52 protein-coding genes and 1 riboswitch (1 of these 53 only partly in view) are annotated in these 56,925 nt (G+C 71.9%); of the genes, 38 read left to right on the forward strand and 14 right to left on the reverse strand.

Annotated features, from left to right (window positions below):
* Positions 1-227: 227 nt before the first annotated feature.
* The 5 genes from MHO01S_RS12580 to MHO01S_RS12600 all read left to right on the forward strand — a co-directional run bounded on the left by MHO01S_RS12580 (position 228) and on the right by MHO01S_RS12600 (position 3,884).
* Positions 228-1,679: a protoporphyrinogen/coproporphyrinogen oxidase gene (locus MHO01S_RS12580; RefSeq protein ID WP_061782389.1), complete on the forward strand. Its 1,452-nt coding sequence runs from the start codon at positions 228-230 to the stop codon at positions 1,677-1,679.
* Positions 1,680-1,787: 108 nt separating this feature from the next.
* Complete coding sequence (locus MHO01S_RS12585) at positions 1,788-2,183, forward strand: hypothetical protein (protein ID WP_060959272.1); 396 nt, start codon at positions 1,788-1,790, stop codon at positions 2,181-2,183.
* Between the two features lies 1 nt (position 2,184).
* A complete protein-coding gene (locus tag MHO01S_RS12590; RefSeq protein ID WP_060959273.1) occupies positions 2,185-2,595 on the forward strand; it encodes a phage holin family protein in 411 nt (136 codons plus the stop codon).
* Entirely contained in the window at positions 2,585-2,857 is a 273-nt protein-coding gene (locus MHO01S_RS12595) for a hypothetical protein (protein ID WP_060959274.1), read from the forward strand. The genes MHO01S_RS12590 and MHO01S_RS12595 overlap by 11 nt, the downstream gene beginning before the upstream one ends.
* Before the next feature lie 232 nt (positions 2,858-3,089).
* Complete coding sequence (locus MHO01S_RS12600; protein ID WP_060959275.1) at positions 3,090-3,884, forward strand: uroporphyrinogen-III synthase; 795 nt, start codon at positions 3,090-3,092, stop codon at positions 3,882-3,884.
* Positions 3,885-3,917: 33 nt separating this feature from the next.
* Here the strand turns inward: MHO01S_RS12600 and MHO01S_RS12605 are convergent, their stop codons facing one another.
* Positions 3,918-4,889: an acetylxylan esterase gene (locus MHO01S_RS12605; RefSeq protein ID WP_060959276.1), complete on the reverse strand. Its 972-nt coding sequence runs from the start codon at positions 4,887-4,889 to the stop codon at positions 3,918-3,920.
* 127 nt (positions 4,890-5,016) lie between these two features.
* Between MHO01S_RS12605 and MHO01S_RS12610 the strand changes: the two genes are divergently transcribed.
* Positions 5,017-5,412: a hypothetical protein gene (locus tag MHO01S_RS12610; protein WP_082808084.1), complete on the forward strand. Its 396-nt coding sequence runs from the start codon at positions 5,017-5,019 to the stop codon at positions 5,410-5,412.
* Between the two features lie 6 nt (positions 5,413-5,418).
* Here the strand turns inward: MHO01S_RS12610 and MHO01S_RS12615 are convergent, their stop codons facing one another.
* Positions 5,419-6,243, reverse strand: a complete 825-nt coding sequence (locus MHO01S_RS12615) for an ABC transporter permease (protein WP_060959277.1) — start codon at positions 6,241-6,243, stop codon at positions 5,419-5,421.
* Positions 6,240-7,316 carry an ATP-binding cassette domain-containing protein gene (locus MHO01S_RS12620; protein ID WP_255266094.1) on the reverse strand — a complete coding sequence of 359 codons (1,077 nt, stop codon included), beginning with the start codon at positions 7,314-7,316 and terminating at the stop codon, positions 6,240-6,242. Before MHO01S_RS12620 ends, MHO01S_RS12615 begins: the two co-directional genes overlap by 4 nt.
* A 144-nt stretch (positions 7,317-7,460) precedes the next feature.
* Here MHO01S_RS12620 and MHO01S_RS12625 point away from each other — a divergent pair, with 144 nt between their 5' ends.
* From MHO01S_RS12625 to MHO01S_RS12645, 5 genes are read left to right on the forward strand one after another with little or no spacing between them, the layout of a single operon-like run.
* A complete protein-coding gene (locus MHO01S_RS12625; RefSeq protein WP_061782391.1) occupies positions 7,461-8,528 on the forward strand; it encodes an enoyl-CoA hydratase/isomerase family protein in 1,068 nt (355 codons plus the stop codon).
* On the forward strand, positions 8,525-9,343 hold the full coding sequence (locus MHO01S_RS12630) for an LssY C-terminal domain-containing protein (protein ID WP_060959309.1): 819 nt from the start codon (positions 8,525-8,527) through the stop codon (positions 9,341-9,343). Before MHO01S_RS12625 ends, MHO01S_RS12630 begins: the two co-directional genes overlap by 4 nt.
* Positions 9,340-9,876 (forward strand): hypothetical protein, encoded by a 537-nt coding sequence (locus MHO01S_RS12635; protein ID WP_060959280.1) that lies wholly within the window; start codon positions 9,340-9,342, stop codon positions 9,874-9,876. Before MHO01S_RS12630 ends, MHO01S_RS12635 begins: the two co-directional genes overlap by 4 nt.
* Positions 9,877-9,884: 8 nt before the next feature.
* Complete coding sequence (locus MHO01S_RS12640; protein WP_061782392.1) at positions 9,885-10,823, forward strand: nuclease-related domain-containing protein; 939 nt, start codon at positions 9,885-9,887, stop codon at positions 10,821-10,823.
* Between the two features lie 29 nt (positions 10,824-10,852).
* The gene (locus MHO01S_RS12645) at positions 10,853-12,448 is read left to right on the forward strand and encodes an SLC13 family permease (protein WP_061782393.1); all 1,596 of its coding nucleotides are present in this window, start codon (positions 10,853-10,855) and stop codon (positions 12,446-12,448) included.
* A 24-nt stretch (positions 12,449-12,472) separates the two neighbouring features.
* Here the strand turns inward: MHO01S_RS12645 and MHO01S_RS12650 are convergent, their stop codons facing one another.
* Entirely contained in the window at positions 12,473-13,879 is a 1,407-nt protein-coding gene (locus MHO01S_RS12650; RefSeq protein ID WP_255266095.1) for a D-alanyl-D-alanine carboxypeptidase, read from the reverse strand.
* A 33-nt stretch (positions 13,880-13,912) separates the two neighbouring features.
* Positions 13,913-14,022, forward strand: a riboswitch (TPP riboswitch).
* Between MHO01S_RS12650 and MHO01S_RS16795 the strand changes: the two genes are divergently transcribed.
* The 3 genes from MHO01S_RS16795 (at position 14,016) to MHO01S_RS12665 (ending at position 16,953) form a co-directional block, all read left to right on the forward strand.
* Entirely contained in the window at positions 14,016-14,681 is a 666-nt protein-coding gene (locus MHO01S_RS16795; RefSeq protein ID WP_060959282.1) for an ECF transporter S component, read from the forward strand. Its footprint overlaps the riboswitch before it by 7 nt.
* Positions 14,682-14,761: 80 nt before the next feature.
* The gene (locus tag MHO01S_RS16800; protein WP_061782408.1) at positions 14,762-16,171 is read left to right on the forward strand and encodes an ABC transporter ATP-binding protein; all 1,410 of its coding nucleotides are present in this window, start codon (positions 14,762-14,764) and stop codon (positions 16,169-16,171) included.
* On the forward strand, positions 16,168-16,953 hold the full coding sequence (locus MHO01S_RS12665) for an energy-coupling factor transporter transmembrane component T family protein (RefSeq protein WP_061782394.1): 786 nt from the start codon (positions 16,168-16,170) through the stop codon (positions 16,951-16,953). The genes MHO01S_RS16800 and MHO01S_RS12665 overlap by 4 nt, the downstream gene beginning before the upstream one ends.
* A gap of 15 nt (positions 16,954-16,968) precedes the next feature.
* Here the strand turns inward: MHO01S_RS12665 and MHO01S_RS12670 are convergent, their stop codons facing one another.
* Positions 16,969-17,955 (reverse strand): sugar-binding transcriptional regulator, encoded by a 987-nt coding sequence (locus MHO01S_RS12670; protein WP_060959284.1) that lies wholly within the window; start codon positions 17,953-17,955, stop codon positions 16,969-16,971.
* 155 nt (positions 17,956-18,110) lie between these two features.
* Here MHO01S_RS12670 and MHO01S_RS12675 point away from each other — a divergent pair, with 155 nt between their 5' ends.
* From MHO01S_RS12675 to MHO01S_RS12705, 7 genes are all read left to right on the forward strand, one after another.
* Entirely contained in the window at positions 18,111-19,829 is a 1,719-nt protein-coding gene (locus MHO01S_RS12675; RefSeq protein WP_060959285.1) for a glycerol-3-phosphate dehydrogenase/oxidase, read from the forward strand.
* 107 nt (positions 19,830-19,936) lie between these two features.
* Complete coding sequence (locus tag MHO01S_RS12680) at positions 19,937-20,695, forward strand: MIP/aquaporin family protein (protein WP_060959286.1); 759 nt, start codon at positions 19,937-19,939, stop codon at positions 20,693-20,695.
* 33 nt (positions 20,696-20,728) lie between these two features.
* The gene (gene glpK / locus MHO01S_RS12685) at positions 20,729-22,243 is read left to right on the forward strand and encodes a glycerol kinase GlpK (protein ID WP_060959287.1); all 1,515 of its coding nucleotides are present in this window, start codon (positions 20,729-20,731) and stop codon (positions 22,241-22,243) included.
* Positions 22,244-22,447: 204 nt separating this feature from the next.
* Entirely contained in the window at positions 22,448-22,945 is a 498-nt protein-coding gene (locus MHO01S_RS12690; RefSeq protein ID WP_060959288.1) for a hypothetical protein, read from the forward strand.
* Positions 22,946-23,041: 96 nt separating this feature from the next.
* Positions 23,042-23,803 carry an SDR family NAD(P)-dependent oxidoreductase gene (locus MHO01S_RS12695; protein WP_060959289.1) on the forward strand — a complete coding sequence of 254 codons (762 nt, stop codon included), beginning with the start codon at positions 23,042-23,044 and terminating at the stop codon, positions 23,801-23,803.
* Entirely contained in the window at positions 23,800-24,585 is a 786-nt protein-coding gene (locus MHO01S_RS12700) for an enoyl-CoA hydratase/isomerase family protein (protein WP_060959290.1), read from the forward strand. The genes MHO01S_RS12695 and MHO01S_RS12700 overlap by 4 nt, the downstream gene beginning before the upstream one ends.
* On the forward strand, positions 24,582-25,409 hold the full coding sequence (locus MHO01S_RS12705; protein ID WP_060959291.1) for an SDR family oxidoreductase: 828 nt from the start codon (positions 24,582-24,584) through the stop codon (positions 25,407-25,409). The genes MHO01S_RS12700 and MHO01S_RS12705 overlap by 4 nt, the downstream gene beginning before the upstream one ends.
* A 61-nt stretch (positions 25,410-25,470) precedes the next feature.
* Here MHO01S_RS12705 and MHO01S_RS12710 read toward each other — a convergent pair whose 3' ends face one another.
* From MHO01S_RS12710 to MHO01S_RS12735, 6 genes are all read right to left on the reverse strand, one after another.
* Entirely contained in the window at positions 25,471-26,328 is an 858-nt protein-coding gene (locus MHO01S_RS12710) for a Cof-type HAD-IIB family hydrolase (RefSeq protein ID WP_060959292.1), read from the reverse strand.
* Between the two features lie 22 nt (positions 26,329-26,350).
* Complete coding sequence (locus MHO01S_RS12715) at positions 26,351-26,989, reverse strand: LysE family translocator (protein WP_060959293.1); 639 nt, start codon at positions 26,987-26,989, stop codon at positions 26,351-26,353.
* A gap of 20 nt (positions 26,990-27,009) precedes the next feature.
* Positions 27,010-27,804, reverse strand: coding sequence for a Cof-type HAD-IIB family hydrolase (locus MHO01S_RS12720; RefSeq protein WP_060959294.1), 795 nt, complete (start codon positions 27,802-27,804; stop codon positions 27,010-27,012).
* Positions 27,801-29,222 (reverse strand): glycoside hydrolase family 1 protein, encoded by a 1,422-nt coding sequence (locus tag MHO01S_RS12725; RefSeq protein ID WP_060959295.1) that lies wholly within the window; start codon positions 29,220-29,222, stop codon positions 27,801-27,803. The genes MHO01S_RS12720 and MHO01S_RS12725 overlap by 4 nt, the downstream gene beginning before the upstream one ends.
* 26 nt (positions 29,223-29,248) lie before the next feature.
* Entirely contained in the window at positions 29,249-31,117 is a 1,869-nt protein-coding gene (locus MHO01S_RS12730; protein ID WP_060959296.1) for a beta-glucoside-specific PTS transporter subunit IIABC, read from the reverse strand.
* 139 nt (positions 31,118-31,256) lie between these two features.
* A complete protein-coding gene (locus tag MHO01S_RS12735) occupies positions 31,257-32,177 on the reverse strand; it encodes a PRD domain-containing protein (RefSeq protein WP_082734122.1) in 921 nt (306 codons plus the stop codon).
* Between the two features lie 179 nt (positions 32,178-32,356).
* Between MHO01S_RS12735 and MHO01S_RS12740 the strand changes: the two genes are divergently transcribed.
* From MHO01S_RS12740 to MHO01S_RS12805, 14 genes are all read left to right on the forward strand, one after another.
* On the forward strand, positions 32,357-33,943 hold the full coding sequence (locus MHO01S_RS12740) for a peptide ABC transporter substrate-binding protein (protein WP_060959297.1): 1,587 nt from the start codon (positions 32,357-32,359) through the stop codon (positions 33,941-33,943).
* A gap of 103 nt (positions 33,944-34,046) precedes the next feature.
* Complete coding sequence (locus tag MHO01S_RS12745; RefSeq protein WP_061782395.1) at positions 34,047-35,390, forward strand: M14 family zinc carboxypeptidase; 1,344 nt, start codon at positions 34,047-34,049, stop codon at positions 35,388-35,390.
* Complete coding sequence (locus tag MHO01S_RS12750) at positions 35,387-36,319, forward strand: ABC transporter permease (RefSeq protein WP_060959299.1); 933 nt, start codon at positions 35,387-35,389, stop codon at positions 36,317-36,319. Before MHO01S_RS12745 ends, MHO01S_RS12750 begins: the two co-directional genes overlap by 4 nt.
* A complete protein-coding gene (locus MHO01S_RS12755; protein WP_060959300.1) occupies positions 36,312-37,202 on the forward strand; it encodes an ABC transporter permease in 891 nt (296 codons plus the stop codon). Before MHO01S_RS12750 ends, MHO01S_RS12755 begins: the two co-directional genes overlap by 8 nt.
* Positions 37,199-38,635 (forward strand): serine hydrolase domain-containing protein, encoded by a 1,437-nt coding sequence (locus MHO01S_RS12760; RefSeq protein WP_060959301.1) that lies wholly within the window; start codon positions 37,199-37,201, stop codon positions 38,633-38,635. The genes MHO01S_RS12755 and MHO01S_RS12760 overlap by 4 nt, the downstream gene beginning before the upstream one ends.
* Entirely contained in the window at positions 38,632-39,147 is a 516-nt protein-coding gene (locus MHO01S_RS12765; protein WP_060959302.1) for a GbsR/MarR family transcriptional regulator, read from the forward strand. Before MHO01S_RS12760 ends, MHO01S_RS12765 begins: the two co-directional genes overlap by 4 nt.
* Positions 39,144-40,754: a dipeptide ABC transporter ATP-binding protein gene (locus MHO01S_RS12770; protein ID WP_060959303.1), complete on the forward strand. Its 1,611-nt coding sequence runs from the start codon at positions 39,144-39,146 to the stop codon at positions 40,752-40,754. Before MHO01S_RS12765 ends, MHO01S_RS12770 begins: the two co-directional genes overlap by 4 nt.
* Positions 40,755-40,858: 104 nt before the next feature.
* Positions 40,859-41,959: a LacI family DNA-binding transcriptional regulator gene (locus MHO01S_RS12775; RefSeq protein ID WP_060959304.1), complete on the forward strand. Its 1,101-nt coding sequence runs from the start codon at positions 40,859-40,861 to the stop codon at positions 41,957-41,959.
* A gap of 37 nt (positions 41,960-41,996) precedes the next feature.
* Positions 41,997-43,292, forward strand: a complete 1,296-nt coding sequence (locus MHO01S_RS12780) for a sugar ABC transporter substrate-binding protein (protein ID WP_060959305.1) — start codon at positions 41,997-41,999, stop codon at positions 43,290-43,292.
* 61 nt (positions 43,293-43,353) lie between these two features.
* Entirely contained in the window at positions 43,354-44,295 is a 942-nt protein-coding gene (locus MHO01S_RS12785) for a carbohydrate ABC transporter permease (RefSeq protein WP_082734123.1), read from the forward strand.
* Positions 44,296-44,298: 3 nt separating this feature from the next.
* Complete coding sequence (locus tag MHO01S_RS12790) at positions 44,299-45,228, forward strand: carbohydrate ABC transporter permease (protein WP_060959306.1); 930 nt, start codon at positions 44,299-44,301, stop codon at positions 45,226-45,228.
* Positions 45,229-45,234: 6 nt separating this feature from the next.
* Positions 45,235-46,197 carry a glycoside hydrolase family protein gene (locus MHO01S_RS12795; protein ID WP_060959307.1) on the forward strand — a complete coding sequence of 321 codons (963 nt, stop codon included), beginning with the start codon at positions 45,235-45,237 and terminating at the stop codon, positions 46,195-46,197.
* A 25-nt stretch (positions 46,198-46,222) separates the two neighbouring features.
* Positions 46,223-48,271: a glycoside hydrolase family 32 protein gene (locus tag MHO01S_RS12800; RefSeq protein WP_082734124.1), complete on the forward strand. Its 2,049-nt coding sequence runs from the start codon at positions 46,223-46,225 to the stop codon at positions 48,269-48,271.
* Positions 48,272-48,360: 89 nt separating this feature from the next.
* Positions 48,361-49,335, forward strand: coding sequence for a LacI family DNA-binding transcriptional regulator (locus MHO01S_RS12805; RefSeq protein ID WP_061782396.1), 975 nt, complete (start codon positions 48,361-48,363; stop codon positions 49,333-49,335).
* A gap of 6 nt (positions 49,336-49,341) precedes the next feature.
* Here the strand turns inward: MHO01S_RS12805 and MHO01S_RS12810 are convergent, their stop codons facing one another.
* From MHO01S_RS12810 to MHO01S_RS12820, 3 genes are read right to left on the reverse strand one after another with little or no spacing between them, the layout of a single operon-like run.
* Positions 49,342-50,967, reverse strand: coding sequence for a glycoside hydrolase family 32 protein (locus tag MHO01S_RS12810; protein ID WP_061782397.1), 1,626 nt, complete (start codon positions 50,965-50,967; stop codon positions 49,342-49,344).
* On the reverse strand, positions 50,964-52,046 hold the full coding sequence (locus MHO01S_RS12815; RefSeq protein ID WP_061782398.1) for a hypothetical protein: 1,083 nt from the start codon (positions 52,044-52,046) through the stop codon (positions 50,964-50,966). The genes MHO01S_RS12810 and MHO01S_RS12815 overlap by 4 nt, the downstream gene beginning before the upstream one ends.
* On the reverse strand, positions 52,043-53,113 hold the full coding sequence (locus MHO01S_RS12820) for a choice-of-anchor L domain-containing protein (RefSeq protein WP_061782399.1): 1,071 nt from the start codon (positions 53,111-53,113) through the stop codon (positions 52,043-52,045). Before MHO01S_RS12820 ends, MHO01S_RS12815 begins: the two co-directional genes overlap by 4 nt.
* 253 nt (positions 53,114-53,366) lie before the next feature.
* On the opposite strand from MHO01S_RS12820, the gene MHO01S_RS12825 reads away from it, so the two are divergent.
* From MHO01S_RS12825 to rlmN, 3 genes are all read left to right on the forward strand, one after another.
* Complete coding sequence (locus MHO01S_RS12825; RefSeq protein WP_255266097.1) at positions 53,367-54,977, forward strand: glycoside hydrolase family 68 protein; 1,611 nt, start codon at positions 53,367-53,369, stop codon at positions 54,975-54,977.
* Between the two features lie 138 nt (positions 54,978-55,115).
* On the forward strand, positions 55,116-56,606 hold the full coding sequence (locus MHO01S_RS12830) for a PTS transporter subunit EIIC (RefSeq protein WP_061782400.1): 1,491 nt from the start codon (positions 55,116-55,118) through the stop codon (positions 56,604-56,606).
* A protein-coding gene (rlmN, locus tag MHO01S_RS12835; RefSeq protein WP_060960240.1) for a dual-specificity RNA methyltransferase RlmN crosses the window boundary here: on the forward strand, positions 56,603-56,925 show its 5' portion. It continues 910 nt past the right edge of the window; only the first 323 of its 1,233 coding nucleotides appear in the window; the start codon lies at positions 56,603-56,605; its stop codon lies off the right edge, out of view. Before MHO01S_RS12830 ends, rlmN begins: the two co-directional genes overlap by 4 nt.

Consider the following 56,925-nt stretch of genomic DNA (forward strand, 5'->3'; position numbering starts at 1 on the left):
GTGCCGCCGCCACCACACCGTGAAGCACCACACCGGATGGCGGGTCCGACACCTCGGCGGCGGCACCCTCGAATGGACCTCACCCACGGGACGCCACTACCACGACCACCCACCCAGCCGCGTCCGATTCGTGCCGCACACCGACGACCCACCACCGTTCTGAGCACCACGCACGGGTCACGTCGGGCGCGGGCGCCCCGGCGCAGACGGGATGGGAGGATGGGGGCGTGTCCGAGCGCGCCGAACCCACCCTCGCCGACCGTGCCCGCGCCACCCGCGTGGTCGTCGTCGGTGGAGGGATCGCCGGCCTGACGGCCGCGTGGGAGTGCGCGCGCATCGGGATGCCGGTCGTCCTCCTCGAAGCCGGCACCCGCGTGGGTGGAGCCATCGAGACCGCGACGCTCGACGGGATCGACATCGACCTGGCCGCCGAGGTGTTCTCGCTCTCCGCCCCCGCCCTGGCCGACCTTATCGACCAGCTCGAGCTGCGCGCCGACGTCGAGCCCGCGGCCGACGAGAGCGTCGCCGTCGCCGTCGCGGCCGGTGACGGTCTGCACGTCGTGCCGCTGCCCGCCAACCGCGCCGGCATCCCCGCCAACGTGTGGGCGCCGGCCGTGCGCCGCCTCGTGGGAAGCGCGGGCGTCTGGCGGGCCTACCTGGACCGCCTGCGGCCTCCGCTGACGATCGGCCGCGAGCGTCGCCTGGGCGCCCTCGTGCGCACACGGATGGGAGTGCGCATCCGCGACCGGCTCGTGGCCCCCCTCACGATCGGCACCTGGGGAGTCGATCCCGACGAGATCGACGTCGACCTCGCGGTGCCCGGCCTCAGCGCAGCGCTGACGCGGGCGGGTTCGCTCGGCGGCGCCGTCGACCAACTTCTCCCGGCACGGTCGGAGGACGGCACCGAGCCGCCCCGGGCCCGCAGGGCCACCCTGCGCGGCGGCATGGGCCGCCTCGTCCAGGCGCTCGCCGAGCGGCTGCTCACCCTGGACGCCGACATCCGCGTCGGGCACGCGGTCACCGCGCTCTCCCGCACCGAGACGGGCTGGCTCGTCCACGTCGACGGCGCCGGGGACGCCGTCGATCGGGGCGACGACGGCGTCCCTCAGCCGCTGCCCGCCGACATCGTCGTCCTCGCGGCCGGTGCGCCCGCCGCGTCGACCCTGCTCGCCCCGCTCGGCGTCACGCTCGACGCCCCCGCCCGCCCCGCCCGCGAGGTCGTCACCCTCGTGATGGATGCCGGCACCAGCGCCGCCGGCCCGGCGACCGTGTACCCGGTGCCGGGCGCGATGGCCGCGGCATCCGTCATCGACGCCGGCGCCGCTTGGTCGAGCGTGCGTGCCGCGTCCGGCCCCACGCGGCGCGTCTTCCGCGTCACCGTCGATCCCGACCAGGGCGGCGATGACCCCTTGGCTCTCGCGGCGCGCGACCTCACGCGGCTGTGGCCGGGCATCGGCGCGATCCGGGCGAGTGCGCAGCGCACCGCGTTCCTCGCGCCGCCGTCGTCGGCTCTCGGCCATGCCGAGCGTGCGGCCGCCCTGCGCGCCCGCATCGCGCCGCTCGGGCGCATCGTCGCGGTCGGGGAGGACCTGGCCGGAGGCGGCATCTCGAGCGTCGTCGCCGACACGATCGACGAGGTCGAGCGCGTCCGCCACGATGTTCTGTGGGGCCGGCCCTAGCACAGCGCGCCCCCGCGGGACAGCCCCGCACCGATCGGATGCCGGAATCGGAATATGGGGCTACCCTGGAGGAACGAAGCACCACGGGCTCGAACACGAGGAGACGCCATGAGGGGCAAGATCGGGATCGTCGTGGGACTCGCCGCAGGCTACGTGCTCGGCTCCCGCGCCGGGCGTGAGCGCTACGAGCAGATCAAGGCGGCGTCCCTCAAGCTCTGGAACACCCCGCCGGTGCAGAAGCAGGTCGTCAAGGCGAAGGAGCTCGGAAAGAGCGCCGCCCTCGCCCTGCCGAGCGCGTTGTGGGACGGGGCCGTCAAGGTCACCCGCGCGGCCGGCAAGGGCTCGACCCCCGGACAGAAGCTCGATTCCGCGCTGAAGGCGGGGCGCGCGTCGGCCGACGACGTCGCCCGCGGGGCGGAGAAGACGGCGGCCGAGGTCAAGAAGGCGGCCGACAAGGCCGTCGCCGACGCGAAGAGCGAGGCCAAGAAGGTGGCGGGCGACTGAGATGGCCGCATCCCGAGGGTTCCGCGATCGCTCCGACGACAGCCTGCTGACACTCGTCGGCGAGGTCCCCGAGCTCGTCCGCAACCTCGTCGTCGCCGAGGTCGACTCGGCGAAGAACTGGGCGAAGAAGGCGGGCAAGGATGCCGGCATGGGCGGCGTCTGGTTCATCGTCGCGCTCTTCTTCCTCTTCTGGTCGCTGCCGGCACTGGCCGCGTTCGCCATCATCGGGCTGTCGTCGTGGATGCCCGCGTGGCTCGCGAGCCTCATCGTCGTGGTGATCGCCCTCGTGGGAGCGGCCGTGTTCGCCTGGCTCGGACTCCTGCGGTTCAAGCATCTGAGCCGCTCGACCAACCCCGTCGACGCCGTGAAGGTCGACGCGCGCATCGTGAAGGACGTGGCCGATGAGTTCTGACCAGCCCATTCCGCGCACCGCGGTCGCCCTCGGGATCACCGACCCGGTGGAGAGCGCCCGCGCCGAGCTCAAGGCCGCCCTCGCCGCGATCGAGGAGAAGGCGAACGTCCCGAAGCGGGTCGCGAACGCCGCCGACCGCGCGGTCGGCGACGCCCGCCGGTTCGCCCGCCGCAAGCCCGCTCTGGCGACCGCCGCCGTGCTGGGAGCCGCCGCGCTGGTGGGACTCACGGTGTGGGGCATCGTCCGCGCCTACACCCGCTGACCCCGCGCGACGCCCGCACGCGCGCGATATTGCGTGTCGGCGAGGCGCTGTCAACCCGTGTCCGCGCGTCCCGCGCCCCGGGGTATGCTCGTGTCTCAGGCAGCGGCAATGGTGCGCAAGCTGCCGGCAACGACGACCCGAGCCGCGCAGCCTTGGCGTTCGCGCGTGCACGCCCCGTCGTTGCCGGACGCGCGAAACCGTGTGTCCCGACTGAGCATCACGAGAGTCGAGCATGATCCCTGACCCGCACGCCGCCAAGCCCCTCAAGGGGTGGCGAGTGCTCGTGCCCCGCGGTGGACCGTGGGGCGACTCCGTGGCCGCGACGTTGCGTTCCCAGGGTGCCGTGCCGGTGATCGCCCCCCTCATCAACTTCGCCCCGTCGACCGACCAGGCCACCCTCGAGACGGCCCTCGCCGACCTCGCCGCCGGCGCGTTCGACTGGGTCACCCTCACGAGCGCGACGACGGTCGACGTCCTGTACGCGTACCGCGCCGTCATCCCGGCGACCACGCGCGTGGCCGCGGTCGGCGAGACCACGGCGGCCGCACTCAGTGCGGTCGGGTACCGCGTCGACCTGGTGCCCGACGACGACAACTCCGCCGCCGGGATGGCCGGTCAGCTCATCGATCTCGAGCCCGAGCCGCGGCACATCCTCACCCTGCGCAGCGAGATCGCCAAGCCCGTCTTGACGCGCAGGCTCACCGAGGCCGGTCACGACGTGCGCAGCGTCGTCGCCTACCGCACGGTCGGCGTGCCGGTCACCGAACGCATCGCCCACGACGTCGCGAACGGCCGCATCAACGCCATCCTCGTCAGCAGCGGCTCGGTGGCCGAGCAGGTGCGGCTGCAGTTCCCCGAGATCCCCGACACGACCGTCATCGCCGCGATCGGCCCGCGCACCGCGAAGGATGCCCGCAAGGTCGGGCTGGGCGTCAGCGCGGTCGCTCGCGAGCAGACCGTCGACGGTCTCATCGCGGCCGTCTCCAGCTTCCCCCTGCCGCACGCCAACGACGAGTTCCACCTCTGAGCGTGCGGGCGTGAGGCGCCCGGATGCCGGTCGTCAGCCGAGGAGCCTCCCGAGGAAGAGCGCCTGCTCGTCCCACTGGAACGCCTGTCCGCCCTCGTGCTCGTTGAAGTCGTAGACCCGCATCTGCTTGTCGTCGCGGTCGACGTGGTTGAAGGCCGCGTAGACGGTCGACGGCGGGCAGACGGGATCGAGCAGCCCGACCGAGAACAGCGACGGCGCGCTCACGCGCCGCGCGAAGTTGACGCCGTCGAAGTAGGAGAGGGTCTGGAACACGCCGGCGCTGGCGCCGCGGTGCACCGAGAGGTAGCGCACGACCTCGTGGTACGGCTCGCGGTCGGTCATGCCGATCGCGCGCTCGAAGTGGCAGAGGAAGGGCACGTCGGGCATGACGGCGAGGAGGCCGTCGCTCAGGCCCGCGGCGGCGAGCGTGATGCCGCCGCCCTGGCTTCCGCCGGTCACCGCGATGCGGTCGGCGTCGACGATCGTCAGCGTGCGCGCGGCATCGATGAGGCGCACGGCGTCGGTGAAGACGCGACGGTAGTAATACTCGTCGGGTGACTCGATTCCGCGGGTCATGAACCCGTTCGTCGACGGGCCCGTGCCGTGCGGATCGGGCGTCGCACCGGGGGAGCCCCACGTCGAGCCCTGGCCGCGGGTGTCCATGAACAGGTGCGCGTAGCCGGACGAGGCCCAGCCCAGCCGCTCCGTCGGAAGCCCCCGGCCGCCGCCGTAGCCGTTGAACTCGATGACCGTGGGCAGCGGCCCGGCCTCGCCGCGAGGAACGCGCAGCCAGGCCTTGACCGGCTCGCCTCCGTAACCGGGGAAGGTCACATCGAACACGTCGATGGTCGTCAGCACCGTCTCGACCGGCTCCAGCGTCACCTCGCCGCCCGCGGCCCGGGCGCCGGCGAGCGTCCGCGACCAGAAATCGTCGAAGTCCGCGGGCTCGCGCACGTCGGGGCGGTAGGTCTCGAGGGCGTCGGGATCGAGGTCGAATCGTGGCATGACGGGCTCCGTGCTGGCGGTCGGACGGGGCGTCTGCCCCGCCGAATCCTCACGATATCGCCTGGCGAGACCGGATCGTTGCCGTGCTGTGAGCATCCGCACATGGCGGCGCTGGCAGACTGATGGCATGGTGACCCTGCTGCTGGACGCGACGCAGCTCGAGGTCGTGCTGTCGGGCGTCGAACGCGCTCTGTCACGGCGATCGGAGAGCGTCCGCGTCGACCGTTCGCACATCCTGAGGGTGCAGCTGACCGACGACGCCTGGACCTGGCTGCGCGGCGTGCCCGCCCCCGGCACCCTCGTGCGCGGGACGGTCGCCATGGGCACCTGGCGTTCGGCGAGCGGGTGCGACTTCGTCGTGGTCCGCCGGCGCCGGCCCGCCGTCGTCGTCGACCTGGCGCCGGATGCCGAGTTCGAGCGACTCGTGCTGACCACGCGCCACGGCCTCGCCCTCGTGCAGGCGTTGCGCCTGGACGGCGACGACGCCCCGGTCGACGTCGCCGAGATCGCCGACCGCGCCTGAGACGGCTCAGGCGACGTCGCGCCGCCAGCTGACGAGATACCCGAGCCCGAGCAGGACGACGGCGTAGGCCAGCAGGATCAGTCCGCCGCCCCACCAGGTCAGCGTCGAGCCGGCGGCGCCGCCGATGCTCGTGTAGATGCTCGCTCCGACCAGCGCGTCGGAGGCGGCTCCCGGCAGGGCGGTCGTGACGGACGAGAGGCCGTCGACGAAGCCCGCCACCGTCCGCAGGATCGGCTCGACGAACTGTGTGAACGCCAGCACCCCGACGACGGCGGCGACCTGGTTGCGCACCAGCGTGCCCACGCCGATCCCGATCAGCGCCCAGAGGACGAACGCCACGACCATCCGCGCGATCATCGCCCAGGTCTCCCCCTCCCCGAGGCGGGTGTCGACGCCGACGAGCGCGAGCGCCCCCGCGCCGATGCCGACGGCCGCCAGGAGGGCCACCACGGCGTACAGCAGCCCCATGAGCACGCCCGCGATCACCTTGCCGCCGAGTGCGACGCCGCGCCGCGGCGTGGCGAGGAAGGTGGGGGTGAGGGTCTTGTGGCGGAACTCGTTGGTGACCAGCAGGGTGCCGATCAGCAGCGGGAAGACGTACCCGACCGAGGTGGCCAGGCTGTACACGAGCGGCGGGACGACGTCCGCGGGAAGGGCGGGCGTGTTCGTCGCGCTCGTGTCGAGCGCGCCCGTCGCGAGCGCACCGAAGGTGGCGGCGAGCCCACCGGTGGTCACGCCGACGTAGGCGAGCAGGACGGCGGCGAGGATCCACCACATCGCGGTGGTGAACTGCTTCGTCATCTCCGACCGCGTCGCGTTCACGATGCTCATCGGTGCGCCCCTTCCTCGTCGTGGCCCGGATCGTCGGAGACGTCCCCCTCGATCGGATCGTCCTCGACGGCGTGCACGTACTCCGTGTCGTCGACGGCCGGCTCCTCCCACGACTCGGCGTCGGCAGCGGGGGCGGCGGCGACGGGAGGAGCGGACGCCGGCGTGGATGCCGGCGTGGATACCGCCGCGACGTCCGGTCGCGGGGCGTGCACGCGCGTGCCGTTGACGAGATCGAGGAACACCTCTTCCAGCGCGGGTCCGCGGCGGTGCAGCGCCGACAGGGCGACCCCGGCGGCGGCCGCGACGGCCCCGAGCTCGACGGGCTCGCGGCCGCGCACCGTGAAGCCGGTCCGCAGCGGCGCGTACGCGATGCCCGCGGCATCCAGGGCGCCCGCGAGCGCGGCGCGGTCGGGCGCATCGATCACCGTCGCCACGTCGTCGGGGTCGGTCAGGCCCGCGACGTCGCCCTCGTAGACCAGGCGCCCCTGGGAGATGATCAGCAGCGCCGTCACCGTCTGCTGCACCTCGGCGAGCATGTGCGAGGAGACCAGCACGGTGCGGCCCTCGGCGGCGAGCTGGGCGAGGAAGCCGCGGAGCCACTTGATGCCCTCGGGGTCGAGGCCGTTGGCGGGCTCGTCCAGCACCAGCACCCCCGGGTCGCCCAGCAGCGTGGCGGCGAGGCCGAGTCGCTGGCGCATGCCGAGCGAGAAGCCGCCGACCTTGCGTCCGGCCGCGTCGGCGAGACCCACGAGACCCAGCACCTCGTCCACGCGCGAGGCGGGGATGCCCGCCGCCTGCGCCGACACCGTCAGATGCCCGGCGGCACTGCGGCCGGGGTGGAAGCTCGACGCCTCCAGGGCGGCGCCGACCGTCTGCAGCGGGTGACGCAGCTCCGCGTAGCGGGTGCCGCCGATGGTGGCGCTGCCCGAGGTGGCGCGGACCAGGCCGAGCAGGATCCGCAGCGACGTCGTCTTGCCGGCGCCGTTCGGTCCGAGGAAACCGGTGACGCGTCCGGGCTCGACACGCGCCGAGAAGGAGTCGACCGCGCGGATCGCCCCGAATGTCTTCGTCACGTCACGGAACTCGAGGAGGTGTCCTTCGGGCATCGTCGTCCTCTCCTGGAGGCACGCGCAGTCACGTGCCTCTTCCATCCTGCCCGATGCGCGCCCCGACGCCCGCGGAGGCGCGACGCCGACCGCGCGGGTAACGTTGCCAGCGTGAGTGACGCCGCCGAACCCACCGTGCTGGTCCGCACCGACCGCGGGGTGGGACACGTGACCCTCAACCGGCCGCGCGCCATCAACGCGCTCGATCTCGGCATGATCCAGGCGCTCTCCGCCGCGCTCGACCGCTGGCAGGACGACGCCGACATCGATCTCGTCCTGCTCGACGGGGCCGGCGAGCGCGGGCTCTGCGCGGGCGGCGACGTGCGCGGCCTGCGCGAGCAGATCCTGGCCGGGGCGGTCGCGGCCACCGCGGACTTCTTCCGGGCCGAGTACGCGCTCAACGCCCGCATCGCGGAGTACCGCAAGCCGATCGTCGTCGTCGCGGACGGCGTCACGATGGGCGGCGGCATCGGACTGGCCGGGCATGCCGCCGTGCGCGTCGTGACGGAGAGGTCGCGGCTGGCCATGCCCGAGACGCGCATCGGCTTCACCCCCGACGTCGGCGGGTCGTGGCTCCTCGCCCGCGCGCCGGGTCGCCTCGGCGAGTACCTCGCGCTGACGGGCGAGGCGATGGATGCCGCCGACGCCCTCTACGCCGGCTTCGCCGACGCGCTCGTGCCGAGCGAGCGGATCGGCGATCTGAGCGCCGCGCTCGCCGACCGCGCCGATCCGGGCACGCCGGCCGAGATCGTGCTGCTGTTCGACGAGACCCCTGGGCCGTCGCGGCTCGAGGCGGCGCGCGGGTGGATCGACGAGGCGTTCTCCGCTCCCCGCGTGGCGGAGATCATCGAACGGCTGCGCCGCCGCCCCGAGCCCGAGGCGGGGGCGACCGCCGACCTGCTCGAGGCGTCGTCGCCGACGGCGCTGACGGTGACCCTCGCCGCCGTCCGCGCGGCGCGGACGCTCCCCGACCTCCGGGCGGCCCTCGCGCAGGAGTACGGGCTCGTCCTCTGGTTCGCGCAGACCCAGCCGGATCTTCCGGAGGGCATCCGGGCGCAGCTGGTCGACAAGGACCGCGATCCGCGGTGGCACCCCGCTGCGCTCGCCGACGTCGACGACGAGCTCGCCGCGCGCGCCCTGGCCTGGCAGCCGCCCGCGCCCCTGTGGGCGGTCCCGTGAGCCGCAGCCGTGCGCAGCGACGCTGGTCGATCGGGGTCGCGATCGACCAGTTCTTCTTCGTCTTCGCGGGACTGGCCGCGATCTGGCTGGCCTACCTCGGCTTCACCGAGAGCCTCACGATCGGGTGGTGGGGCATCGTCGGGTTCATCCTCTTCTGGGCGCTGCTCGCCTACCTGGTCCTCCCGCGCCTGCACCGCATCCTGACGACCGTCTACGTCCCCGACTACTTCATCGGCCGCGCCCGCACGAGCGACGGCCTGCTCGGCGACCCGGTCAACCTCGCCTTCCTCGGCGACGGCGAGCAGATCGAGCAGGCGATGCGCGCGGCGGGCTGGACGAAGGCCGACCCCGTGACGCTGCGGTCGTCGTGGCGCATCGTGACCTCCACGCTCGCGCGCCGCAGCTACCACGAGGCCCCGGTCAGCCCTCTCTTCCTGTTCGGTCGCCAGCAGGACTTCGCCTATCAGCAGGAGGTCGACGGCAACCCCGCCCAGCGTCACCACGTGCGCTTCTGGAAGTGTCCCGACGGATGGCTGCTGCCCGGCGGGCGCCGCGTCGACTGGCTCGCGGCCGGCACCTTCGACACCTCCGTCGGGCTCTCGCTGTTCACGCTGCAGGTGACGCACCGCATCGACGCCGACACCGACGTCGAGCGCGACCACATCGTCGCCACCCTGCGCGCGGGGGAGCCGGCCGTGCACGTCGACCTCATCGCCGACTTCTCGACGGGCTACCACGCCCGCAACGGCGGCGGCGACAGCATCCGCACCGACGGCGACCTGCCCGTCGTCGACGTGCGGGCGGTGACGGCATGAGCGCGGCGGAGGGCGGCCGTCGGCAGCGCCACGAGAAGCGCCCCTCGTACGAGCCCGTCACCCGACTGCTCCAGCCCGTCGCCCACGACCCCGGCATGCGGCGGCCGGCGACCACCGTCGCGGGGGCGGGGCTCGTGCTGCTGAGCGCCCTGGTGGGGATCGTGTCGATGATCGATCTGGCCGTGCACTGGCGTGCCTACGCGGGCGAGCTGGAGCTCGATCTGGACGGGATCGAGGTGACGCCCGACGTGCTCGACGCCTCGCTCCTGCTCGTGCTCGCGGTGTTCGCGATCGGGGCGGCGATCCAGCTCGCGTGCGTGCTGCTGCTCTATCGCGGGAGCAACCTCGCCCGGGTCGCGGTCATGACCGTCGCCACCCTCTCCATCTCGGCCGCCTTCGCGAGCTGGTGGGTGCGCGACCAGGAGATCACGCTCTTCTCGACGCTGCCCGCCCTCGCGCTGGACATCCTGGTTCTGCTCGCCCTGTCCAGCCGCAGCGCCGCCGCCTACGCACGTCGCAACGAGAAGCGCTGAGGGATCCCGTGTTCGACAGTCCGCTCTCCGCGTCCGCCTACGAGGTGCTCGGCGTCGCGCCGGACGTCGCCGACGACGAGCTGCGTCGTGCGTACCGGCTGCGGCTGCGCCAGACCCACCCCGACACGGGCGGCGATGCGGCGCAGTTCGTGCAGGTGCAGCGGGCCTGGGAGCTCGTCGGAAGCGCCGAGGCGCGGGCGGCGTACGACCGCGGGCACGGCTTCGGCGGGGTCGAGGCCGCCGCCTACGGCCCCGACGCCGCGGCGGACGGCGGGTGGCGGCCGCCTGCCCGCCCGGCCGACACGAGGCCGCGGGCCCGATCGTTCGGACAGCCCGGCGGCTGGCGCCGCGAGCGCTACCTCGACCTGATCCGGGAGTGGGCGGGGCGGGGCACGGCCCTCGCCGACCCCTACGACCCGGCGCTCGTGCGGGCGGCGCCCCGCGAGCTCAAACGCCTCCTCGCCGACGCCCTCGCCGAGGAGGCGACCGCGCGCATCGTCGGCGAGCTCGGAATGGGCTACACGGTCTGGCATGACGTCGCCGCCGACCCCCGCGACCCGTCGCTGAAGCTGGACCACATCGTCCTCGGCCCCAGCGGCCTCTACGCCCTGCTCAGCGAGGACTTCGGGGGTCCCGTGCGTCTGCGCCGCGGCGAGCTGATCGGCGACGGCGTGGGCGCGCCGATCGCCGACCTCGTGGCGGGGGCGCGGGCGCTCGCCCGCGCGGCCCGCGTGCGGTTCAGCGGCGCGATCGTGGTGCTCCCCGACGACGACGTCGTCACCGCGATCGAGGAGATCGGCAAGGTGCGCGGACTGCCCGTGGCGGTCGTGGCCCGCTCGGCGCTGTCGACCGTGCTGCGGCGCGGCCTCACCGGCGCACGCGACATCGGCGGAAACGAGCTGTTCGACGTCCGCACCCGCCTGCAGCAGACGGTGCGGTTCGTCTGAGGCCGCGGCGTCGCGTCTAGGGTGAGGGCATGGACCCCGCCGCCTGGACCTTCCTGATCCTCGCTCTCGCGGTCGTGGCCTTCGTCAGCGGTCGCGTGCCGCTCGCCCTCGTGTCGCTGGGGGTCGCCCTGGCGCTGTGGGCGACCGGGGTGCTGACGCTGGGCGTGGCGTTCGCGGGCTTCGGCGATCCCACTGTGCTGTTCATCGCGTCGCTGTTCGTGGTGAGCGAAGCACTGGATGCCACGGGTGTCACGGCCTGGCTGGGACAGCAGGTCGTCACGCGCGCGGGCCGTGGACGCGGACGGCTGACGGCGATCATCGGCCTGCTGGCGGCGGTGCTGACCGCCTTCATCTCGATCAACGGCGCCGTCGCGGCGCTGCTGCCGGTCGTGGTGGTCGTCGCGGTGCGCGCCGGCATCGTCCCCTCCAAGCTGCTGATCCCGCTCGCGTTCGCCGCGAGCGCGGGGTCGCTGCTGACCCTCACCGGAACGCCCGTCAACATCGTCGTCAGCGAGGCGGCGGCCGCCGCCGGCGGTCGGGAGTTCGGCTTCTTCGAGTTCGCGCTCGCCGGCATCCCGCTCGTCCTGCTGACCGTCGCGGTCGTCGCGCTCGGCGGCGGCCGGCTGTTGCCGGAGCGGACGGCGGAGCGGCTGGGCGAGGTGGCGCCGGACCCGCGGGAGCACGCGCAGGCGCTCCGCGCGAGCTACGACGTCGACCTCGACACCGGGTTGCTGTTCAGCGCACGCGAGGGCGTCGCCGAAGTGCTGGTCGCGCCGCGATCGCGACTGATCGGACGTACGGTGTCGGCGGGCATGACGACCCGCGGCGAGGACCTCGTGATCCTCGCCGTCCGCCGCGGCGACGACGAGGGCCCCAACGCGTCGCGGGGCACGGGAGTGGCCGGCGCGCTCGTGCTCCAGGCCGGCGACGCCCTGCTCGTGCAGGGACCCTGGGCCGCGCTGACCCGCTACGCCCAGTCGCCGGACGTGATCGCGGTGACCCCGCCCCAGGATCTGCAGCGTGCCGTGCCGCTCGGCCGCGGCGCCAAGCGCGCGATCGGCGTCATCGGCGCGATGGTCGTGCTCCTCGCGACGGGGCTCGTGCCGGCGGTGGTCGCCGGACTGCTCGCGGCGGGAGCCCTCGTGCTGCTGCGGGTGCTGACGGTGCCGCAGACCTACCGCGCGATCTCGTGGACGACCGTCATCCTCATCGCGGGGATGATCCCGCTGTCGTCGGCGTTCATCACGACGGGGGCGGCGGACATCGTCGCCGACGCCGTGCTGGGCGTCATCGGCTCGGGCTCGCCGCAGCTCGCCCTGCTGGTGCTGTGCGTGCTGACGATGGTGCTGGGTCAGTTCATCTCGAACGTCGCCACGGTGCTCGTCGTGCTCCCGATCGCGGTCGCCATCGCCCAGACGCTCGGCGCCAGCGTGCAGCCGTTCATGATGGCGCTGACGGTGGCCGGCGCCGCCGCGTTCCTCACGCCCGTGGCGACTCCGGCCAACCTGATGGTGATGCAGCCGGGCGGCTACCGGTTCGGCGACTACGGCAAGCTCGGCCTGCCGCTGATGGCGGTGTACCTCCTCGTCGCCGTGGTGTACGTGCCGCTGATCTGGCCGTTCTAGCGCCACCGCGTCGCGGCTCGCGGCTCAGTCGGCCAGACCCCACAGCTGCAGCGGGTGGGTCAGACGCCACCACGCGTCCGGATCGGGGATGTCGGCGGTGAGGTGCACGCCGACGGTCGCCGCGTCCAGCGGTCCCGTCACCCGCACCTCGCCGACGGCCGCATCGGCGGTACGCGCCGCGCCCAGATCGAGGTCCGTCGTCACGGTGGACGCCGCGCCGTTCCACAGGATCACCGCCGCGTCGGCATCCGTCACGATGTTCGCCGTCGCCCCCCACGCGGTCGACACGACGCCCGCGAGGGTGCCGGCCGGCAGGGTGCGCGGCACGGCGACCTCGGCGGCCACGTCGGCCAGGAGACGCGCCGTCTCCTGGTCGCGGGCCTCGTCGGACGACTGGCCGAGCGCGGTCGCGTAGACGCGCACGGTCACCGCGCCGACGGTGACGTCCTTCGCCGCCAGCAGGTTGTAGAACCCCGCCAGGCTGCCGGTCTTGAGACCGACCACGGCCGGGTCGGCGAGCAGGTCGTTGGTGTTGGTGACCTCGCCGGCCCCGGGAAGCTCGACCGTCCGGGTGCGGACGATCTCCGCCACGACCGGGTGGGCCAGCGCGATCCGCGCGAGCGCGATGAGCGCGGCCGGATCGGCGGCGTTCGCGGGGTCGATCCCGGTGGGCTCGGCCAGGGTGATCCCGGGCAGCCCGTGGCGGTCGAGCCACGCGCGCGCCGCGGCCGAGAAGACCTCGTCGGTCGGCCAGATCGTGCCGGCGAGGCGATCGGTGTAGTTGCCGGCCGAGCCGATGAGGATGCCCTGGAGCATCTGATACTCCGTGAGCGAGCCGCCGACGGGCACGTCGAGGGCGGACTCGTCGTTGGCCAGATAGTCGTAGTAGGTGGAGCGGTCGCGCGAGGTGAACGCGAACTCCCGCCCCTGCTCCCCGACGTTCAGCGGCATCTCGTCCAGGATCATCAGCACCGTCACGAGCTTCGAGATGCTCGCCATCGAGACCGCCGCATCGCTCGAGGCGGCCACCGCGTCGATGCCCCCGACCCCGACGGCGCCGGCCCCCTCCGCCGGCCACGCCACGGCGGTCGCCGGCGAGGCGGGACCGTCCGGGTCGATCGCGCGCACCGTCGGCGTGACGGCCCAGAGCGGCCAGAACAGGGTCGCCGCGGCGTACGCGCCCGCGACGGCGATGGTGGTGAGGATCGGCGCGATCACCCCCGCTCGCAGGGGCGATCGGCGCGGCCGCCTCGTGAGCAGGTCGGGTGCGGGCGCGGTGTTCGCGACGGTGAGCGTCCCCGTCACGGTCGTGTCGTCGAGCCAGCCGAGCGCCTGACGTCCGTCGCGGCCCCGCACGATGACGATGTCGGTCGGTGCGGTGGACTCGCGCAGCGCGCGTCGCGACGGCGGGGGCGCGTCGTCCGAGGTCACCCGCCCAACGTACCCGGTCGCCGCTATACTCGAGCGCACAACCACGGGAGTCCGGTGAGCCGGGCTGAGAGGAAGCGATCCACGCTTCGACCGTCGAACCTGATCCGGATCATGCCGGCGCAGGGAGGAGAGAAACATGCACGCGTCTGCGTCCCCGTCCACCGTCTCGTCGGATGCTGCGGCATCCCGTTCCGCCGCGCGCACCGGCCGCCTGCGCTGGCGCGTCGTCGACATCGTCGTCGCCAGCGTCATCGGTGTGGCCGCCGGTGTCGTCTTCTGGCTGTGGGGCCAGGCGTGGACGCCGCTGAGCAGCATCCTCGCGTTCGCACCGGGGCTGGAGGGGCTGCTGTCCGGCGGGTGGCTGTTCGCCGGTGTGCTCGGTGGTCTCATCATCCGCAAGCCCGGCGCCGCGCTGTACACCGAGGTCGTCGCCGCGGTGGTGTCGATGGCCGTCGGCACGCAGTGGGGCTTCCTCACGCTGGTCTGGGGCGTCGTGCAGGGCATCGGCGCCGAGCTCGGGTTCGCGCTGTTCGCGTACGCGAACTACCGTCTGATCGCGGCGCTCACCTCGGGCGCCCTCGCCGGCCTCGCCGTGGCCCTCCTCGACACCAACTTCTCCTCGATCGCCGCCTACGAGTTCGGGCCGCGAGCGATCTACTTCGGTGCCGCCGTCGTCTCCGGCATCCTCGTCGCGGGTCTGGTGTCGTGGCTCATCGCCCGTGCCCTGGCCGCCACGGGCGCGCTGGACCGGTTCGCGGCGGGTCGAGAGGCACGTATCGCGGACGCGCCCGACGCGGCGTGAGCCCGGCCTCGCTCGCGGCGCCCGCGGCGGTCAGTGCACGAGGGTGGGGCTGGCGTCACGCCGGCCGTCGGCGCTGGGCCGTGTCGGAGCTCGACCTCGACATCGAGCCGGGCCAGCACGTCCTGCTCCTCGGCGCGAGCGGCTCGGGCAAGTCGACGCTGCTGCGCGGGCTGGCCGGCGTGCTGGGCGATGCGGAGGACGGTGAGGATGCCGGTGCGCTCCTGATCGACGGCCACGCGCCCGCCGCGGTGCGCGGACGGGCGGGCCTGGTGCTCCAGGATCCCGATGCGCAGGTCGTGCTCGCCCGGGTGGGCGACGACGTCGCCTTCGCGTGCGAGAACCTCGGCGTCCCCGCCGACGAGATCTGGCGGCGGGTCGACGAGGCCCTCCGCGCCGTCGGCCTCGACGTGCCGCGCGACCACCCGACCGCCGCCCTCTCCGGCGGACAGAAGCAGCGGCTCGCGCTCGCCGGCGCCCTCGCGATGCGGCCCGGACTGCTGCTGCTGGACGAGCCGACGGCGAACCTCGACCCGGCCGGGGCCGTCGCCGTGCGCGACGCGGTCGTCGAGGCGGCGTCGCGGACGGGCGCCACGCTCGTCGTCGTGGAGCACCGCGTCGCGCTGTGGGCCGAGCACATCGACCGCGTCGTGGTGCTCGGATCCGACGGCGGGGTGCTCGCGGACGGGAGCGCCGAGCGCGTCTTCGGCGCGCACGGCGCGGCCTTGACCGAGGCGGGCGTCTGGGTGCCGGACGTCCCCGTCGCGATCGACCCCCGGCCGCGCACGGGCACGGGGGAGGTCCTGCTGAGCGCCGACGCCGTCGCGGTGGGCCGGCGCCCGTTCGGCGAGCGGATGCCGCGGATCGTCGCGGGCGGCATCGACGCCCGGCTGCGGGCCGGGCGGGCCCTGGCGATCACCGGGGCGAACGGGGCCGGGAAGTCGACGTTCGCGATGACCCTCGCGGGGCTCGTGCCCCCGGCATCCGGGACCGTGCGCGCGAGCGCCTCGCTTGCGGCCGGCACGGGGCGCGGCGACGCGCCCGTGCGCTGGCGCGCCCGCGACCTGCTGACGCGCATCGGCACGGTGTTCCAGGAGCCCGAGCATCAGCTGCTGACCACGCGTGTGCGCGACGAGCTGGCGGTGGGCCCCCGCGCGCTCGGGCTCTCCGCGTCCGAGGTCGCCGCGCGCGTGGAGCCGCTGCTCGAACGGCTGCGGCTGACCCGTCTCGCCGAGGTCAACCCGTTCACGCTCTCCGGCGGCGAGAAGCGGCGGCTCACGGTGGCCGCGACCCTCGCGAGCAGACCCCGCGTGCTGCTGCTGGACGAGCCCACCTACGGACAGGACGCCCGCACGTGGCGCGAGCTCGCCGACCTCGTCGACGAGCTGAGGGCGGCCGGCTCGGCGATCGCGTTCGTCTCCCACGACCCCGCGCTCGTGTCCGCGCTCGCCGACGAGACCCTGACCGTCGCCCGCCTCGGGAGCGGCGCATGAGCCTGTTCTCGCTCGACGTGGCGCGCAGTCCCCTGGCGCGCATCAACCCGGTGACCAAGCTCGCCGCGACCCTCGTGGTGACCATGACGCTGCTGCTGTCGATCGACCCGGTCTCGGCGGGCGTCACCCTCGCGGCGACCGTCGCGCTGCTGCCGCTGGCGCGGTTGCGGGCGCGGCAGCTGCTGCTGCGGCTGTGGCCGATCGCCGCGGCGGCGGCCATCGGCGCGGCGGCGACCGTGCTGTACGGCCGCGTGTCGGGTCAGGTGTACCTCGAGTGGGGGCTCGTGCGCATCAGCGACGGCTCGATCGCGCTGTCGCTGGCGATCCTGCTGCGCGTCCTCGCGATCGCGGTGCCGAGCGTCGTGCTGTTCGCCACGACTGATCCGACCGACCTCGCCGACGGGCTCGCCCAGATCGTACGCCTGCCGCCGCGGTTCGTGCTGGGGGCGCTCGCGGGCCTGCGGATGGTCGGCCTCCTGATCGACGACTGGCGGGAGCTGTCGATGGCCCGTCGCGCCCGCGGCGTCGCCGATGACGGCCGCATCCGCCGCTTCCTGAGCCAGGCCTTCGCCCTGTTCGTCCTCGCCGTGCGCCGCGGCACCAAGCTCGCGACGGCCATGGAGGCCCGCGGGTTCGGCGCCGACACGGCCCGCACGTGGGCGCGCCCGTCGCGGATGTCGGGAGCCGACGCCGTCCTGCTGCTGATCGCCGTGGCGATCGCCGCGGCATCCGTCACCGCGGCCGTGCTCGCGGGGACCTGGGTCTTCGTCTTCAGCCTCTAGCCCGTCGCCGCGGAGTCAGCCGCGGCCCGCGGTGTGCGGCAGCTCCACGACGCGGCGGGCGAGCGCCTCCTCCACGACGAGCTCCGTGATCAGGCCCGCCGCGAGCGCCCCGCGCAGCGCATCGAGCTTCGACAGGCTCGACACGGCGCACAGACGGCGCGGGATGCGGCGGATCACGTCGAACCCGGGACCGCTCGAGCGGTCGTTGAGCTCGATCCCCGACGTCGATCCGTCCAGCCGGTAGAAGACCGTCGCGCAGTCGCCGACCACCCCGTCGCGCAGGAGCATCCGCAGATCCTCGCCCGTGAGGTACCCGCCCGCATAGACGTGCGAGGGCACGTCGGCCTGCGGTGAGCCGAGGCCGAAGACGAACACCTGCACCCGCGCCTGCGCCTCGACGACGCGACGAATCGCGCGCTCGCGCCAGAGCAGTTGCTTGGTGTGGGGGTCGTCGAACAGCGCCGGCACCGAGAACTGCTGCACGTCGCTGCCGAACGCCTGGCCGAACCGCTCCAGGATGGCGCCGGAGTAGCTGATGCCCGACGTCGACTCGTTGGCCGCGCCGTTCATCTGCACGATCTGGGACTCCTGCAGCCGCTTGGTGGGGAGGTGGCGGGCGATCGCCGAGACGGTGGCGCCCCAGGCGATGCCGATGCTCGTCTGCGGGTCGAGGGTGGTCGACAGCACGTGCGCCGCGGTGCGCGCCGTGCGCTCGAGGCGCTCGGCGTCGGTCGAGCGGGGCGGGGTGCTGACGACGTGGACGGAGATGCCGAAGCGCTCGCCGAGGCGGCGGGCGACCACGCTGTTGGCCTCCTGGGGCGAGTGCACCGTGATCTCCACGAGCCCGATCTCGCGCGCGTGCGCGAGCAGGCGCGACACCGACGATCGCGACAGCTTCATCTCCGCGGCGATCTGCTCCATCGTCCGGTCCTGCACGTAGTAGAGCTGCGCCGCGTGGAGGGCGTCGCGCGCCCGCGCCTCGGGATCGATCTCGCCGGTCACGTGTCCTCCTCGTCGTGCACATCCGTGCACAGCACGCCTCGCGGTGCACGTATGTTCACGTGCGTTGCGCGTTCGTTCACCCAGGTCTCAGTGTAGATCGCGACCACCGTGAAAAACACGCGGCGAGACCACGCGAAGCCGCGGAAGGAAGAGCGATGACCGAGTCGATGGCGACCACCCGTCCGAACATCCAGGCGCTGCGAGAGCGCCCCCACGCCGAGGTCCTCATCATCGGGGGCGGGATCAACGGCATCGCGACGTTCCGCGACCTCGCCCTCCAGGGCGTCGACGTCGCGCTCGTCGAACGCGACGACTACGTCAGCGGCGCATCGTCCGCCTCCAGCCACATGGTGCACGGCGGAGTGCGCTACCTGGAGAACGGCGAGTTCCGCCTCGTGCGCGAGTCGGTCACCGAGCGCAACCGTCTCGTGCGCAACGCCCCGCACTTCGTGCGTCCGCTTCCCACCACCATCCCCATCCACCGCACGATCTCCGGCATCCTGACGGCGCCCTTCCGGCTGCTCGTCACCCACGGCCGCGGCAAGCCGCGCGAGCGCGGGGCGCTGCTGATCAAGCTCGGCCTGGTGATGTACGACACCTTCTCCCGCGACGGGGGCGCGGTGCCGCGTCACCGCTTCCACGGGCGCCGGCGCTCCCGCGAGCTCTTCCCCGACCTCGACGACCGCTTCCGCTACACGGCGACCTACTACGACGCCTCGATGCACGACCCCGAGCGGCTCGCGCTCGACGTGCTGCGCGACGGCACCCGCGAGGAATCGGCACGGGCGGCGAACTACGCCCCCGTCGTCGGCGCGGACGGCTCGGCGGTGATCATCCGCGACGCCCTCACCGGCGACGAGTTCCCGTTCACGGCCGACGTCATCGTCAACACCAGCGGACCCTGGACCGACATCACCAACAGCGCGCTGGGCGCCCCCACCCGCTTCATGGGCGGGACGAAGGGCTCGCACATCGTGCTCGACAACCCGGCGCTGCTGGAAGCCACGCGCGGCAACGAGATCTTCTTCGAGGCCGCCGACGGCCGCATCGTGCTGATCTACCCGCTCAAGGGCCGCGTCATGGTCGGCACGACCGACATCGATGCGGACCCCGCCCAGCCCACCGTCTGCACCGACGAGGAGATCGAGTACTTCTTCGACCTCATCGGCCAGGTGTTCCCCCGGATCGCGGTGGACCGGTCGCAGATCGTGTACACCTTCTCCGGCATCCGTCCCCTGCCCCGCCACGACGACGTCGCGCCGGGCTTCGTCTCGCGCGACTACCGCATCGAGCGGGCGCGTCTCGGCGCCGTGCCGGTGCTCAGCCTCGTCGGCGGCAAGTGGACCACGTTCCGGGCCCTCGCCGAGCATCTGTCCGACGACGTGATGACGGCCCTCGGCCGCACGCGCCGCATCTCGACGCTCGACCTGCCGATCGGCGGGGGAGCGGGCTACCCGCGCACCGAGGCGGATCGGGCGCGCTGGCTCGACGCGCACCGCGGAGCGCACACGAGCGCCTTCGCCGACCGGATGCTGGAGCGCTACGGCACGTACGCCTCCGAGGTGCTCGGCACGCTCCCGGTCGCGCAACGCCCCCTCGAGCACGCACCCGGGTACTCCGCCGAGGAGATCGCCTTCCTCGCCGGCCGCGAAGAGGTCGTGAGCCTCATCGACCTCCTGCTGCGCCGCACCCACATCGCCTTCGTCGGCGGGGTGGGCGTGGAGACCCTCACCGAGGTCGCGGAGGCGGCCGCCCCGGCCCTCGGCTGGGACGGCGAGGCCGTGCGGGCGCAGGTCGACGAGGCGGCCCGCGTGCTGCAGGAGCGCCATCGCATCGACGTCCGCACGTCCCACCTCGCCCCCTCGGGTCGGTGAGGATCCGACCGCCCAGCCCCGGCGCGGCCTGACGCCGGCAACCGATCAGGCCATCCCTCGCGCGGCGACGTCGCCCGCAGCATCCATGCAGAAAGGTCAATGCTGACATGCACGACATCAATCTCGGGCTCTACTTCGTGTCAGAGCTCGTCGGGACGGCGATGCTGCTCCTGCTCGGCGGTGGCGTGGTCGCCAACGTCATCCTCGCAAAATCCAAGGGATTCGGCGGCGGCACCCTGATGATCAACTGGGGCTGGGGTCTGGCGGTCTTCGCCGGTGTCCTCGTCTCGTCCTACTCCGGCGCGCAGCTGAACCCCGCCGTCTCCATCGCCCTGCTGATCGGGGGGAAGATCGGCGTTGCGCAGTTCTTCGTCGCCATCGCCGCCCAGCTGGTCGGCGCGTTCATCGGCGCGGTGCTGTGCTGGCTCGCCTACCGCCAGCACTTCGACGAGGAGCCCGACGCGGCGACCAAGCTCGGCGTGTTCTCCACCGGCCCCGCGATCCGCTCCTACGGCTGGAACCTCATCACCGAGATCATCGGCACCTTCGTTCTCGTGTTCGTCATCTTCGCGTTCGCCGACTACGGCGACGTCCAGATCGGCGTCCCCGGCGCCCTCGGCCCGCTGACCGCCGTGCCCGTCGCGCTCCTCGTGGTCGGCATCGGCGCCTCCCTCGGCGGCCCCACCGGGTACGCCATCAACCCCGCCCGCGACCTCGGCCCCCGCATCGCGCACGCGGTGCTGCCGATCAAGGGCAAGGGCTCCAGCGACTGGTCCTACGCGTGGGTCCCCGTCGTCGGTCCGCTCGTCGGCGGTACGCTTGCCGCGCTCGCCGCTCCGGTCCTGCTCCACCTCGCCCACGCCTGATCCCCATCCACACCCAGACAAGGACGTCACCTCATGAGTGAGTACATCATCGCCCTCGACCAGGGCACGACCTCCAGCCGCGCCATCGTGTTCGACAAGAAGGGCTCGATCGTCTCCGTCGGCCAGAAGGAGCACGAGCAGATCATGCCGCGCGCCGGCTGGGTCGAGCACGACCCGATCGAGATCCGCGACAACATGCGCGAGGTCATCGGCATCGCCCTCGGCCGCGCCAACCTGACGCGTCACGACATCGCCGCGGTGGGCATCACCAACCAGCGCGAGACCGCCGTCGTGTGGGACAAGAACACCGGCATCCCCGTCTACAACGCGATCGTGTGGCAGGACACGCGCACCCAGCCGATCGTCGACCGGATCGCCGGCGACGCCGGCGTCGACCGGTACAAGGACATCGTCGGGCTGCCGCTGGCGACCTACTTCTCGGGCACCAAGATCGTCTGGATCCTCGAGAACGTCGAGGGGGCGCGCGAGAAGGCCGAGGCGGGCGACCTCATCTTCGGCACGACCGACACCTGGGTGCTGTGGAACCTCACCGGCGGTCCCGACGGCGGCGTGCACGCGACGGATGTGACCAACGCCTCCCGGACGCTGTTCATGGACCTGAAGACGCTCGCGTGGCGCGACGACATCCTGGCCGACTTCGGGGTGCCGCGCTCGATGATGCCGGAGATCCGCTCCTCCAGCGAGGTCTACGGCGAGGCGCGCGACACGTCGCTGCTGCGGGAGACCCCCGTCGCCGGCATCCTCGGCGACCAGCAGGCGGCGACGTTCGGCCAGGCGGCCTTCGACGCGGGCGAGAGCAAGAACACCTACGGCACGGGCAACTTCCTCATCTTCCAGACGGGGACCGAGATCGTGAAGTCGGAGAACGGCCTGCTCACCACCGTCGGCTACAAGCTGGGCGACGAGCCGGCCCACTACGCCCTCGAGGGATCGATCGCCGTCACCGGCTCGCTGATCCAGTGGCTGCGCGACCAGCTGGGCATCATCTCGTCCGCGCCCGAGGTGGAGGAGCTCGCCGCGAAGGTGGAGGACAACGGCGGCGTGTACTTCGTGCCCGCCTTCTCGGGCCTGTTCGCGCCCTACTGGCGTCCCGACGCCCGTGGCGCCATCGTCGGCCTCACCCGCTTCGCGAACCGCAACCACATCGCCCGCGCCGCCCTGGAGGCGACCGCCTTCCAGACGCGCGAGGTGCTGGATGCCGTCAACGCCGACTCCGGCGTCGACCTCACGGAGCTCAAGGTCGACGGCGGCATGATCGCCAACGACACGCTCATGCAGTTCCAGGCGGACATCCTGGGCGTCCCGGTCGTGCGTCCCGTCGTCGCCGAGACGACCGCGCTGGGCGCCGCGTACGCCGCCGGGCTCGCCGTGGGGTTCTGGAACGACCTCGACGAGCTGCGGGCGAACTGGCAGGAGGACAAGCGCTGGACGCCGAACGACGACGTCGCCGAGCGCGAGCGCCAGCTGCGACTGTGGAAGAAGGCCGTCACGAAGTCGATGGACTGGGTGGACGCCGACGTGAACTGATCTCGCTCAGCGCGATAGCCCGATCGGGGTCGTATGCGGTCGCCTCTCGTGAGGCTCCACCACCGCATGCGGCCCCGATTTCGCGTATCGGCGCGTACGGGGCGGTCAGGTCGCGTTCCCGAGGTCGCGGGAGAACCGCAGGCGCTCGGCACGGCATCCATCCTGCCTCTCGCGCCCGCCGCGGCGTCCGTGGTGAGATGGGCTGTGCCCACCTCTGTCGCCCGCCGTGTCGGCGTGCTCACCGCTCTCGACGACGCCGACGGGCCGGCTGTCGCCCTCGGGGATGCCGCGGCCCGCCATGTCCGCTTGCGCGCCGACGGCCTGCAGCCCGCGCTCGGCGACGCGCCCGCGGGCTTCGTGCCCTGGGCGCAGGTGCGGGCGGTCGTCGCCGAGGTGCCGATGACGTGGTGGCCGCATCCCGCGCTCGGCGACACCCTCGTGCCGCTGATCGAGGGCATCTTCGGCGGCGCGTCGGGAGAGATCGCCGAGACGCCGACCTTTCCCGTCCGGGTCACCACCGACGACGGGGCGGTCCTGGAGTGGCGAGCGACGCCGCACTACCTCTCCGGCTATCGGCGGCGGGATGCCGCGGTGGCCCGGCGCCTCGTCGATCACCTGGTCGCCGCGCCGGAGGCACGCGTGCTGCTCGCCCGTCCCGACGATCTGTTGGCGCGGCTGGGGGAGATCCTCCGAGCGCACTGAGAGAGCGTGCTGACACCTGGTACCGCGTATGCTGGCACTCAGTAGCACCTCCCGTCGCTGAGCGACGGGAGCGGCCCGGACTTCGAAGGAGAATCCATGGACATCGCCGGCGCATCCGCGCTCGTCACCGGCGGGGCCAGCGGCCTCGGCCTCGCCACGGCACGACGGCTCGCCGACGCCGGCGCCCACGTCGTGATCGTCGATCTCGGCGCCTCTGCCGGCGCCGAGCGGGCCGCGGAACTCGGCGGCACCTTCGTGGCGGCCGACGTCACCGACCCGACGCAGATCGCCGCCGCCGTCGAGACGGCCGCCGCGCAGGGGCCGCTGCGGGTCGTCGTCAACTGCGCCGGCATCGCCCCACCCGCCAAGGTGCTCGACCGCGACGGCCTCCCCACTGACCTCGCCCACTTCGAGCGCATCGTGCGCGTCAACCTCATCGGCACCTACAACGTCATCGCGCAGGCCTCCGCCGCCATCGCGAAGACGGAGCCCACCGACGGCGGTGATCGCGGCGTCATCGTCAACACCGCCTCGGTGGCGGCCTTCGACGGGCAGATCGGCCAGCCCGCCTACTCCGCGAGCAAGGGCGGTGTGCACGCCATGACGCTGCCGATCGCCCGCGAGCTCGCGCGCCACGGCATACGCGTCGTCACGATCGCCCCCGGCATCATGGAGACGCCCATGCTCGCGGGCCTGCCCGAGGCGGCGCAGCAGAGCCTCGGTCAGCAGGTGCCGTACCCCGCCCGCCTCGGACGGCCCGACGAGTATGCGAGCCTCGTCGCGGAGATCGTCCGCAACGGCTACCTCAACGGCGAGACCATCCGCCTCGACGGCGCGATCCGGATGGCGCCGAAATGACCGCCTCGATCATCCACACCCGCGACGGCGCGCTCGCGCGGCTCACGTTCAACCGGCCCGCATCGCTGAACGCGATGGGCTTCGAGATGGGCACGCGCTGGCGCGACCTCGCCCACGAGATCACGGCGGACCCGTCGGTCGGCGCCGTGCTCCTGGATGCCGCGGGCCCGGCGTTCTGCGCGGGCGGCGATGTCGTCGAGATGGCCGCCTCCGGCTCGAGCGGCGCCGACATCACCGCGATGGCGCACGTGATCCACGACGGCATCCGCACCTTCGTCGAGTCCGCGATCCCGATCGTCGCGGCGGTGCAGGGCGCCGTCGCCGGCGGCGGACTCGGGCTCATGCTGACCGCCGACTACATCGTCGCCGGCGACCGTGCCCGCTTCGTCAGCAAGTACGCGAACATCGGCCTCACCCCCGACCTCGGCGTCTCGACGCTGCTGCCGGCGGCGATCGGGCAGACCCGCGCGTTGCGGATGCTCCTCGACGACCTGACCATCGACGCCGCGACGGCGCTGGAGTGGGGGCTGGTCACCGAGGTCGCGGACGACCCGGCCGGCCGCGCCGAGCAGATCGCGCGCCTCTGGCTCGACGGCGCGACCGCCGCCTTCGGACAGGCCAAGCGGCTCGTGCGCGCCGGCGCGCGCCGCCGCTTCGCCGACAACCTCGACGATGAGGCGCGCACCATCGGCGCGAGCTTCGACACCCCGGATGCCGCAGCGCGCGTGGCCGCGTTCGCCGCGGCCTCCGCCAAGACCACGCACGACAGGGGACACGCATGACACTGGCCGGCAAGACCATCCTCATGTCCGGCGGCAGCCGCGGCATCGGCCTCGCGATCGCGCTGCGTGCCGCCCGCGACGGCGCGAACATCGCCCTCCTGGCCAAGACCGACACCCCGCATCCGAAGCTCGAGGGCACGGTCCACTCGGCCGCCGAGGCGATCGAGGCCGCGGGCGGTCGGGCGCTGCCGATCGTCGGCGACGTGCGCAACGACGACGACATCACGGCCGCCGTCCTGAAGACGCAGGGGGAGTTCGGCGGCATCGACATCGTCGTCAACAACGCGTCGGTCATCGACCTGTCGGGGTCGATCGAGCTCGCCGCCAAGAAGTACGACCTCATGCAGGACGTCAACGTCCGCGGCACGTTCATGCTCAGCCGTGCGGCGGTGCCGATCCTCAAGGATGCCGAGAACCCGCACATCCTGTCGCTGTCGCCGCCGCTGAACATCACGCCGCGCTGGCTGGGCGCCCACACCGGCTACACGCTGGCGAAGTACGGCATGACGATGGCCACGCTGGGGATCGCCGCGGAGTTCGCGCGCGACGGCATCGCGGCGAACACCCTGTGGCCCGAGACGACGATCGCGACGGCGGCCGTGCAGTTCGCGCTCGGCGGCGACCGGATGATGAAGGTCAGCCGCACGCCCGAGGTCTACGCCGACGCCGCGTACGAGGTGCTGATCCGCCCGGCGCGTGAGCGCACCGGTCAGACGCTCATCGTCGAGCAGGTGCTGCGGGAGGCCGGGGTGACGGACTTCTCCCGCTACGCGGCGACACCGGGCACGCCCGACGACGAGCTGTTCCCCGACATCTTCCTCTGAGCTCTGCGTTTCGACTCGTCGCTGCGCTCCTCGCTCAACGACCGGGGGAGAGCGACCCCGGTCAGATCAGGCCGAGGCGGGCCAGCGCGTTGCCGACCCCGTCCTCGAGCACGCCGGTGGTGACCAGATCGGCCATCGCCTGCAGCTCGGGGTCGGCGCCGCCCATCGCGACGGCGGTGCCCACGACCTGGAACATCTCGACGTCGTTCCAGCTGTCACCGATGCCGACCGCGTCCGCGGCATCCATGCCGAGCACCTCCAGCACCTCGAGGATCGCCGCGCCCTTGTTGACGCCCTGCTGGCAGATCTCGCCGTTCGAGCCCCCGGGCAGCGGGATCGATCCCGGGATGACGTGGAACTCGTCGCCGAGCTGCTCGGCCGCGCGCGACAGCGTGTCGCTCGCGGTGCTGAGGAACGTCGCCTTCACGACCGTGTCGAGGTCGACCTCGTCGAGCGGACGGTAGTGGTTCAGCAGGGCCAGATCCTCCGTCTCCGCCGCGTGCTCGCCGCGCGGGTCGACCGGCGGGTGGGCGCGCAGGAAGCGCTGCGCGTGCTCGAGCACGCCGGGGCTCACGTAGACGCTGCGATCGGTCTGCAGGAAGTAGTGCGCGCCCTGCTCCTCGAAGTAGGCGACCATCCGGTCCACGAGCGGACGGGGCATGAGGTGGGCCACGATCTGCTCGTCGCCGCGCACGGCGAACGCCCCGCCGTTGGTGATGGCGCCGTCCACCTCGATCTCGCGGACGCGGGGGTTGATGTCGCCGGCCGATCGTCCCGTGCAGAGGTAGACGAGGTGGCCGTTCGCGCGGGCGGTCGCGATGGCGACCGGCGTGGAGGGGGACATCCGGGCCCCGTGTTCGAGGATGGTCCCGTCGATGTCGATGAAGACGATCCGGCGGCGCGAAGGGGGAGGAGTCACCCCTCCATTGTCCCCGGATCCGTCAGTGCTTCGGGCCCGTCACCAGCAGGATGCCGCCCAGGCCGATCATGAGCCCACCGCCCGTCGCCGTCAGTCTCTCGATGCGCTTCGGCGAGCGGGCGAACCAGGCGCGCGCCGCGGCGGCGGCGAGCACCCAGATCGAGTCGGAGACGAGGGCGAGGACGGCGAACACGACGCCCAGCTCCATGAGCTGCAGCGGCACCGATCCGGCGTGCAGGTCGACGAACTGCGGGAGGACGGCGACGAAGAAGGCGATGGTCTTCGGGTTGGTGATGCCGACGACGAAGCCCTGCCAGAGCTGCCGGCCGTGGCCGGTGGGCAGCCGGGCCGGATCGGGAGCGCTCGCGGCATCCTTGCGGTGACGGATGGCCTGGATGCCGAGGTACACGAGGTACAGCGAGCCCGCGATCTTCAGCACCGTGAACAGCACCACCGACTGCGCCACGACACCGCCCACCCCGACGGCGACGAGCGCGACGATCGGGATGAGCGCGAGGCTCACCCCGGCGACGCTCAGCAGCCCGCCGGTGCGTCCCAGCGCGAGGGTGCGACCGACGGAGAAGAGCACCGCCGGGCCCGGGATGAGGATCAGGACGAGGGCGGCCAGCGTGAACGCCAGGAGGTTGTCGAACGGCACCATGGCGTCAGTGTACGACCGCGTCAGATCAGCCCGTTGCGGCGGAACGCGGTGCGCAGGCCGTCCTCGTCGATCGCCGTCGTCACCTGATCGGCCAGCGCCTTCACGCCGTCGACGGCGTTCCCCATCGCGATGGAGGTGCCCACGACCGCGAACATCTCCGCGTCGTTCCAGTTGTCGCCGATGCCGACGGCGTCGTCCGGGTCGAGGTCGAGCGCGCGCAGCAGCGCCTGGATCGCCGCGCCCTTGTGCACGCCGCGCGGCGCGACCTCGCCCGAGGCGGCGAAGGCGACGGGGATGGTCCCGCCGACGACCTCGAAGTCCTCCGCGAGCTCGGTGAGCGCGCGGGCGGCGGCATCCTCGTCGTCGGTGAGGAAGACGAGCTTCGCGATGAGGGTGTCGTCGACCTGAGCGTCGTCGTGGAACGACTTGGACGGGAAGCCCGCCGCCGTGAACCGCTCCGCGAGCAGCTCCGCCAGGCCCTCCGAGGCGAACAGGCCGTCGTACGACTGGAAGTAGCCGTGCAGACCGGTGCTCGCCAGATAGTCGCGCAGGCGCGCGACCTCCTCCGGCGTGAACAGCGTCGCCGAGACGATCCGCTCGCCCAGGCTGGCGAAGGCGCCGCCGTTGGTGACGGCGCCGTCGAAGCCGATGTCCATCAGCTCGGCGTGCAGCTCCGCCGTCCCGCGGCCCGTGCTCAGGAACACCAGGTGTCCCCGAGCACGGGCCGCGCGGATGGCCTCGACCGCGGACGGCGGGATGTGCCGTCCGTCCTGCAGGATCGTCCCGTCGACGTCGAGGAAGATCGCACGGGTCATGCGGTCAGCGCACCGCCGTTCGTGCGGATGACCTCGGCGTACCAGGCGAACGACTTCTTCTTGTGGCGGTCGAGCGTGCCGGAGCCGTCGTCGTTGCGGTCGACGTACACGAAGCCGTACCGCTTGCTCAGCTGCGCGGTGGATGCCGAGACGAGGTCGATGCAGCCCCACGTCGTGTAGCCGAGCACGTCCACGCCGTCGGCGATCGCCTCGCCGACCTGCACCAGGTGGTCGTTCAGGTAGGCGATGCGGTAGTCGTCGGCGACCGTCTTGACGCCGTCGATCTCGACCAGCTCGTCCTTCGCGCCCAGACCGTTCTCGACGATGAACAGCGGCTTCTGCCACCGGTCCCAGAACTGGTTGAGCACGATGCGCAGCCCCACGGGGTCGATCTGCCAGCCCCACTCGCTCGCCTCGAGCGTGGGGTTGGGCACGCCGCCCATGATGTTGCCCTCGCCGGCGACCTTCTTGGCGGGGTCGGCGGTCGCGGCGACCGACATGTAGTAGCTGAACGACACGAAGTCGACCGTGTTGCGGAGATCCTCGCGGTCCTCGTCGGTGATCTCCAGCTCGATGCCCTTCTCGCGGAGGGTCCGCAGGAAGTAGCCCGGGTAGGCGCCGCGCGTGTGCACGTCGCCGTAGACCAGGTTCGAGTGGTCGAAGTCCATGACCGCCAGCGCGTCGGCGGGCGACGGGGTCAGCGGGTAGACCGGCATCGACAGCACCATGCAGCCGATCTGCGCGTTCGGTGCGACCTCCCGCGCGATGCGGGTGGCGCGTGCCGACGCGACCAGCTCGTGGTGCATGGCCTGGTAGAGCGTCTGCTCGCTGAGCTCGCTCTTCGGCGTGTTGATGCCGCCCGACATGAAGGGGGCGTGCAGGAGCGAGTTGATCTCGTTGAACGTCAGCCAGTACTTCACGCGGGCGCCGAAGCGCTCGAAGAGCGTGCGGGCGTAGCGCTCGTAGAACCCGATGAGGCGGCGGTCGGTCCACCCGTCGTACGTCTCGGCGAGGTGCAGCGGCGTCTCGTAGTGGGAGATCGTCACGAGCGGCTCGATGCCGTACTTCTCCAGCTCGTCCAGGAGGCGGTCGTAGAACGCGAGTCCCGCTTCGTTGGGCTCGGTCTCGTCGCCGTTCGGGAAGATGCGGCTCCACGCGATCGAGAACCGGTACGTCTTGAACCCCATCTCGGCGAAGAGGGCGATGTCCTCCGCGTAGCGGTGGTAGTGGTCGATGCCGACGAGCTTGAGGTTGTCCGGCGTCGGCGCGGCCGTGCGGGGGCCGACGATGCCCCGGGGCATGACGTCCTGGACGGACAGCCCCTTGCCGTCGGCGTCGTAGGCGCCTTCGAGCTGGTTGGCGGCGGTGGCGCCGCCCCAGAGGAAGCCGTCGGGGAAGGCGGGTGCGGTGGTGGTCATGGTGGTTCTCCTTACGTCGCCGGGGGTCACTTCGTCGCCGCGACCGAGTCGACCGAGACCGCGGTGAACAGCGGCTCGCCGTGCGCGATCGGGCCCGACGCGGCATCCGCGACAGCCGGGTAGAGGTCGGGGTTGGTGACGATGACTGGGGTGGTGAGGTCGTACCCGGCCTTCTCGATGGCGTCGCCGTCGAACTCGACGAGCAGATCGCCGGCGGCCACCTGCTGGCCGGTCGTGACCTTCACCGAGAAGTGCGCGCCGCCGAGCTTGACGGTGTCGAGGCCGATGTGGATCAGCACCTCGGTGCCGTCGGCGTGGCGCAGCCCGAACGCGTGGCCGGTCGGGAAGGCGGCGACCACGGTGCCGTCGAACGGGGCGTACACGGCGCCCGAGCGCGGCTGGATCGCGACGCCCTGACCGAGCGCGCCGTCGGCGAAGGCGGCGTCGGCCACCTCGTTGAGCGGGATGACGGTGCCGTCGATCGGCGAGAGCACCGTGACGTCGTTGGCGGCGGCGGGGGCGGGGGCCTCCGTCGCGGCGTCCTCGGCGGGCTCCTTGAAGCCGATGAGCACGACCAGCAGGAACGGGAGCACGATGGCCACGAGCAGGCCGAGGCCCAGCATCACCATGTTGCCGTTGCCGAGCAGCCCGGTCACGGCCAGGCCCGAGGGGACGACGAACGACTTCGAGAACACGCCGCCGAGGGCGATGATCGCGCCGCCGATCGCGCCGCCGACGATGCCGAAGGCGAACGGCCGCTTGAGGGGGAGGTTGAGGCCGTAGATCGCCGGCTCGGTGATGCCCGCGAGGAAGCCCGACAGGGTGGCGGGGGCGGCGAGCGACTTGAGGTTCTTGTTGCGCGCACGCACCCACACGCCCGCGACGGCACCGGCCTGCGCGAGGACGGCCGCGAACACGGGGCCGAGCAGCAGGATCTGGCCGGTCGTCTGGAACTCCACCTGGAAGACGGGAACGAGGCCCCAGTGCAGACCGAAGATGACGAAGACCTGCCACAGGCCGCCCATGATCGCGCCGCCGGCCCACGGGGCGACATCCCACACCCAGCTGACCGCGTTGCCGACGCCCTGCGAGAGCAGGTCGGAGATCGGGCCGATGACGACGAACACCAGCGGCACGGCGATGAGCACGACGATCATCGGGGTGACGAAACGGCGGATCGCGGCGGGGAGCTTCGCGTAGAGGAACTTCTCGGCGTGCGACTGCAGCCACACGACGATGATGATGGGGATGACGCTCGAGACGTAGCTCACCATCGTGAAGGGGATGCCGAAGAACGTGAGGTCGGGGGCTCCGTTCGCCGCGACCACCGTCGGGTAGACGAGGGCGCCGGCGATCGCGAGCGAGGTCCACTCGTTGGCCTTGAAGTAGCGCGCCGCGGTGATCGAGAGCACCATCGGCAGGAAGTTGATGAACGCGTCCGAGAGCGCGTTGAGCACGAGGTAGGTCGAGGAGGTGGCGTCGATCCAGCCGAACGTGGCGGCGGCCGACAGGAACGCCTTCAGCAGGCCGGTGCCGGCGAGGGTCCACAGCACGGGGGTGAAGATCGCCGAGATCATCGAGATGAACCGGTTGAACAGGTTGCCCTTCGGTCCGGTGTCCTCGGCCGCGGCGTCGTGACCCCCGCCGAAGCGGGAGACCTTGCCGATCTCGGCGAACACCTCGGGCACGTCGTTGCCGATGACCACCTGGTACTGGCCGCCCGCCTGGGCGACGGTGATGACGCCCGGGGTGGCCTTGACCGCCGCGGCATCCGCCTTGCTCTCGTCCTTGAGGACGAAGCGCAGACGTGTCGCGCAGTGCACGAGCGAGCTGACGTTGTCTTCGCCGCCGACGCCGGCGAGCACGCCAGCCGCGGTCTTCGCGTAATCCGCCATCGGATTCGCCTTTCCTTGTGTGTGGAAGGCCCGGGCACCTCTGCCCGGGCAACAAAAAAACCTGGACTCGATGAGTGCCGAAGCTCTCGGTGAGTCCAGGTTTCGCCCGCTGATGCGGTAACGATCCAGGGATCTGCGATCAAGTTACCACAGGGTCGGGTTCAGCGCCAGGGGCGATCTGACTCTTCAGACGCTCGACGTGGACGATGAGGTACAGCAGCTCCTCGTCGGTCAGCTCCGACCCGGTCGCGCCGCCGACGTACGCCTTGACCTCCTCGGCGATCGCGTACGAGCGCGGGTAGCTGTGCTTGGCGAACTCGAAGAACGAGGTGTCGCCGCTCGCGAGCATGGTGCGGCTCACGAGCCGCTGCAGCAGGAACTGCACGTGCAGGATGAACCGCGCGTAGTCGGGGCCGTCGACGTCCAGGCGCACGCCGAGCGAGTGCTCCACCACCTCGACCACGTGCTGCACGCGGCGGAACAGCAGCGCGGCCGTGCCGTTGGGCTCGTCGCGGGTGGCGTTGAGCAGGTGCATCGTGAGGAACACCGCCTCCTCGGCGGGAAGCTCGCGGTCCAGGCTCGTCGCGATCGATCCCGCCATGTGCTCGGCGGCGGCGAACTCCTGGGGGTGGAGCACGCGAAGCTCGGGCATCGAGGTCGTGGTGATCCGCATCCCCTTGTCCAGCCGCTCGATCACGTAGGCGACGTGGTCGATGACGGCGATCGTGAACCGCCGTCCCAGATCGCGGCCGAGTCGGCGCTCGGCCTCGTCGACCGCCCGCGTGGCGGCCTCGACGATGGGATACGGGACGTCGGTGAGCAGGCGCCGCTCGCGCTCGCCGTCCGCGCCGGTGTCGAGGATGAACGTCTTCTCCACCTTGGCGGGATCGAGCACGTCGGCCGGCTTCAACCCGAAGGCGAGCCCTCGTCCCATCAGCACGCGCTCCCGCCCCGACTCGTCGACGGCGATCACGACGTTGTTGTTGAGCACCTTGTGCACCGGGACGGCGTGCGTCGCGGGGGTGCGCCGAGCGGATGCCGCGGCGTCGGGGGTGCTCATGTGGAGAAGTCTAGAAGTCGCGCCGCCGACCGCTCCGACGATTTCGTGGTTGTAAAGGTTTCATTACGTACTGAAAGTTCGAAAGCTTTCGCCTCTACTGTGTGGGTATCTCGCCGGTCCTGCTCCTCGCCGGTGAGGCGCAGCACCTCACCCGTCCCGCAACCCGCAATGAGGAAACCATGAACAAGAGGCTCCTGGCCGCGGCGGCCACGGTCGTCGCCGCCGCCCTCGCACTGTCCGCCTGCAGTGCGACACCGTCCGATTCCGGCGCGGATCAGAAGAAGGAGATCCGCGTCGCCTCCACCGACCCGCAGCTGATCGTCCCGGGCCGCCAATCCGTCGCCTACGACGTGAACATGGCGGTGTGGGCGCCGCTCGCGTTCCTGAACTCCGACGGCTCGCTCGAGTACGTCCAGGCCCAGTCCATCGAGTCGCAGGACGCCACGACCTGGACCGTCACCCTGCGCGAGGGCTGGACCTTCCAGGACGGCACCCCCGTGACGGCGCAGAGCTACGTCGACTCGTGGAACGCGGTGGCGTACGGTCCGAACGCGTTCGAGAACTCCGGACAGCTGGCCAACATCGTCGGCTACGCCGACCTCAACCCGGCATCCGGCACCCCGTCCACGACCGAGATGTCCGGGCTGAAGGTCGTCGACGACCTCACCTTCACGGTGACCCTCATCGGTCCCGACAGCCAGTTCCCGCTGCAGGTGACGCAGGCGCAGACCGCGATGTTCCCGATGCCCGCCTCGGCGTTCGCGGACTTCACCGCCTACAACACGCATCCGGTCGGCAACGGTCCCTTCCAGTTCGCGCAGGACTACGTCGAGAACGAGCCGATCGTCCTCGACGCCTACAGCGCCTACAAGGGCGACAAGCCCACGATCGACCGCATCACGTTCGTGCCCTACACCGACAGCGAGACCGCCTACACCGACGTCCTCGCCGGCAACCTCGACGTCGCGGGGGTCCCCGCCTCCAAGCTCACGCAGGCGTCGGCCGACTTCGGGCAGCGTCTGTACTCGTTCGAGGCGCCCGGCATCTCGTTCCTGGGCCTGCCCCTGTGGAACTCCGCCTACCAGGACGTGCGTGTGCGCGAGGCGATCTCCATGGCGATCGACCGCGAGGCGATCATCGACGTGATCTACGGCGGCACGTACGCCCCGGCGACGGCGTGGACGCCGGCCATCGAGCCCGGCACGCCCACCGGGATCTGCGGCGACTACTGCTCCTTCGACCCCGAGGCGGCCAAGGCGCTGCTGGCCGAGGCCGGCGGGTTCTCGGGCCCGATGGAGATCTACTACCCCGGTGGCGGCGGACTGGACCCGCTCTACCAGGCGATCGCGAACCAGCTCCGACAGAACCTGGGGATCGACGCGACGGCCACCCCGAGCGCCGACTGGGCCGAGTTCCTGCAGAACCGCAACGACGAGAACATCACCGGTCCGTTCTTCTCGCGGTGGGGCGCCCTCTACCCCAGCCAGCAGGCGACGCTGCGCGTCTTCTTCATCAAGGGCGGCGGCTGCACCAACTGCATCCCCTGGTACAGCGACGAGGTCGCCTCGGCGATGACCGCCGCCGACGCCGATCTGTCCACCGACGGCTCCGCCTACGCCGCCGTGCAGCAGATCATCCAGAAGGAGTTCCCGGCGGTGCCGCTCTTCTTCGAGAAGTACTCCTACGTCACCTCCCCGCGCGTCGCACAGCTCGTCACCTCGCCGGTGGGCAACCCCACCTACCGGTCGATCGTCCTCACCGAATGACGGTCGGGGTGCGGAGCGTCCCGCCCGACGCTCCGCACCCGCCCCGGCCGCACCCGCCCTCGACCCCCCCGCGGGGCCGTTCCAGTTCCAGACGAGAGCGCTCATGACCTTCCTCCCCGCCGCCGCTCCCGGTGCCGCCGACGCGATCGACGGCTTCCCCACCGTCGACGCGCTGCGCGCCGATCTGCAGGAGCTGTGCCGAGCGCATCCCGACCGGGCGACGGCATCGGTCATCGGACACTCGCGCGAGGGTGCGCCCATCGACGTGATCACCATCGGCGACGGGCCGGCGCAGGTCGTGGTCGCGGCCGGCGTGCACCCCAACGAGCCGATCGGCTTCCGCACCGTCCAGCGGCTCGCCCGCCTGCTGCTCACCGAGCCCGAGCACTCCCGCGGCGCGACGTGGCATCTCGTCCCGTGCGCCGACCCCGACGGCACGCGGCTCAACGAGGGCTGGTTCGCCCCGCCGCTTCGCCGGGCGGACTACTACCGCGGCTTCTACCGGCCGGCGCCGTCCGAGCAGGTGGAGTGGTCGTTCCCGTTCGCCTACCGCGGGGCGCGCTTCGACGCCCCGATCCCCGAGACGCTCGCCCTGATGGGGCTGTTCGACCGCGTCCGGCCGGACGTGTTCGTCGGCCTGCACAACGGCGAGTTCGGCGGCGTCTACTTCTACACCAACGACGCCGACCCCGCGCTCGCCCGCGAGCTCAGCGCGATCCCCGCCGCGTTCGGGCTGCCGCTGGACGTCGGAGAGCCCGAGTTCGACGGACTGACGCCGCTGGCCGACGCCGTCTTCCGGGCACCGCTGACGCGCGAGCTGATCGATCACCGCCTCGCGTCCGGCCTCGGCCTCGACGCCCGCGCGGGCGGGGCGGGCACCGCCGACTACCTCGAGCGCTACGGGACGACCACGATGATCGCCGAGCTGCCCTACTGGATCCACCCGGACGCCGCCGACACGACCGCCACCGACCTCGCCTACCGCGAGGTGCTGCGCACGAAGGCCGACCACCTCGACGAACTGCACGCGCTGCTGACGGGCACCCTCGACGCGGTGCGCCCGCTGCTGACGATCGACTCGCCGTTCCTGCGCGCCAGCGAGGCGTTCGCGCCGGGCATGGGCGCGGTCGCCGTCGCCGAGCGGCGACGGTCGGCGGCGGCCGCCGCGGATCGTCCCGCCACCGTCGCGGAGGTCTTCGGCAACACCGAGGTCGTGCGCACCTTCCGGCTGCGTTTCGCCGGCATCCTGCGTCGCGCGCTGGATGCCGAGGTGCACGCCGGCACGGCCGCCGCCGACCTCCGCCGCGCGCGCGACGCCCTCGCGGCGCAGTGGGAGCGGTGGCTCGCCGAGGACCCGCACGCCGACCTGCCGCCCGTTCCGGTCGAGGCCCTCGTCGGGGTGCAGCTCGCGGCGCTGTTCGCAACGGTCCGGCGGAGGCTCGCATGATCGGCGCGCGGCGCATCGGGGGACGCCTGGCGGAGTTCGTCATCGTCGTCATCGGCGTCACCTTCATCATCTACGCCACCGTGTGGGCCCTGCCGGGCGATCCGATCGCCGCCCTCGGCGGAGACCGGCCCCTCCCGGCGAACGTCGTCGCCCAGCTGCGGGCGCAGTTCCACCTCGACGAGCCGCTCTGGCAGCAGTACCTGCGCTACCTGGGCGGGCTGTTCTCCGGAGATCTGGGCACGACCTTCAGCGGTGTGCCGGTCGCGGATCGGATGGCGTCGCGGTGGCCGGTCACGATCACGCTCGCGCTGACGGCGTGGGTGATCGAAGTCGTGCTCGGCGTCGCCCTCGGCCTGCTCTCGGGTCTGCGCCGCGACAGCGCGATCGACCGCACGGTGCTCTTCGGGACGATCCTCGCGACGTCGATCCCCGTGTTCGTGGTGGCCGTGACCGCGCAGCTGGTCTTCGGACTGCAGCTCGGCTGGTTCCCCATCGCGGGCACCGATGCGGGATGGCCGGCGGCCTACCTCCTGCCGGCGCTGGTCATCGCCCTCTTCGGTCTCGCCTCGATCACCCGGCTCATGCGCGGCAGCGTCGTCGACTCGATGGACTCCGACTTCGTGCGCACCCTGCGGGCCAAGGGCATGCCCCGCCGCCGCATCGTCGGACTGCACGTCATGCGCAACTCGGTGGCGCCCGTGCTGACGTTCGTCGCGATCGACCTCGGGTTCCTCCTGGGCGGCGCCGTCGTGGTGGAGGGCATCTTCAACCTCCCCGGGATCGGACAGCTCCTCTTCGGCGCCATCCGCACGCACGAGGGACCGACGATCGTGGGGGTCGGCACGACGCTGATCCTCATCTTCCTCGTGCTGAACGTGCTCGTCGATCTCCTGAACGCGTTGCTCGACCCCCGGAGCCGTCATGACTGAGACCGCTGTGACCGCCCTCGAGCACATCACCGTCCGCCGCGGCGTGTGGATGAGCCTGCGCCGTCGCGTCCTGTTCTGGCTCAGCGCCACGATCCTCGCGGTGCTCGCGCTCGTCTCGCTGTTCCCGTCGGTCATCGGCGGGCTCTTCGGCCAGCCCGACCCCCGCGCGTGCACGCTGCGCGACAGCGCCCAGCCGCCGAGCGCCGCGCACGTGTTCGGCACCGACCTGCAGGGCTGCGACGTCTACGCCAACGTGATCCACGGCACCCGCACCTCGCTGTTCATCGGCCTGACCGCGACGGTCATCGCGCTGGTCATCGCGATCGTCGTCGGCACCGTCGCGGCCTACTACGGCGGCATCGCCGACGCGGTCATCTCCCGCCTGACCGACGTCTTCCTCGGCTTCCCCTTCATCCTCGGCGCGATCATCGTGCTCAACAGCGTGGGGGAGCGCACGCCGCTCGTGGTCGCCGTGGTGCTCGCGGTGTTCAGCTGGCCGACGCTCGCGCGGCTCGTGCGCACCTCCGTGCGCACCGTGCGGCGGACGGACTACGTCAGTGCGGCACGCGCGATGGGCATCTCCCACACCCGGACGCTCCTCACGCATGTAGTCCCCAACGCGCTGGGCCCGGTGCTCGCGATCACGGCGACGATGGTGGGCAGCATCATCGTCGCCGAGTCGACCCTCACCTTCCTCGGCGTGGGCCTGCGCGCGCCGTCGATCTCGTGGGGGCTGCAGATGGCGAACGCCCAGTCGTACTTCGGCACCTCCCCGCACATGCTCTTCTTCCCCGCTCTCTTCCTGAGCGTGACCGTCTTCGCGCTCATCACCCTCGGCGACATCCTCCGCGATGCGCTCGACCCGAAAGGACGTCGTCTGTGACCGCCTCCGCCTCCCCCTCCGACGACGAGACCGCCGCACGTCGACGCCGAGCCGTCGAGGATGCCGCGCGCTACGCGGCCCGGTGGTTCGCCTTCCTCGGCGCCCAGCGGGAGGTGCCCGGCATCCAGGCCGCCATCCGCGTCGACGGCGAGCTCGTCCTCGACTTCGCGTGGGGCCGTGCCGACGTCGCGAGCGGAACCCCGCTCACCGGCGCGCACCTGTTCCGCATCGCGTCGCACTCCAAGACCTTCACCGCGACGGCGGTGCTCCAGCTCGCCGAACGCGGTGATCTCCGTCTCGACGACACCGTGGCCGCCTGGGTGCCCGAGCTCGTCGACACCGAGCTCTCGGCGGTGACCCTCCGCGAGCTGCTCGCGCATCAGGGCGGTGTCGTCCGCGACGGACGCGACGCCGACTACTGGCAGCGCGGCGGGCCCTTCCCGGATCGTGCGCGCCTGGTCGAGATCTGCCGCGCGGAGGGGCGGGTGTTCGCGCGCAACGAGTTCTTCAAGTACTCCAACATCGCGTACGGGCTGCTGGGGCTCGTCATCGAGGCGGCATCCGGCGTGGACTACGACGCGTACACCCGCACGCACATCTGCGCCCCGCTGGGGCTCGTGCGCTCGGGGTCGGACTGGCAGGGCGCCCGCGAGAGCGAGTACGCCGCGGGTCACACGGCGCGACTGGCCGACGGCGAGCGTCGCGTGATCGGTCACGTCGACACGCGTGCGCTCGCCGCCGCGACGGGCTGGTACTCGACGGCCGCGGAGACCACCGCCTACATCGCCGCCCACGCGCTCGGCGACGATCGCCTCCTCGTTGACGACAGCAAGCGCCAGGCCCAGCACGCGCACTCACGCATCGACATCGCGGGCGTGACGCGGGACTACGGCCTCGGCTTCGAACTGCACACCCTCGGCGGACGCCGCCTCGTCGGACACAGCGGCGGCTACCCGGGGCACATCACGCGCACCTGGCTGGATGCCGAGGACGGGATCGCCGTCAGCGTCTTCACCAACGCCATCGACGGCCCGGCCGACCTGCTGGCCACCGGGGCGATGGCGATCATCCGGCTCGCCCTGACCCACGCGGATGCCGATGCGCGCGGCGATCTGCCGGAGGAGCGGTTCGCGAGCCTGTGGAGCGTGCTCGACATCGCCCACCTGGGGGGCGCCACCTTCGCGCTGCACCCGGCCGCGGACGACCCGGCGCGCGCGGCCGAGAAGATCGAGGTCGACGCGTCCGGACGCATGCACCAGGCGCGCCGCGACGGCTTCGGCGCGACCGGCGAGCCGATCGAGGTGGCGAAGGCGCCCGGCGGTGGGGTGGAATCGATCGTGTGGAGCGGCATGACGATGTGGCCCCAGGCCGTGTTCGAGGCGGCCATGGCGCTCCCGGAGCCGGGGACGGTATTGGAGAGGATGTCGCTATGAGCGAGGAGACCGACCGTCAGGCGGAGCAGCTGAGCGAAGAGGCGCGCACGTTCGTCGAGGACTTCGCCTTCTCGTGGGGCGCGGCGGGCAACCCGCGGATGGACGGGCGGGTGCTCGGCCTGCTGCTCATCGTCGACCGACCGTTCCTGTCCTCCGCACAGATCGCCGAGATGCTCGGGGCGAGCGCCGGGGCCGTCTCGATGTCCACACGCGCCCTCGTGAGCCTCGGCTTCCTGAAGCCGCACTCGCTGCCCGGCGATCGCAACCGCTACTTCCGCGTCGAGGAGGATGTCTGGGGCAGCTTCCTCGCCGGGGAGCGCGACTACGCGCGGCGGGTCACCTCGACCATCGAGTACGGTCTCGACATCCTCCCCGATGCCGCCTCCGGACCCCGCACGCGCCTGCAGAACGCGCGACGCTACATGATCTGGCTGATGGGCTACCACCGCAAGATGCTCGCCGACTGGCAGGCGTACCGCGACGCCGACATCGACGAGGACGTCGCGCCGTGACGTCGCTGCTGGAGGTGCGCGACCTGGCGGTGGACTTCGTCACCGGGGGCGAGACCACGCAGGCCGTCCGGGGCGTGTCGTTCGCGCTCGAGCGCCGGGAGGTGCTCGCCCTGGTCGGCGAGTCGGGATCGGGCAAGAGCGTGAGCGCGCTGGCGCTGGTCGGGCTGCTCCCGCGCAACACCGTCGTGCGCGGGGAGGCGCTGCTGGACGGCGAGGACCTGTTCACGATGACGCCGGCCCGGCGCGAGGCCGTCCGCGGAACCCGCATCGGCGTGATCTTCCAGGATCCGGGCAGTGCGCTCGATCCCGTGTTCTCCATCGGCGCGCAGATCGAGGAGATGCTCATCGTGCACCGGCCGGAGATGACGCGGGCCCAGCGACGGGCCCGCGTGATCGAGCTGCTGGAGATGGTCGAGATCGCCGAGCCCCGCAAACGCCTCTCCAGCTACCCGCACCAGCTGTCGGGCGGCCAGGCGCAGCGGGTCATGATCGCGATCGCCCTGGCGTGCGACCCGGAGATCCTCATCGCCGACGAGCCGACGACGGCGCTCGACGTGACGGTGCAGCGCGAGGTGCTCGACGTGCTGCGTCGGCTGCGCGACCGCGTCGGCACGGCGATCATCATGATCACGCACGACATGGGCGTCGTCGCCGACATCGCCGACCGCGTCGTCGTGCTCCACGACGGCCTCGTCGAGGAGGCGGCGGGCGTGCAGGAGCTGTTCTCGGCGCCGACCGCGGACTACACGCGCCGGCTGCTCGCCGCGGTGCCGCGCCTCGGCGCGCCCGAGCGCGATGATCCCTCCGGCAGCACCGTCGTGCTCGACGTCGACGCCCTGTCGGTCGTCTACGGGCGGGGCCGGCACGCGGTGGCGGCGGTGGACGATGTCACCCTGGCCGTCCGGGAGGGCGAGATCGTCGCGCTGGCGGGGGAGTCGGGGTCGGGCAAGTCGACCATCGGGCGCTGCGCCCTGGGCCTCACGCCCATCTCGGCCGGGACGGTGCGCGTGTGCGGCGTCGACCTGCGCGCCGTCAGCGGACGTCGCGCCGTGGCCGTGAAGCGCCAGGTCGGCGTCGTGTTCCAGAACTCCACCGCCGCGCTCGATCCGCGCCGCACCGTCGGTGACGCCGTGGCCGAACCCCTCCGCGTGCACGCGCGGCTGCGAGGCGCCGCGCTCGACACCCGCGTCGCCGAGCTCCTGGATGCCGTGGGCCTTCCCGCCGCCTGGCGACGCCGGTATCCGCACGAGCTGTCGGGCGGTCAGCGTCAGCGCGTCGCGATCGCGCGCTCCATCGCGCTGCGTCCGCGGCTGCTGATCGCCGACGAGCCCACGAGCGCGCTCGACGTCTCGGTGCAGGCGACCGTGCTGGAGCTCCTGCGCGAACTGCAGCGGGAGCTGCGCTTCGCGTGTCTGTTCATCAGTCACGACCTCGCGGTCGTCGACGAGCTCTGCGATCGCATCGTCGTCCTGCAGCACGGCAGGGTCGTGGAGGAGGGGCGGCGCACGCAGGTGCTGCGCGCGCCGCGGCATCCGTACACGTCGGCGCTGATCGCCTCCTCTCCCGTGCCGGATCCCCTCGTCCAGGCGCAGCGGCGCACCGCCTGACGCGACGGTCGGTGTCGTTTCGGCATCGATGCTTGACGAACCGGCGAGCTCGGGTCAATAATCACTCCAGACGTTAAATCGATTTATCACGAGGAAGTGGTGACATGGCCCGCGTACGCATCTCCGACGTGGCGGCAGCGGCCGGTGTGTCGGTCACGACGGTCTCGCTCGTGCTGAACGACGTCGAGTCGCGGATCTCGCAGGAGACACGAGACCGCGTGCGCGCCGCCGCCGCCGCGGTCGGCTACGCGCCGAGCGCCCTCGCGCGCGGCCTCCGCCAGCAGCGCACCAAGACCGTCGGGCTCATCTCCGACCAGATCGCCACCACGCCCTTCGCCGGCCGCATGCTCGCCGGTGCGCAGGACGTCGCCCGCGCGAACGAACACCTCGTCTTCCTCGTCGACACGGGATCGGACGCCGCGGTGGAGGACGCCGCGATCCGGGCCCTCACCGCGCAGCAGGTCGACGCGCTGATCTACGCGGCGATGTGGCACCGTATCGTCCCGGCCGACGTGAAGCTGCCCGCCGACACGGTGCTGCTGGACTGCCGTCCGGCGGACGGCGTGACGGGCTTTCCCAGCGTCGTGCCCGACGACCGCGCCGGCGGCGCCGCGGCGACCCGCGAGCTCGTCGAGGCGGGCCACACGCGCATCGCGTACATCGACACCGACGAGGACCCGGGTCGTCCCATCGCCGCCGATCTCCGCCTCGAGGGCTACCGCGAGGTGCTCGCGGCATCCGGGATCGTCGTCGACGACGAGCTGCACGTGCACGGGGAGACCTCGCACCGCGGCGGGCGGGGCGCCGCCGAGCGCCTGCTCGACCTCCCGTCGGAGCGCCGCCCGACGGCGATCTTCTGCTTCAACGACCGCATGGCCACGGGGGCCTACACCGCGATCCACGCACGCGGGCTGCGCATCCCCGAGGACATCTCGATCATCGGCTACGACGACCAGCAGTTCATCGCCGCCGAGCAAGACCCCCCGCTGACCACCGTCGCGCTGCCCCACTACGAGATGGGCCGCTGGGCGATGGAGGTCGCACTCGGCATCCGCGAGGGGGGAAAGGATGCCGTTCACCAGATGGAGTGTCCCGTCGTCCGACGAGACTCCGTGGGCCCGCCGCCGGCGCATGTCGCCAAACCGAACCGGCGACGGACCTCACAACACACCGAGCGGTCGCTTTCGGCGACCCCCGATCGGTGATCGACGCACGCGTCGATCACGAGACAAGGAAATCACAATGAAGCGCACATCCGTGTCGGTCCTCGCTGCGGCGGGGCTCGTCGGGGTGCTGGCACTGACCGGCTGCGGTCAGGCCGGCAAAGGTGACAGCACGACCGAGGACGGTCGTACGAAGCTGACGATGTGGACGCACTCGGCCGGAAACCCGGCCGAGCTCGCGGTCTACCAGCAGATCATCTCGGACTTCAACGCGTCGCAGGACCAGTACGAGGTGGTCGAGGAGTCCTTCCCGCAGGGCGCCTACAACGACGCCGTCGTCGCTGCGGCGGCATCCGGCGACCTGCCCTGCCTCCTCGACCTCGACGGGCCGATCATGCCCAACTGGGCGTGGGCCGGCTACCTGCAGCCGCTCGGCATCGACACCAAGATCACCGACGCCCTGCTGCCGACCGCCGTCGGCACGTGGGACGGACAGATCTACTCGGCCGGCTACTGGGATGCCGCGCTGTCGATCTTCGCCCGCAAGTCCGTTCTCGAGGCGAACGGCATCCGCATCCCGACCGTCGACAAGCCCTGGACGAAGGACGAGTTCGGCTCCGTGCTGGCCACGCTGAAGGCCGCGGGCTACGAGACCCCGATCGACATCGGCGCCGAGGACAAGGGCGAGTGGTGGCCCTACGCCTACTCTCCCTTCCTGCAGAGCTTCGGCGGCGACCTCATCGACCGCTCGAGCATGCTCACCGCCGAGGGCGCGCTCAACGGCGACGACGCCGTCGCGTGGGGCACGTGGTTCCAGAACCTCTTCCGCGACGGCTACGCCAACGCGAACGGCACGGTCGGCAACCAGGAGTTCGTCGACAACAAGGTCGCCCTCAGCTACACCGGCGTGTGGAACGCGCTCGCCTCGGTCGACGCCGTCGGCGACGACCTGCTGATCCTGCCCCCGCCGGACCTCGGCACCGGCCCGAAGATCGGCGGCGGCTCGTGGCAGTGGGCCATCTCCAAGGGCTGCAACGACGCCGACGGTGCCCGCAAGTACCTCGAGTTCAGCTTCCAGGACAAGTACATCACCCAGTTCGCCGACCAGCAGATCGTGATCCCGGCGACCGATTCGGCCGCGCAGGCCTCGAAGTACTTCAACGATGAGGGCGTGCTGCGTCCCTTCGTCGAGCTGTCGCAGAAGTTCGCGGTGCTGCGTCCCGCGACGCCGGCCTACGCCGTCATCTCCACGACGTTCGAGACCGCCGCGAAGGACATCATGAACGGCGCCGACGTCAAGACCTCGCTCGACCAGGCGGTCAGCGAGATCGACGCCAACATCTCGTCCAACGACGGGTACGGCTTCACCAAGTGAGCCCGAGCGGGTGGGACCTCGCGTCCCACCCGCTCCGCTCGACGACCTCGAAAGAGTCACCATGACTGTCACCCCTGCCACGGCCGCGGCCGAGAAGCCGCGCCGCGCCCTGAGCCGCTTCCGCTCCATCCGCGGACGTGAGACGTGGGCCGGCCTGGCGATGATCGCCCCGGCCGGCATCCTCCTCGTCCTGTTCCTCGTCATCCCCGTGCTGCTCGCCTTCGGGCTCTCGTTCACGAACGCGCGCCTCATCTCGCCGAACCCGCCGCGCTTCGTCGGCCTCGACAACTTCGCCCGTGCGTTCGGCGCCGACCCGATGTTCCTGCAGTCGGCCTGGAACACCTTCCTGTTCGCGCTCGTCGTCGTGCCGGTGCAGGCCGGCCTCGGCCTGCTGCTGGCGGTGCTCGTCAACCGGCGGATGCGGGGCGTCACCGCGTTCCGCGTGATCTTCTTCATCCCCGTCGTGACCTCGATCGTCGTCGTCTCGATCCTCTGGAAGTTCATGTACCAGAAGGACGGGCTCATCAACTCGTTCATCGACACGCTCACCTTCGGCGCCTGGCAGAGCGTCGACTGGCTCAACAACCCCACCACCGCGCTGCCGGCGATCATCGTGCTGTCGATCTGGCAGGCGGTCGGCTTCCACATGATCATCTGGCTGTCCGGTCTGCAGACGATCCCGGAGGAGCTCTACGAGGCCGCGAAGATGGACGGCGCGAGCCCCTGGCGCCAGTTCACGAGCGTCACCTGGCCGGGACTGCGTCCCACCATGGTCTTCGTCCTCGTCACGATCACGATCGCCGCGCTCGGGCTGTTCGTGCAGGTGGACGTCATGACGCAGGGCGGGCCGACCGGCTCGACCTCCACGATCGTCTACCACGCCGTCCGCAAGGGCTACCAGCAGCAGGAGATCGGGTACGCCGCGGCGATCTCGCTGATCTTCTTCGTCGCGGTACTGATCATCGCGCTCATCCAGCGCCGGCTCACGCGAGACAAGGACTGAGTCATGACCGCCACCGTCACCCCCCTCGCCGCTCGCGTCCGCAAGGACGCCAGCGAGAGCCGTCGTCGCCGCCTCGGCCGGATCCTCACGTACGTCGTGATGAGCGGCTTCGGCATCCTGTTCCTGTTCCCGCTCGTGTTCATGTTCGTCTCGAGCCTCAAGCCCGACGCCCAGATCCTCCGCGACGTGAACTCGCCCGCGGCGTTCCTGCCCGTCGGCGACATCAGCCTCGACAACTACTTCGGCGTGTTCGACCGGGTCCCCGTCGCCCAGTTCATGTTCAACTCGGTGCTCGTCACCGTGCTGACCGTCGGGCTCGGGCTCATCGTCAACTCGATGGCGGGCTTCGCCCTGTCGCGCCTGCGGTGGAAGGGACGCCTCGTCGTGATGGCGCTGATCATCGCGACCCTGATCGTCCCGTTCGAGACGATCGCCGTCCCGATGGTCTACTGGGTCTCCCAGCTGCCGACCCTCGTCATGGAGGGCGGCGTGCTCAAGTACGACTTCGGCTGGCTGAACACCTACCAGGTGCAGATCGTGCCGTTCATCGCCAACGCGTTCTCGATCTTCCTGTTCGCCCAGTACTTCTCGACCATCCCGGCCTCGCTCGACGAGGCGGCGCGCATCGACGGGGCCAGCTGGTTCACGATCTACCGCCGGATCATCGTGCCCCTGTCGGGGCCGGCGTTCGCGACGGTCGCGATCCTCACGTTCCTCCCCGCCTGGAACCAGTACCTCTGGCCGCTCATGGTGGTGCAGAAGGAGGGGCTGCGGCCCGTGATGGTCGGGATGCAGTACTTCTTCCAACTGAACACGGCGTGGGGAGAGGTCATGGCGTACACCTCGCTGATCACCCTCCCCGTCCTCATCGTGTTCCTCGTCTTCCAGCGCGCGTTCGTCAGCAGCATCGCGGCCAGCGGAGTGAAGGGCTAAGCGCACATGTTCGACCTCTCCTCATCCTGGGTGTGGGACTACTGGTTCGCCGACGACGGCGAGACCTACCACCTCTTCTTCCTGTACGCCTCGCGCGCCCTGCACGACCCGGACGCGCGTCACTACCGAGCCTCGGTCGGCCACGCCGTGTCCGACGACCTCGTGACGTGGACGCCGGTGGCCGACGCCATCGTCCGCGGCGAGGCGGGCAGCTTCGACGACCTCGCGACCTGGACCGGCTCGACCGTCCGCGGCGACGACGGGCTCTGGTACCTCTTCTACACGGGGTCGTCGCTGGCCGCCGACGGCAAGAACGTGCAGCGGATCGGCTGCGCGACCTCGCCCGACCTCCTGGTGTGGACGAAGGTGCCGGGACCGCTGCTGTCGGCATCCGGCCCCTGGTACGAGACGCTCGCCGACGGCGACTGGCACGACGAGGCCTTCCGCGACCCGTGGGTGTTCGCCGATCCCGACGGCGACGGCTGGCACATGCTCGTGACCGCCCGCGCACCCGAGGGTCCGGCCTTCGGCCGCGGCGTCATCGGCCACGGCTGGTCGCCCGATCTGAAGACGTGGGAGCTGCGCCCGCCGCTGTCGGCGCCGAGCGAGCGGGGCTTCGGGCAGCTCGAGGTCATGCAGGTCGAGGTCGTCGACGGGCGGCCCGTGCTGCTGTTCTCCTGCCTCGCGGAGCACGCGATGCCCGCTCGCGCCGTCGAGCGCGGCGGCACGTGGGCGGTTCCCGCGGCGAGCGTGCTCGGGCCGTTCGAGGTCGAGGAGGCCTACCCCGTCACCGACGAGAGCCTCTACGTCGGGCGGCTGCTGCGGCGGCGCGACGACGGCCAGTGGCTGTTGTTCGCGTTCCACAACCTCGACGAGCACGGCGCGTTCGTCGGGGGCATCACCGACCCCCTGCCCGTCGGCTGGGTCGATGGCCGCCTCACGGTGCGGGAACTCACCCGACCGTCCTGACCGATACAGACAGAAGGATCCGACGATGCATCCTCGCCTCCGCGGACAGCGTTCCGCCACCACCCGATCGACCGTGCTGCGCACCGTGCGGGGGGTCGTCTGCGCCCTCGGCACGGTCGTGGCGCTCGCCGCCGCCCCCGCCGTCACCGCCTCGGTGTCTGCCTCGGCATCCGAGCCGGCCCCGAGCCTGCGGGCGCAGTACCACTTCACGGTGCCGGACCACTGGAAGAACGACCCTCAGCGACCCGTCTACATCGACGGCGCGTTCCACTACTACTACCTGTACAACGCCGACTACGACGCGAACCCGTCGGCCAACTTCGGCACGGCGTGGCGGCTCGCCACCACGACCGACGGCGTCTCCTTCGCCGATCAGGGGATCGCGGCGCCGAAGGGCACCAACGCGAACTACGACCTCTGGTCGGGCTCGGCCGTGGTCGATCACGCCGGCACCGCGGGGTTCGGTGCGGGCGCCGTCGTGATGCTCGTCACGCAGATGGACCATCCGACACCGGCCCAGAAGCTCGACGCGTCGGGGCAGCAGGCGCAGTTCCTCTGGTACTCGATCGACGGCGGCCGCACGTTCCGCCCCGACGGGGACCAGCCGGTGATCCCCGGAGACGGGCGGCGCGACTTCCGCGATCCGAAGGTGGTGTGGGATCCCGACCACCAGCGGTGGGTCGCCCTCATCGCCGAAGGCGACCGGGTGAGCATCTACACCTCGCCCGACCTCCACTCCTGGACGCGTCGGTCGGAGTACGTGAACACCGGCATCGGCACGATCGAGTGCCCCGACCTGTTCCGCATCCGCGCCGACGACGGCACGTTCCACTGGGTGTTCGGGGTGAGCGCCAACGGCTTCGCGACCGGCGAGCCGGCGACCTTCGCGTACTGGACGGGCTCCTTCGACGGGGAGCGGTTCACTCCCGACCGGACCGCCCCGCAGTGGCTCGACCACGGGTTCGACTGGTACGGCGCCGTCACCTGGGAGGACCCGTCCGCCCCCGACGACCGGCGGTACGCGGTCGCCTGGATGAACAACTGGGACTACGCGCATTCCTCCGTGACCTGGCCCTCGGACGGGTTCACCGGCACCGACTCCATCACGCGGGAGATCCGGCTCGTGCGCGACGGGACCGGCTACACGCTCGCCTCGCAGCCGGTCGCGGCGCTGCAGCAGTACGCGTCCGCGCGCCACGAGCTCGGCGACGTGACGGTCGACGGCTTCCGCGAGCTCGCGTACCAGGGCGACGCGTACGAGATCACGACGCGCGTCAGTCGGCAGACGGCCCAGAACATCGGTCTGCAGCTGCGCCGCTCCGCCGACGGCAGCCGGCACGCGGATGCCGGGGTCACCTCCTCGTACGCGTACCTGAACCGCGGTCAGACGGGGCATCCCTCGCCGACCCACAAACTCGAGAGCCGGACCCCGTTCGACGGCGGGGCGGGAGAGGTCACCCTCCGCATCCTCGTCGACCGGACGACGATCGAGGTGTTCGTCGACGACGGACGCTACGTGCAGTCGAGCCAGGTGTTCGCTCCCGCCGCCGATCGCGGCCTGGCGCTGTACACGAGCGGGGGACCGGCCGTGTTCCACGACCTCACCATCACGGAGTTCGCCGGCCTCGCGCAGCGACCGGCGCGCGTGATCGCCGACTTCGAGGGGACGACGTGGGGTGACGGCTGGACCGCGACCGGGAGCCTCGCGGGGATCGGCCCGTCCGTCGCGGAGCTTCCCGGCCAGGTCGGTGCGCGCGTCGCGGACACCTTCGCGGGATCGGACGCGGCCACCGGCGTGCTCACCTCGCCTCCGTTCGTCGTGGACCGCGATCGCCTGCACCTCCTGATCGCCGGCGGACGGCATCCGCTGGGGGTCGAGCCGGCCACGTCGGTGCAGCTGCTGATCGACGGACAGCCCGTGCGCACGGCCACCGGCGACGACTCCGCGACACTGCGCCCCGTCGACTGGGACGTGCGCGCGTTCGCGGGGCGGACGGCGCAGCTGCAGATCCTGGACGACGCGACGGGAGCGTGGGGACACCTCATGGTCGACCACGTCGTCCTGAGCGACTGAGCTCGCGCGGGGCGGCGGGGCGACGATGGGATAGCGTCGGAGGCGGGTCCGCGGGTGGGCGGACCCGCCGGCGACGAAGGAGAGGCGACATGGCGCGACCCAAGCTCCAGGACGTCGCCACGCGCGCCGGCGTCTCCGTCACGACGGTCTCGCGCGTGCTGAACAATCGCGGCTATCTCAGCGACGAGGTGCGGGCCCGGGTCAACGCGGCCATCGCCGAGCTGGGATACCGCCCCGACGGGATCGCGCGTTCGCTCATCGGACGCAAGTCGGGACTGGTCGGGGTGATCGTCCCGACGGTCGCCGACCCCTTCTTCGGCGAGCTGGTGGCGGCGATCGAGAACGCCCTGGCCGAGCGCGGGTACAAGGTGCTGCTGTGCGACTGCCAGGAGAACCCCGAGCGCGAAGCCGAGTACCTCGATCTCCTGCAGGCGAACCGCGTCGACGGCGTGATCACCTCCACCCACAATCGCGAGGTCCGCGGCTACGACGCCGCCGAGCTGCCCCTCGTCGCCGTCGACCGCCGCATCGGCCCGCGCGTGCCGATCGTCCGCGGCGACAACGCCGCCGGCGGACGCCTGGCCACGGAGCACCTGCTCGCGCGCGGAGCGCGCCGGCCGCTGCTCGTGACCGCGACCGACCACCCGGGCAACGACCGCGCCCGCGCCTACCGCGACGTGGTCGCCGCCCACGGGATCGAGCCGCGCGTGCGGGCCTACGGGTACTCGACTCCCGCCGACGAGCGTCGCGCGCTCATCGAGACCTGGCTCGCCGAGACCGGGGCGGACGCCGTGTTCGCGACCGACGACCTCACCGCGCTGATGGCGCTGGAGTGGGCCCACAAGACGGGGCGGCGCGTTCCCGACGACGTCCGCATCGTCGGCTACGACGGTTCCGCGGCCGTGCGGCTCGGCATGCCCGGGCTGACCACCGTGCGTCAGCCGATCGCCCGCCTGGGCGCGCGCGCCGCGGAGCTCATCGTCGACCGCATCGCCGACCCCGACGCTCCACCCGCCGCCGAGCCGCCGCTGCCGGTGGAGCTGCGGCTCGGCTGGACGAGCTGACCGGCCTCAGCGCTGCGGGTCGACCACGGCGAGCGGGGTCACCGACATCGCGTCGATCCTCACCGGGGCATCGACCGCCTCGACGCTGACCGGCGTCGTCGCGGTGGGATAGGCCGCCATCGTCAGCGACGAGCCGTCGCCGGTGAACACCTCGATGCTGGACGCATCGACGAGCACGTCGAGCTCCAGCCGGCCCCCGGCATCCACGGCGCTCGTGCGCACCGTGCGATAGGTCTCGGAGAGCCGCCCGGCCACCGTGTCGTGCGCACGGTCGACGAAGACCGCGCCCGCCGCCGCGTCGTAGCCGACGGTCACATCGCCGCCGGCCTCTCCCAGTCGCAGGCGCAGGGTGCCGCCGGACGGGTCCAGCGTGACGCGCAGACGGTAGGACGCGGATGCCGGCTGCACCGCGAGAGGCGCGATCGCGCCCGGCTCGATGGTCTGCGCGGGAGCCGACGATGCGTCCCCCTCCAACCCGCGCAGAGCCTCGGCCGGACGCGACCGCAGTCGGAGCCGACCGTCGCTGTCGTCGAGGACGATGCGGCGCGTCACCGACAGCGCCCCGCCCTGCCAGCCCTCGGTCGGAAGATCCCTCGCGTACGCCCAGTTGTTGATCCACCCGAGCGCGTAGCGCTCGCTCAGCCGGTCCGTCGCGGATCGGCGGGGATCGTCCCAGGTCACGGCGGCGTAGAAGTCGGCGCCGTCGTCGAGCCACTGCGGGTCGGCGGCATCCGCACTGAAGCGCTCGCCGTCCCAGCTCCCCGTCCAATAGGCCAGGCCGGTCGTGCGTCCCTCGCGCGTCCCGTCGGCGCTGGCGGCGAGGATCCAGGTGCGCCGGCCGGAGGCGGGGTCCACCATCTCGAACAGATCGGGGCACTCGAGTAGCCCCAGACCGTCCGCGTCGAGGTCGGAGACGTAACGCCAGGAGCGCAGGTCGCTCGAGACGTAGAAGCCGATGCGCTTCCCCTCCGCGAGCGTCATGACCCAGCGGTCGTGGCGGTCGTCGCGCACGATCTTGGGATCTCGCCAGTCGACGGCGCCGGGGTTGTCCATCACCGGGTTCCCGTCGTACTCCTGGAAGGTGTAGCCGTCGTCGGTGGAGAAGAAGAGCGACTGGCGCTGCACGCCGTCGTCCTGCTGCGTCACGAGGGCGACGACCGCTCCGGCGCCGAACCCGGCGCTGCCGGTCTCGTCGACGACCGCGGAGCCGGTGAGGATGTCGCCGAGCCCGTTGCGGTACTTCTCGATCGCGACGCCCTCGTTGCGCCACGTCACGAGGTCGTCGGATGTCGCGTGGTACCAGGCGGTGCCGTTGCCGTGGGGGTAGTCGGCGTTGTAGAGGTAGTAGAGGTGCCATGTGCCGCCCGCGAACACGGGGCGCTGCGGATCGTTGATCCAGTGCGCGGCGGGCGTGAGGTGGAAGCCGGGGCGGAACCGCTCCCAGTCGGCCGGGCGGTCGAACGTCAGCGCGTCCCCGCCCGGTGCGGTCGGTGTCGGTGTCGGCGACGGGCCGCGGTCGTCGCGGCCCGCCACGACGACGGCCGCCACCACGAGCATCACGGCCAGGGCCGCCGCGGCGGCGATGACGAGGGCGCGCCGCCGCGACCCGCCCCGCCGCCGCGGCGTGCTCACGAGGTGCTCCGGCGGTCCCGCCGACGCGCGCTCCGCAGCGCGAGCGCGCCCGCGGCGCCCAACGCGACGGCGACGGCGATGCCCGCGGCCGCTCCGGCGATCGATCCGCCGGTCGCGGCGAGCCGCTCACCCGGACGGGGCCCGGGCTCCGCCGTCACCTCCGGGGTGAGCGGAGGTGCCGTGGTCGCCTGGAGCGTGGTCGCCCTCACGACGGTCGGCGCCGTCGCGCGGGTCGCGGTGACCACCGCGGTGTTCTCGACGTCGCGCGGCCCACCGGCCACCGTCGCGTCGAACGCGACCTCCACGATCTCGCCGTCCTGCACCGCCGTGACGGCGACCCGGAGGCTCCCCGAGACGCACGAGACCTCGACGCGGTCGGCGGACACGTCGGTCAGATCGACGAGGTAGCCGGTGTCGGGCTCCATCCGGGGGGTGGAGCGGACGCTCACGCCGGCTGCGCAGTCGATGTCCTGGCCCGGTGTCACCGTGTCGACGACCTCGACGGTGTCCCAGGGGCCGCGCGGGGTGTCGATGCTCCAGCGGACGACCGCGGGTTCGGTCGACGTCCACAGCCCGTACTTGTTCGCGGCATCCCGGTCGACGACGCCGTGGAAGGCGCCCGGCACATCGTCGGCGCGCAGACGGCTCGTCGCGGAGGACGTGAACGACTCCGGGGTGCCGGGTGTCGTGGATGCCGTGGTCGTCACGATCGTCTCTCCTCGTCGGTTCGCGGGGTCGTCGGCCGCGTCGGTCAGCGTGATGGACAGGTCGCCGTCGGGGCCGAGCACGGCGATGCCGATCACCGCCCCCGAGGCGGCGATCCAGCGCCCGTCCCCGAGGCTCGACGAGGCGTGGTCGGGCAGCGCCAGCCGCACGGTGTCGCCGCCCCGGGCGGAGTCGGGCAGCTCCCACACCGTCGACGTCGTGACGGTGTCGGCTCCGACGCCGGTGGTGCTGGTCGCGATGAGGTCGTCGCCGGTGGCGCCCCGGGCGGAGGCGCCACCGGCGATCGTGACGACCGCGGCCAGGATCGTCGTACCGAGGCCGATCATCCCCCGGCTCGCGGTCGCGCCGATCATTCCGCTCCCACCTCCGGGGTGGCCCGGCGACGCGCACGCAGGACGAGCGTCGTGCCGGCGGCGGCGAGGGCGAGGCCCCCGATCACCGCCCCGGCGACGAGGGCGCCGTCGCCGCCGGTGCGGGCGAGCGACCCGCTGCGCTGCGCGCCCGCCAGCGGGGTCGAGGTCGCTGCGGCCGGCGCCCCGGTCGGGGCGGCCGACGCCGAGGGGTCGGGCGTCGGCGTCGCCGCGGGGGCGGACGACGAGATGCCGCCGGCCGCGAGGATCAGCGTCGTGTCGAGGTGGCCGTCGACGGTGTCGGCGACCGCCGCCACGATGGAGGTCTCCGCTCCCGGCGTCACCGCGGCCGTGCAGGTGAGGGCCGTCGTGAAGCCGTTCATCTCGGTGTCGTGCGCGGTCGACGGGGTGCGTCCGTCCGCGTTCGACACGAACGACGCGGCGTTGCGGGTCGCGTTGATGGTGTCGATGCCCGCCGGCACGCCGTCGATCAGCGAACACCGTGTGCCGTCGACGAAGATGCCCAGCGCGTCGGTGTAGTCCTTGGCCTCCCAGACGCCGTACTCCTCGCTCCCGAACTGGTAAACGATTGACAGAGTGTCGCCGGCGGGGACCACCGTCAACGCCAGCTGCGCGGCATCGTACGTCGTGGCGCCGATCGCCGCGGACAGCTCCGCGGAGCCCTCGCCGCCCAGGTCACCGGTGGTCGTCAGCGTGCTGTTCGGCCCGGTGAGCGCGGACCGCGAGAAGTCCACGTCGGCGGACGAGCTCGGATCGGCGGCGCGCAGCGACCCCGTGGTGAGGGCGACGCCGGACCCGATCGCGGGGTCGAGCGCCGCGCCGGTGAAGGTGCCGATCTGCACGGCGCGCCCGTGCGCGATGGCGGCGTCGCGCAGTTGGATGTTGCTGCCGATCAGCGTCGCCGCGGCATCCTGGACGGAGATGGACTCCAGCGTCGTCACATCGGTGGCGGCGGATGCCGAGGCGGCGAACGCCGCGGCGGCCACGAGGCCGACGGCGGCGCCGGCGGCGAGGACGCGGCGTTCGCGCGTCGTGCGGAGATGGAACATGGCACTCCCTGGTGCTGTCGGTGCACCGCCGCCCGCGGGCACTGCCGGGGGCGCGACGGTGCGAGGGGGGATGAGAGATGGGCGTGCGCCCCGAGAGTCGATCCACGGGTCCCTCCGGATCGGAGGTCTCCACGGATGAGTGAACCATGGCGACTCGCGATATGTCAAACGTTTGACATATCGCGCCCCCTCGCCCTAGGCTCAGCCGCGAGAGACGACCACGCCTTCCGCCCTTCTGAGAAAGCAGACAGACGTGACCACCATTGACCCCCGCCGCCGGCGCCGCCCCCTCGCGCGTGCGTTGGCGATCGTCGCGACCGCCGCGGCCGCGGCGACGCTGCTCGCGGCATCGCCCGTGCAGGCCGCCGACGAGATCGACGCCGTTCCCGGCCACCCCGCTCCCACCGTGCACACCCAGCAGGCGTACGATCCCGCCGCCGACTTCACGGCGCGCTGGACCCGTGCCGACGCGCGGCAGATCGCCGCGATGAGCGATCCGACCGCGGCTCCGCGGCAGAACTCCCTGCCCGAGGAGTACACGATGCCCACGGTTCCGCAGGACTTCCCCGACATGAGCAACGACCAGGTCTGGGTCTGGGACAGCTGGACGCTGACGGACGAGACCGCGGCCCAGCCGAGCTTCAAGGGGTGGGAGGTCGTGTTCTCGCTCGTCGCGGATCGCAGCCTCGGGTTCGACGACCGCCACACCTTCGCGCGCCTCGGCTACTTCTTCCGCAAGGCGGATGTGGCCGAGCGTCCCGCCGACGGCGGATGGACCTACGGAGGCCTCGTCTTCCCCGACGGGGCGTCGGGAGCGATCTTCGAGGACCAGTCGTTCAGCCACCAGACCGAATGGTCGGGCTCCACCCGCATCTTCGACGGCAACAAGCTGCGCATCTTCTACACCGCGGTGGCGTTCTACCGCAACGAGGACGGCAGCAACCGCAAGCCCTACGACCCGCGCATCGTGCAGAGCGAGGGGCGCATCTTCGCCGACGAGAACGGCGTCTGGCTGACCGGATTCCGCGACCAGCACGACATGCTGCAGGCCGACGGCACGTACTACCAGACCGGTGCGCAGAACGAGTTCTTCAACTTCCGCGACCCGTTCACCTTCGAGGACCCGGCCCACCCCGGCAAGACCTTCATGGTGTTCGAGGGCAACACCGCCGCCCCGCGCGGCGAGCGCGTGTGCACGGAGGAGGACATGGGCTACCGCACCGGCGACCCGTACGCGGAGACGGCCGCCGAGGTCATGGACCGCGGTGCCCACTACCAGCTGGCGAACGTGGGTCTCGCGGTGGCCGACAACGCCGCGCTGACCGAATGGACCTTCCTCCCGCCGATCCTCTCGGCCAACTGCGTGAACGACCAGACCGAGCGCCCCCAGATCTACATCAAGGACGGCAAGTACTACCTGTTCACCATCACCCATCGCGGCACCTACGCCGCGGGCGTCGACGGGCCCGAGGGCGTCTACGGCTTCGTCGGCGACGGCATCCGCAGCGACTTCCAGCCCGTCAACCGCGGATCGGGTCTGGCGCTGGCGAGCCCGTCGAACCTGAACTTCGCCGCGGGCACGCCGTTCGCCCCCGACGTGAACCAGCACCCCGGTCAGTTCCAGGCGTACTCGCACTACGTCATGCCGGGCGGGCTCGTGCAGTCGTTCATCGACACGATCGGCACGAGCGACGACTTCGTCCGCGGCGGTACCCTCGCCCCCACCGTGAAGGTCGACATCGACGGATCCTCCGTGACGGTCGACCGCGCGTACGGGGACAACGGCCTGGGGCAGTGGGCCGACATCCCCTCGGGATACGCGCACGACGTCCCGGCGACCGCGGACGTGCGTCCGACGCGGTGACCGTGCACGGCTGACGCTCGTCGCGGAAGGCTCCCCTCTCCTCGTGGGAGGGGAGCCTTCCGTGTCCGCACGGACAGGCGGGCCGGCCCCTGGCTACGCTGAGGACGACCGAGGGAGGTCGCCATCGACGAGAGCCCGGTGCCGGCGGACCGGATCGTCGCCGCGCTCGGCGACGTGAGCAACATCGCCGCATCCACGCACTGCGCCACGCGGCTGCGCATCGCCGTCGTCGATCCCGCCGCCGTCGACGAGCGCGCCCTGGCCGGGATCGACGGCGTGCTGGGCGTCGCGCGCGTGGGCGAGCAGGTGCAGATCGTCGTCGGGCCGCGTCGGGTCGCATCGACACACGAGGCGCTCCGCGAGCTGGTGGACGCCGCGGCCGCCACCGCGCCGGCGCCGGGCGAGGCGCCCGTGCCCGATGCCGCCGCCGACGGTGCCTCGGGACGGCGCTGGCTGCGACCCGTGACCGTGGTGATGGACGTCATCGTGCCGCTGCTGCCGACCTTCGTCGCCGGCGGACTCCTCCTCGGGCTCCACAACCTGCTGACGGCGCCGGGCATCCTCGGACCGGCGGCGGCGGTCGAGGCGCTGCCCGGGATCAGCGGGATCGCCGCCCTGATCGGCATCCTCGGGGTGGGGGTCTTCACGCTCCTTCCCGTGATCGTCGGGTTCTCGGCCGCGCTGCGGTTCGGGACCAGTCCGTACCTGGGCGCCGCGATGGGCGCCGCCCTGGTGGTCGCACCCTTCCTCGTGGATGCCGGGGTGTTCCCCGCGCTGCGGCTCGACGGCGCCGGGGGATGGACCATCGCCGGCGTCGATGTGCTCGGCATCGACTACCGGGGCACGGTGGTGCCCATGATCGCCGTCGCCTACGTGCTCGCGCGGGTGGAACGGCTGTGGACGCGCCTGCTCGGCGGCACGGCGCGCTACCTCTTCGTCCCCACGCTGACGCTGCTCGTCACGGGACTCCTCGCCTTCCTCGTGATCGGGCCGGTCCTGGGCTGGCTCGGCGACGGTCTGGCCGCCCTGCTCACGGCGGCGTACGAGGCCACGGGCATGATCGGCGGCGCCCTCTTCGGCGCCCTGTATCCGCTCCTGGTCGTCACGGGGACCCATCAGAGCCTGGTCTCGGTGGAGCTGGGCCTGCTCGGCCAGGGCGGGTCGTTCATCTTCCCCGTCGCGGGCGCGGCGAACCTCGCCCAGGCGGGCGCCTGCTTCGCGGTGGCGCTGCTCGCCCGGCGACGCTCGTCGATGCGGGCGCTCGCCGCCGGCGCCGGCCTGCCCGCGTGCCTCGGCATCGCCGAGCCGGCCATCTTCGGCATCACCCTGCGGCTGCAGTTCCCGCTCGTGGCCGCCGTGATCGCCTCGGCGGCGGGCGGCGCGATGCTCGCCGCGTGGAACGTGCAGGCCGTCACGCTGGGCGCGGCCGGCGTGCTCGGGATCGCCTCCATCGCCCCGGGTCTCGGCATCCCCTATCTGGCGAGCGTGGCGACCAGCGCCGTGGTCGCGTTCGGGCTGACCCTCGGCTGGGGGCGGCTGCGCCGACGCCCGATCGATGACGGCGCGCCCGGCGCCGACCTCCGCCCTCCCGCCGCGCATCCAGGCGGCCTCGGTACCCTGGAGACATGACCGAGTCCAGCCCCGTGCGCACCACCCGTCCCCGACAGGTGCGCCCCCGCACCGAGGGCTGGACCCAGCGGGTGGATGCCGACGGCAAACCCCTGCTGCAGTTCGCCGCGCCCAAGCGCGGGATGCCGCCCGTGCACCTGGCCGACCTGACGCCCGAGCAGCGCGTCGAGCGGGTGAAGGAGCTGGGGCTGCCGGGGTTCCGGGCCAAGCAGGTCGAGAAGCACTACTTCCAGCACTACACGTCCGACCCCGCCGCGATGACGGATCTGCCGGCATCCGGACGGGAGGAGCTGGTTGCGGGCCTGCTGCCGCATCTGCT

This window comes from Microbacterium hominis NBRC 15708, assembly GCF_001592125.1.
Classification (GTDB): Bacteria; Actinomycetota; Actinomycetes; order Actinomycetales; family Microbacteriaceae; genus Microbacterium; species Microbacterium hominis.

Excerpts from the sequence above, each read along its gene's own strand:
- MHO01S_RS12635 (WP_060959280.1), top strand. The coding sequence starts at position 9,340 with ATGAGCGCGGCGGAGGGCGGCCGTCGGCAGCGCCACGAGAAGCGCCCC.
- MHO01S_RS12695 (WP_060959289.1), top strand. The coding sequence starts at position 23,042 with ATGGACATCGCCGGCGCATCCGCGCTCGTCACCGGCGGGGCCAGCGGC.
- MHO01S_RS12595 (WP_060959274.1), top strand. The coding sequence starts at position 2,585 with ATGAGTTCTGACCAGCCCATTCCGCGCACCGCGGTCGCCCTCGGGATC.
- MHO01S_RS12715 (WP_060959293.1), bottom strand. The coding sequence starts at position 26,989 with ATGGTGCCGTTCGACAACCTCCTGGCGTTCACGCTGGCCGCCCTCGTC.
- MHO01S_RS12815 (WP_061782398.1), bottom strand. The coding sequence starts at position 52,046 with ATGATCGGCGCGACCGCGAGCCGGGGGATGATCGGCCTCGGTACGACG.
- MHO01S_RS12785 (WP_082734123.1), top strand. The coding sequence starts at position 43,354 with ATGACTGTCACCCCTGCCACGGCCGCGGCCGAGAAGCCGCGCCGCGCC.
- MHO01S_RS12600 (WP_060959275.1), top strand. The coding sequence starts at position 3,090 with ATGATCCCTGACCCGCACGCCGCCAAGCCCCTCAAGGGGTGGCGAGTG.
- MHO01S_RS12585 (WP_060959272.1), top strand. The coding sequence starts at position 1,788 with ATGAGGGGCAAGATCGGGATCGTCGTGGGACTCGCCGCAGGCTACGTG.
- glpK (WP_060959287.1), top strand. The coding sequence starts at position 20,729 with ATGAGTGAGTACATCATCGCCCTCGACCAGGGCACGACCTCCAGCCGC.
- MHO01S_RS12800 (WP_082734124.1), top strand. The coding sequence starts at position 46,223 with ATGCATCCTCGCCTCCGCGGACAGCGTTCCGCCACCACCCGATCGACC.
- MHO01S_RS12765 (WP_060959302.1), top strand. The coding sequence starts at position 38,632 with ATGAGCGAGGAGACCGACCGTCAGGCGGAGCAGCTGAGCGAAGAGGCG.
- MHO01S_RS16795 (WP_060959282.1), top strand. The coding sequence starts at position 14,016 with ATGCACGCGTCTGCGTCCCCGTCCACCGTCTCGTCGGATGCTGCGGCA.
- MHO01S_RS12705 (WP_060959291.1), top strand. The coding sequence starts at position 24,582 with ATGACACTGGCCGGCAAGACCATCCTCATGTCCGGCGGCAGCCGCGGC.
- MHO01S_RS12615 (WP_060959277.1), bottom strand. The coding sequence starts at position 6,243 with ATGAGCATCGTGAACGCGACGCGGTCGGAGATGACGAAGCAGTTCACC.
- MHO01S_RS12665 (WP_061782394.1), top strand. The coding sequence starts at position 16,168 with ATGAGCCTGTTCTCGCTCGACGTGGCGCGCAGTCCCCTGGCGCGCATC.
- MHO01S_RS12610 (WP_082808084.1), top strand. The coding sequence starts at position 5,017 with ATGGTGACCCTGCTGCTGGACGCGACGCAGCTCGAGGTCGTGCTGTCG.
- MHO01S_RS12720 (WP_060959294.1), bottom strand. The coding sequence starts at position 27,804 with ATGACCCGTGCGATCTTCCTCGACGTCGACGGGACGATCCTGCAGGAC.
- MHO01S_RS12795 (WP_060959307.1), top strand. The coding sequence starts at position 45,235 with ATGTTCGACCTCTCCTCATCCTGGGTGTGGGACTACTGGTTCGCCGAC.
- MHO01S_RS12790 (WP_060959306.1), top strand. The coding sequence starts at position 44,299 with ATGACCGCCACCGTCACCCCCCTCGCCGCTCGCGTCCGCAAGGACGCC.
- MHO01S_RS12745 (WP_061782395.1), top strand. The coding sequence starts at position 34,047 with ATGACCTTCCTCCCCGCCGCCGCTCCCGGTGCCGCCGACGCGATCGAC.
- MHO01S_RS12740 (WP_060959297.1), top strand. The coding sequence starts at position 32,357 with ATGAACAAGAGGCTCCTGGCCGCGGCGGCCACGGTCGTCGCCGCCGCC.
- MHO01S_RS12780 (WP_060959305.1), top strand. The coding sequence starts at position 41,997 with ATGAAGCGCACATCCGTGTCGGTCCTCGCTGCGGCGGGGCTCGTCGGG.
- MHO01S_RS12675 (WP_060959285.1), top strand. The coding sequence starts at position 18,111 with ATGACCGAGTCGATGGCGACCACCCGTCCGAACATCCAGGCGCTGCGA.
- MHO01S_RS12605 (WP_060959276.1), bottom strand. The coding sequence starts at position 4,889 with ATGCCACGATTCGACCTCGATCCCGACGCCCTCGAGACCTACCGCCCC.
- MHO01S_RS12805 (WP_061782396.1), top strand. The coding sequence starts at position 48,361 with ATGGCGCGACCCAAGCTCCAGGACGTCGCCACGCGCGCCGGCGTCTCC.
- MHO01S_RS12735 (WP_082734122.1), bottom strand. The coding sequence starts at position 32,177 with ATGAGCACCCCCGACGCCGCGGCATCCGCTCGGCGCACCCCCGCGACG.
- MHO01S_RS12725 (WP_060959295.1), bottom strand. The coding sequence starts at position 29,222 with ATGACCACCACCGCACCCGCCTTCCCCGACGGCTTCCTCTGGGGCGGC.
- MHO01S_RS12820 (WP_061782399.1), bottom strand. The coding sequence starts at position 53,113 with ATGTTCCATCTCCGCACGACGCGCGAACGCCGCGTCCTCGCCGCCGGC.
- MHO01S_RS12590 (WP_060959273.1), top strand. The coding sequence starts at position 2,185 with ATGGCCGCATCCCGAGGGTTCCGCGATCGCTCCGACGACAGCCTGCTG.
- MHO01S_RS12755 (WP_060959300.1), top strand. The coding sequence starts at position 36,312 with ATGACTGAGACCGCTGTGACCGCCCTCGAGCACATCACCGTCCGCCGC.
- MHO01S_RS12730 (WP_060959296.1), bottom strand. The coding sequence starts at position 31,117 with ATGGCGGATTACGCGAAGACCGCGGCTGGCGTGCTCGCCGGCGTCGGC.
- MHO01S_RS12775 (WP_060959304.1), top strand. The coding sequence starts at position 40,859 with ATGGCCCGCGTACGCATCTCCGACGTGGCGGCAGCGGCCGGTGTGTCG.
- MHO01S_RS12645 (WP_061782393.1), top strand. The coding sequence starts at position 10,853 with ATGGACCCCGCCGCCTGGACCTTCCTGATCCTCGCTCTCGCGGTCGTG.
- MHO01S_RS12700 (WP_060959290.1), top strand. The coding sequence starts at position 23,800 with ATGACCGCCTCGATCATCCACACCCGCGACGGCGCGCTCGCGCGGCTC.
- MHO01S_RS12680 (WP_060959286.1), top strand. The coding sequence starts at position 19,937 with ATGCACGACATCAATCTCGGGCTCTACTTCGTGTCAGAGCTCGTCGGG.
- MHO01S_RS12750 (WP_060959299.1), top strand. The coding sequence starts at position 35,387 with ATGATCGGCGCGCGGCGCATCGGGGGACGCCTGGCGGAGTTCGTCATC.